General features: G+C 65.3%; 53 protein-coding genes and 1 pseudogene (2 of these 54 cut by a window edge). 29 read left to right on the top strand and 25 right to left on the bottom strand.

Annotation, left to right across the window (positions count from 1 at the left end; genetic code table 11):
• The 3 genes from GLS40_RS14110 to GLS40_RS14100 all read left to right on the top strand — a co-directional run.
• Nucleotides 1-1,106, top strand: the 3' portion of a protein-coding gene (locus GLS40_RS14110; protein WP_202076171.1) for an ABC transporter substrate-binding protein. Its footprint begins 184 nt before the window's first position; the window shows 1,106 of its 1,290 coding nt (coding positions 185-1,290); its start codon lies off the left edge, out of view; its stop codon occupies nt 1,104-1,106.
• A 61-nt stretch (nt 1,107-1,167) separates the two neighbouring features.
• Nucleotides 1,168-2,097, top strand: a complete 930-nt coding sequence (locus tag GLS40_RS14105; protein ID WP_160383375.1) for a carbohydrate ABC transporter permease — start codon at nt 1,168-1,170, stop codon at nt 2,095-2,097.
• The gene (locus GLS40_RS14100; protein ID WP_160383374.1) at nt 2,087-2,899 is read left to right on the top strand and encodes a carbohydrate ABC transporter permease; all 813 of its coding nucleotides are present in this window, start codon (nt 2,087-2,089) and stop codon (nt 2,897-2,899) included. Before GLS40_RS14105 ends, GLS40_RS14100 begins: the two co-directional genes overlap by 11 nt.
• 77 nt (nt 2,900-2,976) lie before the next feature.
• On the opposite strand, the pseudogene GLS40_RS18025 reads toward GLS40_RS14100, so the two are convergent.
• Nucleotides 2,977-3,249: pseudogene (locus GLS40_RS18025) on the bottom strand (aspartate aminotransferase family protein); the annotation flags it as partial.
• 65 nt (nt 3,250-3,314) lie between these two features.
• Complete coding sequence (locus GLS40_RS14090; protein ID WP_160383373.1) at nt 3,315-3,845, bottom strand: MarR family winged helix-turn-helix transcriptional regulator; 531 nt, start codon at nt 3,843-3,845, stop codon at nt 3,315-3,317.
• Between the two features lie 286 nt (nt 3,846-4,131).
• Here GLS40_RS14090 and GLS40_RS14085 point away from each other — a divergent pair, with 286 nt between their 5' ends.
• From GLS40_RS14085 to GLS40_RS14060, 6 genes are all read left to right on the top strand, one after another.
• Entirely contained in the window at nt 4,132-4,992 is an 861-nt protein-coding gene (locus GLS40_RS14085; RefSeq protein ID WP_160383372.1) for a MaoC/PaaZ C-terminal domain-containing protein, read from the top strand.
• Between the two features lie 11 nt (nt 4,993-5,003).
• A complete protein-coding gene (locus GLS40_RS14080) occupies nt 5,004-5,417 on the top strand; it encodes a Zn-ribbon domain-containing OB-fold protein (RefSeq protein ID WP_160383371.1) in 414 nt (137 codons plus the stop codon).
• Entirely contained in the window at nt 5,414-6,559 is a 1,146-nt protein-coding gene (locus tag GLS40_RS14075) for a thiolase C-terminal domain-containing protein (protein WP_160383370.1), read from the top strand. Before GLS40_RS14080 ends, GLS40_RS14075 begins: the two co-directional genes overlap by 4 nt.
• A gap of 212 nt (nt 6,560-6,771) precedes the next feature.
• A complete protein-coding gene (locus tag GLS40_RS14070) occupies nt 6,772-7,674 on the top strand; it encodes an SDR family NAD(P)-dependent oxidoreductase (protein ID WP_160383369.1) in 903 nt (300 codons plus the stop codon).
• A 281-nt stretch (nt 7,675-7,955) separates the two neighbouring features.
• Complete coding sequence (locus tag GLS40_RS14065; RefSeq protein ID WP_160383368.1) at nt 7,956-9,284, top strand: MmgE/PrpD family protein; 1,329 nt, start codon at nt 7,956-7,958, stop codon at nt 9,282-9,284.
• Entirely contained in the window at nt 9,281-9,769 is a 489-nt protein-coding gene (locus GLS40_RS14060; RefSeq protein ID WP_160383367.1) for a MarR family winged helix-turn-helix transcriptional regulator, read from the top strand. Before GLS40_RS14065 ends, GLS40_RS14060 begins: the two co-directional genes overlap by 4 nt.
• Nucleotides 9,770-9,933: 164 nt before the next feature.
• On the opposite strand, the gene kynU is transcribed toward GLS40_RS14060, so the two are convergent.
• The 12 genes from kynU to GLS40_RS14000 form a co-directional block, all read right to left on the bottom strand.
• A complete protein-coding gene (kynU, locus tag GLS40_RS14055) occupies nt 9,934-11,136 on the bottom strand; it encodes a kynureninase (protein ID WP_160383366.1) in 1,203 nt (400 codons plus the stop codon).
• Nucleotides 11,133-11,963 carry a tryptophan 2,3-dioxygenase gene (locus GLS40_RS14050; protein WP_160383365.1) on the bottom strand — a complete coding sequence of 277 codons (831 nt, stop codon included), beginning with the start codon at nt 11,961-11,963 and terminating at the stop codon, nt 11,133-11,135. Before GLS40_RS14050 ends, kynU begins: the two co-directional genes overlap by 4 nt.
• Complete coding sequence (locus tag GLS40_RS14045) at nt 11,960-12,727, bottom strand: GntR family transcriptional regulator (protein ID WP_160383364.1); 768 nt, start codon at nt 12,725-12,727, stop codon at nt 11,960-11,962. Before GLS40_RS14045 ends, GLS40_RS14050 begins: the two co-directional genes overlap by 4 nt.
• A gap of 239 nt (nt 12,728-12,966) precedes the next feature.
• Nucleotides 12,967-14,181, bottom strand: a complete 1,215-nt coding sequence (locus tag GLS40_RS14040) for a D-amino acid dehydrogenase (protein ID WP_160383363.1) — start codon at nt 14,179-14,181, stop codon at nt 12,967-12,969.
• 10 nt (nt 14,182-14,191) lie between these two features.
• Nucleotides 14,192-14,971, bottom strand: coding sequence for an SDR family oxidoreductase (locus GLS40_RS14035; protein ID WP_160383362.1), 780 nt, complete (start codon nt 14,969-14,971; stop codon nt 14,192-14,194).
• 24 nt (nt 14,972-14,995) lie between these two features.
• Nucleotides 14,996-17,275: a molybdopterin-dependent oxidoreductase gene (locus tag GLS40_RS14030; protein ID WP_160383361.1), complete on the bottom strand. Its 2,280-nt coding sequence runs from the start codon at nt 17,273-17,275 to the stop codon at nt 14,996-14,998.
• Between the two features lie 4 nt (nt 17,276-17,279).
• Nucleotides 17,280-18,215, bottom strand: a complete 936-nt coding sequence (locus tag GLS40_RS14025; protein ID WP_160383360.1) for a dihydrodipicolinate synthase family protein — start codon at nt 18,213-18,215, stop codon at nt 17,280-17,282.
• Nucleotides 18,216-18,220: 5 nt separating this feature from the next.
• Nucleotides 18,221-19,519, bottom strand: a complete 1,299-nt coding sequence (locus GLS40_RS14020) for a TRAP transporter large permease (protein WP_160383359.1) — start codon at nt 19,517-19,519, stop codon at nt 18,221-18,223.
• Entirely contained in the window at nt 19,516-19,998 is a 483-nt protein-coding gene (locus tag GLS40_RS14015; RefSeq protein WP_160383358.1) for a TRAP transporter small permease, read from the bottom strand. The genes GLS40_RS14020 and GLS40_RS14015 overlap by 4 nt, the downstream gene beginning before the upstream one ends.
• 57 nt (nt 19,999-20,055) lie before the next feature.
• A complete protein-coding gene (locus GLS40_RS14010) occupies nt 20,056-21,054 on the bottom strand; it encodes a TRAP transporter substrate-binding protein (protein ID WP_160383357.1) in 999 nt (332 codons plus the stop codon).
• A 92-nt stretch (nt 21,055-21,146) separates the two neighbouring features.
• Complete coding sequence (locus GLS40_RS14005; RefSeq protein ID WP_160383356.1) at nt 21,147-22,064, bottom strand: LysR substrate-binding domain-containing protein; 918 nt, start codon at nt 22,062-22,064, stop codon at nt 21,147-21,149.
• A 177-nt stretch (nt 22,065-22,241) separates the two neighbouring features.
• Nucleotides 22,242-22,868 carry a TetR/AcrR family transcriptional regulator gene (locus tag GLS40_RS14000; protein ID WP_160383355.1) on the bottom strand — a complete coding sequence of 209 codons (627 nt, stop codon included), beginning with the start codon at nt 22,866-22,868 and terminating at the stop codon, nt 22,242-22,244.
• A gap of 268 nt (nt 22,869-23,136) precedes the next feature.
• Here GLS40_RS14000 and GLS40_RS13995 point away from each other — a divergent pair, with 268 nt between their 5' ends.
• The 8 genes from GLS40_RS13995 to GLS40_RS13960 all read left to right on the top strand — a co-directional run bounded on the left by GLS40_RS13995 (nt 23,137) and on the right by GLS40_RS13960 (nt 33,150).
• A complete protein-coding gene (locus GLS40_RS13995; RefSeq protein WP_160383354.1) occupies nt 23,137-24,078 on the top strand; it encodes an ABC transporter permease in 942 nt (313 codons plus the stop codon).
• Nucleotides 24,079-24,176: 98 nt separating this feature from the next.
• Entirely contained in the window at nt 24,177-25,862 is a 1,686-nt protein-coding gene (locus GLS40_RS13990; RefSeq protein ID WP_160383353.1) for a dipeptide/oligopeptide/nickel ABC transporter permease/ATP-binding protein, read from the top strand.
• On the top strand, nt 25,859-26,692 hold the full coding sequence (locus GLS40_RS13985) for an ATP-binding cassette domain-containing protein (protein WP_160383352.1): 834 nt from the start codon (nt 25,859-25,861) through the stop codon (nt 26,690-26,692). The genes GLS40_RS13990 and GLS40_RS13985 overlap by 4 nt, the downstream gene beginning before the upstream one ends.
• A gap of 24 nt (nt 26,693-26,716) precedes the next feature.
• Complete coding sequence (locus GLS40_RS13980) at nt 26,717-28,264, top strand: ABC transporter substrate-binding protein (protein ID WP_160383351.1); 1,548 nt, start codon at nt 26,717-26,719, stop codon at nt 28,262-28,264.
• A gap of 38 nt (nt 28,265-28,302) precedes the next feature.
• Nucleotides 28,303-29,217: an alpha/beta hydrolase gene (locus tag GLS40_RS13975; RefSeq protein ID WP_160383350.1), complete on the top strand. Its 915-nt coding sequence runs from the start codon at nt 28,303-28,305 to the stop codon at nt 29,215-29,217.
• Between the two features lie 166 nt (nt 29,218-29,383).
• Nucleotides 29,384-30,229 (top strand): shikimate dehydrogenase family protein, encoded by an 846-nt coding sequence (locus GLS40_RS13970; protein WP_160383349.1) that lies wholly within the window; start codon nt 29,384-29,386, stop codon nt 30,227-30,229.
• Nucleotides 30,226-32,106, top strand: coding sequence for a bifunctional sugar phosphate isomerase/epimerase/4-hydroxyphenylpyruvate dioxygenase family protein (locus tag GLS40_RS13965; protein WP_160383348.1), 1,881 nt, complete (start codon nt 30,226-30,228; stop codon nt 32,104-32,106). Before GLS40_RS13970 ends, GLS40_RS13965 begins: the two co-directional genes overlap by 4 nt.
• A 267-nt stretch (nt 32,107-32,373) precedes the next feature.
• Nucleotides 32,374-33,150 carry an IclR family transcriptional regulator gene (locus GLS40_RS13960; RefSeq protein WP_160383347.1) on the top strand — a complete coding sequence of 259 codons (777 nt, stop codon included), beginning with the start codon at nt 32,374-32,376 and terminating at the stop codon, nt 33,148-33,150.
• Here the strand turns inward: GLS40_RS13960 and GLS40_RS13955 are convergent.
• Genes GLS40_RS13955 through GLS40_RS13945 form a run of 3 tightly spaced genes read right to left on the bottom strand, consistent with a single transcriptional unit; the run spans nt 33,131 to nt 36,106 of the window.
• The gene (locus GLS40_RS13955; protein ID WP_160383346.1) at nt 33,131-34,636 is read right to left on the bottom strand and encodes a tripartite tricarboxylate transporter permease; all 1,506 of its coding nucleotides are present in this window, start codon (nt 34,634-34,636) and stop codon (nt 33,131-33,133) included. The genes GLS40_RS13960 and GLS40_RS13955 overlap by 20 nt on opposite strands.
• Nucleotides 34,633-35,088, bottom strand: coding sequence for a tripartite tricarboxylate transporter TctB family protein (locus GLS40_RS13950; RefSeq protein WP_160383345.1), 456 nt, complete (start codon nt 35,086-35,088; stop codon nt 34,633-34,635). Before GLS40_RS13950 ends, GLS40_RS13955 begins: the two co-directional genes overlap by 4 nt.
• A 58-nt stretch (nt 35,089-35,146) precedes the next feature.
• The gene (locus GLS40_RS13945; protein WP_160383344.1) at nt 35,147-36,106 is read right to left on the bottom strand and encodes a Bug family tripartite tricarboxylate transporter substrate binding protein; all 960 of its coding nucleotides are present in this window, start codon (nt 36,104-36,106) and stop codon (nt 35,147-35,149) included.
• 193 nt (nt 36,107-36,299) lie between these two features.
• Here GLS40_RS13945 and GLS40_RS13940 point away from each other — a divergent pair, with 193 nt between their 5' ends.
• The 6 genes from GLS40_RS13940 to GLS40_RS13915 are packed head-to-tail and all read left to right on the top strand — an operon-like array spanning nt 36,300 to nt 40,646.
• On the top strand, nt 36,300-36,920 hold the full coding sequence (locus tag GLS40_RS13940) for a flavin reductase family protein (protein WP_160383343.1): 621 nt from the start codon (nt 36,300-36,302) through the stop codon (nt 36,918-36,920).
• 3 nt (nt 36,921-36,923) lie between these two features.
• On the top strand, nt 36,924-37,787 hold the full coding sequence (locus GLS40_RS13935; protein ID WP_160383342.1) for a fumarylacetoacetate hydrolase family protein: 864 nt from the start codon (nt 36,924-36,926) through the stop codon (nt 37,785-37,787).
• A complete protein-coding gene (hpaH, locus tag GLS40_RS13930; RefSeq protein WP_160383341.1) occupies nt 37,780-38,583 on the top strand; it encodes a 2-oxo-hept-4-ene-1,7-dioate hydratase in 804 nt (267 codons plus the stop codon). The genes GLS40_RS13935 and hpaH overlap by 8 nt, the downstream gene beginning before the upstream one ends.
• 12 nt (nt 38,584-38,595) lie before the next feature.
• A complete protein-coding gene (locus GLS40_RS13925; RefSeq protein WP_160383340.1) occupies nt 38,596-38,982 on the top strand; it encodes a RidA family protein in 387 nt (128 codons plus the stop codon).
• Nucleotides 38,983-38,994: 12 nt separating this feature from the next.
• A complete protein-coding gene (locus tag GLS40_RS13920) occupies nt 38,995-39,879 on the top strand; it encodes an amidohydrolase family protein (RefSeq protein WP_160383339.1) in 885 nt (294 codons plus the stop codon).
• Entirely contained in the window at nt 39,876-40,646 is a 771-nt protein-coding gene (locus GLS40_RS13915; RefSeq protein ID WP_160383338.1) for an HpcH/HpaI aldolase family protein, read from the top strand. Before GLS40_RS13920 ends, GLS40_RS13915 begins: the two co-directional genes overlap by 4 nt.
• Nucleotides 40,647-40,745: 99 nt before the next feature.
• Here GLS40_RS13915 and GLS40_RS13910 read toward each other — a convergent pair whose 3' ends face one another.
• Nucleotides 40,746-41,654, bottom strand: a complete 909-nt coding sequence (locus tag GLS40_RS13910) for a LysR family transcriptional regulator (protein WP_160383337.1) — start codon at nt 41,652-41,654, stop codon at nt 40,746-40,748.
• Between the two features lie 157 nt (nt 41,655-41,811).
• Between GLS40_RS13910 and GLS40_RS13905 the strand changes: the two genes are divergently transcribed.
• The 6 genes from GLS40_RS13905 (at nt 41,812) to dld (ending at nt 49,206) form a co-directional block, all read left to right on the top strand.
• Nucleotides 41,812-42,948, top strand: a complete 1,137-nt coding sequence (locus GLS40_RS13905; protein ID WP_160383336.1) for an iron-containing alcohol dehydrogenase — start codon at nt 41,812-41,814, stop codon at nt 42,946-42,948.
• A gap of 126 nt (nt 42,949-43,074) precedes the next feature.
• Complete coding sequence (locus GLS40_RS13900; protein ID WP_160383335.1) at nt 43,075-44,598, top strand: aldehyde dehydrogenase (NADP(+)); 1,524 nt, start codon at nt 43,075-43,077, stop codon at nt 44,596-44,598.
• A gap of 63 nt (nt 44,599-44,661) precedes the next feature.
• Nucleotides 44,662-45,654 (top strand): TRAP transporter substrate-binding protein DctP, encoded by a 993-nt coding sequence (gene dctP / locus GLS40_RS13895; protein WP_160383334.1) that lies wholly within the window; start codon nt 44,662-44,664, stop codon nt 45,652-45,654.
• The gene (locus GLS40_RS13890; RefSeq protein WP_235905930.1) at nt 45,651-46,142 is read left to right on the top strand and encodes a TRAP transporter small permease; all 492 of its coding nucleotides are present in this window, start codon (nt 45,651-45,653) and stop codon (nt 46,140-46,142) included. The genes dctP and GLS40_RS13890 overlap by 4 nt, the downstream gene beginning before the upstream one ends.
• Entirely contained in the window at nt 46,139-47,416 is a 1,278-nt protein-coding gene (locus GLS40_RS18020; RefSeq protein ID WP_160383333.1) for a TRAP transporter large permease, read from the top strand. Before GLS40_RS13890 ends, GLS40_RS18020 begins: the two co-directional genes overlap by 4 nt.
• Nucleotides 47,350-49,206, top strand: coding sequence for a D-lactate dehydrogenase (dld, locus tag GLS40_RS13880; RefSeq protein WP_328598908.1), 1,857 nt, complete (start codon nt 47,350-47,352; stop codon nt 49,204-49,206). The genes GLS40_RS18020 and dld overlap by 67 nt, the downstream gene beginning before the upstream one ends.
• A gap of 311 nt (nt 49,207-49,517) precedes the next feature.
• Here the strand turns inward: dld and GLS40_RS13875 are convergent, their stop codons facing one another.
• Complete coding sequence (locus tag GLS40_RS13875; protein WP_160383332.1) at nt 49,518-51,299, bottom strand: thiamine pyrophosphate-binding protein; 1,782 nt, start codon at nt 51,297-51,299, stop codon at nt 49,518-49,520.
• 73 nt (nt 51,300-51,372) lie between these two features.
• Entirely contained in the window at nt 51,373-53,157 is a 1,785-nt protein-coding gene (locus GLS40_RS13870) for an ABC transporter substrate-binding protein (RefSeq protein WP_235905929.1), read from the bottom strand.
• Nucleotides 53,158-53,247: 90 nt separating this feature from the next.
• Entirely contained in the window at nt 53,248-53,529 is a 282-nt protein-coding gene (locus GLS40_RS13865) for a DUF2160 domain-containing protein (RefSeq protein ID WP_160383331.1), read from the bottom strand.
• A 12-nt stretch (nt 53,530-53,541) separates the two neighbouring features.
• Complete coding sequence (locus GLS40_RS13860) at nt 53,542-54,294, bottom strand: carbohydrate ABC transporter permease (RefSeq protein WP_235905938.1); 753 nt, start codon at nt 54,292-54,294, stop codon at nt 53,542-53,544.
• Between the two features lie 132 nt (nt 54,295-54,426).
• Nucleotides 54,427-55,290: a carbohydrate ABC transporter permease gene (locus GLS40_RS13855; RefSeq protein ID WP_160383329.1), complete on the bottom strand. Its 864-nt coding sequence runs from the start codon at nt 55,288-55,290 to the stop codon at nt 54,427-54,429.
• Nucleotides 55,283-56,374 (bottom strand): ABC transporter ATP-binding protein, encoded by a 1,092-nt coding sequence (locus GLS40_RS13850; protein WP_160383328.1) that lies wholly within the window; start codon nt 56,372-56,374, stop codon nt 55,283-55,285. The genes GLS40_RS13855 and GLS40_RS13850 overlap by 8 nt, the downstream gene beginning before the upstream one ends.
• A protein-coding gene (locus GLS40_RS13845; RefSeq protein ID WP_160383327.1) for an ABC transporter ATP-binding protein crosses the window boundary here: on the bottom strand, nt 56,374 shows a 1-nt sliver of it. 1,088 nt of this gene lie beyond the right edge of the window; only 1 of the gene's 1,089 nt is visible here; the start codon falls outside the window, past its right edge — the gene reads right to left on this strand; its stop codon straddles the right edge of the window (only 1 of its three bases is visible, at nt 56,374). Before GLS40_RS13845 ends, GLS40_RS13850 begins: the two co-directional genes overlap by 1 nt.

Below are 56,374 nucleotides of genomic sequence, written 5' to 3'. Positions count from 1 at the left end.
CGCTCATCACGGTCGAACCGGTCGCTGCGCCGTCAAACGAGATCCTCAGCCGCGTTCAGGCCGACATCGTCGCGGGCCAGCAGCCCGACGTCGCGCAACTGGTGTTCCGCGATCTGATCTATGCCGCCAAGGACCTCGGTGCGCAGCCGTTTGAGGACCTCGCCGGAGACGAGCTTGCCGTGCATGCGGAAGGCATGGTGCCGAACGGCCTCGCCCTCGGCCGGGTGGACGGCAAGACCTACGGGCTTGCCTACACCTTCTCCACCCCGGTGATGTTCATCAACGCCGACCTCTTCCGCGCCGCGGGCCTCGACCCCGACCAGCCGCCCCGGACCTGGGCCGAGGTCAAGGCGGCCGGCATCGCGATCCACGAGAAAACCGGCAAGCACGGCTTCTTTCCCGGCGCCTTCGGCCCGATCGACGGCACCTTTGTCTACCAGTCCCTGGTGATGTCGAACGGCGGCAAGGTCCGCGAGGGCAACAAGCTGACCTATGCCGAACCCGCCGCCGCCGGGGCCGTGACCATGCTGCGCGACCTGCGCGACAGCGGCGCCTATGCCGACATCGACGTGGCCGCCCATATGGATACCTTCGCCTCGGGCGATCTGGGGATGTTCCTTTTCACCTCCGCCATCCAGTCGCGGATGCAGAAGGCCGCCGAGGGCAACTTTGAACTGCGCGTCGCCGCCATGCCGTCCTTCGGCGACAAGCCGACCGCGCCGACCAACTCCGGCTCGGCGCTGTTCGTGCTGAGCCAGGACCCGGTCAAGCAGCGCGCGGCTTGGGAACTGACGAAGTTCCTCACATCGAAGTACGCCTACACGCAGATCACGTCGAAAATCGGCTACCTGCCCCTGCGCCTCGATATCGTGGATGACCCGCAGTATCTGAAAGACTGGGTCGAGGCGAACCCGATGATCCTGCCGAACCTCGAACAGCTGACCCGCCTCACGCCCAACGTGGCTTTCCCCGGACCGAACTACCGGCAGGTGGAGAGCATGATGAAGGACGCTGCCGCCGAGGCCGTCCTGGGCTCCGGCGATCCGGTCGCGGTGCTGAAGGCCGCGCAGGAACGGGGCCAGGCGCTTATGCCGGCAGACGGATAAGCACCCACGATAATGGCGCGGACCATCCCCGGTCCGCGCCTGACTCCAGCCGGATAAATCCATGGTCCAGACCTTCGACATCACCAACGCCATGCCCGGGCGCGCCACGGCCCGCCGCGTCGTCCTGCAGCCCTGGGTCTATCTCGCGCCCACGCTCGCGACGCTTGTCGTCTGGATCTACTGGCCCCTGATCGAGGCCCTTTATCTGTCTTTCTTTCAGTGGAACATGTTGCCCACAGCCACCCCGCGTTATGTCGGCCTGGACAACTACGCCAATCTCCTGACCCTGCCCGAGATGCGGCGCGCCGCCTGGAACACGGTGCTCTACATCCTTGGTCTGCTTCCGCTGTCGGTCGTGCTGCCTACGGCCGTCGCGATGCTGACTCAGGACCTCTCCGCGCCGTTCCGCAACCTTTATCGCAGCCTGATCTTCATTCCGATGATCATCGCCCCGATTGTCGCCGCCGTCCTTTGGCGGTGGCTTCTGAATGACGACCACGGGCTGGTCAATGCCGTCCTCGAAACGGTCGGCCTCAGCCCGGTCGGGTTCCTCAAGGACCCCTCCATCGCGCTTTGGACGCTGGTCTGGATCACGGGGTGGAAGCTGATCGGTTTTGCCACCCTGCTTCTTTCGGCCGCCAACGGGTCCATCGATCCCGGCTATGTCGAGGCCGCCCGGATGGACGGCGCGACCCGCTGGCAGGTGATCCGCGACATCCGCCTGCCGCTTCTCTCGCCGACCATCCTGCTGCTCACGATGATGACCATCCTCTTCGGCGCGCAGTGGAGCTTCGTCTACATCAACGCCCTGACCGGGGGCGGACCGCTGCAATCCACGACCAACGTCTTCTACCTGATGTGGGACTACGGCTTTCAGTCCTATTCCGCCGGATGGAGCGCCACAGCCGGGATACTCACATTCGCCGGGTTCGGCGTCATCGCCGTCCTCTGCCTCTGGCTCATGAGAAGGTTTGCCGTACATGAAGGCTGATGCCCGCCGCCTCTCTGTGCACGTGCCCATGATCGTGCTCTCACTGCTCGCGGTCTTCCCGGTCTGGTGGATGGTCGTGACCTCGCTCAAGCCCGAGAACGAGATTTTCTCGACCCGGCTCTGGCCGGCCTCGCCCAGCCTCGAAAACTACGCCTATGTGCTCGACGCGATCCCGATGATCCGCATCCTGTGGAACACCTTCGCCATGGCAGCGGCGACAGCGACGGCACAGGTGCTGACCGGCCTCTGCGCCGCCTATGCGCTGACGCGCTGGCGGTTCCGGGGGGCGTCCGTTGCCCAGGGGCTGATCGCGTTGAGCTGGCTGGTCCCCTTCCAGCTGACGATGATCCCGAACTATGTCCTGGCGACGCAACTGGGACTTCTGAACACGATCGCCGGTCTGGTGATCCCGAACGCCGCCGCCGCCTTTGCGGTGCTGGTCCTCACCAATGCCATGCGCAGTTTCCCGAAGGATCTGATCGACGCGGCGCGGATGGATGGCGCGGGTCATTTCCGCGTTCTGTGCGAGGTGGTTGTGCCGAACCTCCGCGCTCCGCTGGCCTCTCTTGGCGTGCTGGTGTTCATATCGGCTTGGAACGAATACTTTTGGCCCCTCCTGCTGACACGCCGGATCGAGGATACAGTGGTGCAGATCGGCCTGCAGATGTTCATGACGCAGGAAGGCAACCAGTGGGGCGCGTTGATGGCGGCGGCGACGCTGGCCTCGCTGCCGATCCTTCTGCTTTACCTGGTCCTGCACCGACAGATCATCGAGAGCTTCATGCGGTCCGGTATCAGATAGGTTCGGCCAATCCGCCGGGTGTTGGAAACCGGTGCGATCCCGGGCAACGGTGACACACCGGCCTCTTTGGTCCGGTCTCAGAACCCGGACAGCACCCTGTCCACGGCCCGCGCAAGGCGATCCACCATCTCGTCCAGTTCGGCCTCTGTGGCGATGAAGGGCGGGGCCAGCAGCACGGGGTCGCCGTGGCGTCCGTCGCGCGTGCCGGGCATCGGGTAACAGATCAGCCCCTCGGCAAAGGCCGCCTACTTGACCTTGCCCGCCACACCCAGGGACTGCTCAAACGGGGCCTTCGTGGCGCGGTCTGCCACGAACTCGATCCCGCGGCAAAGCCCGCGGCCGCGCCTGTCCCTGCCGACCGACGCCTTGCCCCGCGACCCGTCGGGCAAGGTGCAAAACGACGGCTGCGCGCGCCCTAAGGGGAGGGGTCGCACCGGGCGACCTGACTGGCGGCGGTCACCCAGTGGATCGGCTGTTCGTTAACCCACTTGCTGGGGTCGTCGGCGTCGAGGGCCTCGGCCAGGTTGCGGCGCACCTTGTCCATCAGGCCGAGGAGCGTCCGTATCTCGTCATCGCTCATGCCCATGAAGGAGACATCGTTAATTTCCTTCGCGATACCCGACAGCAGCGCGCGGTTGGTCCGCACGGACTCCTTCAGCCAGACCTTCTTGGCCCGCCGGTCGTTCGGGTCCTCGGTTCGGAAGACCAGCCCCGCCGACTCGAGCCGGTCGATCATGCCGCTGACCGCGACGGTCCCGACGGTCAGCCGCTGAGCCAGCTCTTTCTGGGTCAGCCCGTCCTTGTGCAACAGCCAGTTCAGCAGGAACACCTGAGCCGATGTCAGGTTGTAGGGCGCCAGCCGCTTGTCGGACAGCCGCAGCCGCTGCCGCGCGACCCGCTGAAAGATGAAACCCGGTTCCAGGTCCTGCTGCTTATGCTCGCTCATTCCGCCGCCGCCGATTCTTTTGTGAATACAAGGTGTCTTGCCACACCGCGCGCCGGTACGTCGAGGCCGCCGGCCCCCGCGCCCCGGGCCGTCGCCCGGATCGACAGCGAGGAGATCGCCCCCATCGTCTGCGTCGCAAATCAGTCCGGGAACTGCGGACCGCCCGATCGATGCCCATCTCGTGTTACATGCAGATCGCGTTGACATTGCATTCGTACGCGTATTATTCGCATACGTAATATATTGCCGGACTGGCCATCGCCGGGGCAGCCAAGGGAGAGGGCAGATGATCGACTACGATAGACTGAAGGCGCGGGCTTTCGCGCCGGTTGAGCAGAGCTACACGACGCGCGACACGATCCTCTATGCGCTCGGGCTGGGCCTCGGGGCGGATCCGCTGGATGCGGCGCATCTCAGGGCGACCTATGAACGTGACCCGGGGTTCTGCGCTTTGCCCTCGATGGTCAACGTACTGGCCGGGCCGGGTTTCTGGGCGATGGAGCCGGACACCGGGCTGACCTGGCAGAAGATCCTGCATGGCGAGCAGAGCTTTACCCTGCACGCGCCCCTGCCGCCCGAGGGCACGATCCTGGGCGAGACCCGGATCGTCGACATCATCGACAAGGGCGAGGGCAAGGGCGCGCTGCTCTATTCCGAGCGGCGGATGACCGACAAGGCGACCGGCACCCTGATCGCCACCGTCGAAGGCACCAGCTTCGCGCGCGGCGACGGCGGCTTTGGCGGGCCTTCGGGGCCGGTCAAGGACGTCCACGCCATGCCGGAAGGCGAGCCCGAGGCGGTGTTCGATCACAAGACCCTGCCCGGCCAGGCGCTGATCTACCGGCTTTCGGGCGACTACAACCCGCTGCATGCCGACCCTGAGGTCGCGACCGGCGCGGGGTTCAAGCAGCCGATCCTGCACGGACTTTCGACGCTGGGCGTGGCGTCCTGGTCGATCACGGCCGCACTGGCGGATGGCGATCCGTCGGCGCTGAAGCATTTGCAATTGCGGTTCTCTTCCCCGGTCTACCCGGGTGAGACGATCCGCACCGAGATGTGGCGCGACGGCGACGCGGTGAGCTTCCGCGCGCGGGTGGTCGAACGCGACGTGGTCGTGCTGAACAACGGACTGGCCCGCCTGGGCTGAGGGAGAACGAGATGAGCGAGAGACAGGTACCGACGATCTACCCGGAGACCCGGTTCTACTGGGACGGCGCGAAGGAGGGCAAACTCCTCCTCAACGCCTGCACCCCCTGCGGCGGCAAGGCATATTTCCCGCCGCGCCCGTTCTGCCCGACCTGCGGCAGCCGGGACGTCGAGGTCATCGAGGCCTCGGGCAAGGGGACGCTGCATTCCTACATCATCAATCACCTCCCGGCGCCGGGCTACGAACCGCCGTTCACCGTGGCGGTGGTGATGCTGGAGGAGGGCGTGAAGATGGTCTCCAACATCCTCGATTGCCCGGCCGAGCCCGAGGCGCTGGTCCTGGACATGCCGCTGGAGGTCACCTTCGAGCAACGCGGCGACATCGCCGTCCCGCAATTCAGGCCCCGCAAGGGAGGTGCCGCATGAGCCGCGCAACCATCGCCATCGTCGGCGCCGCCGAGACCACCCGCCTGGGCAAGGTGCCCGAGCTGAGCCAGACCGGCCTGCATGCCGATGCCGCGCTGAACGCGATGGCCGACTGCGGGCTGACGCCGGCAGATATCGACGGCATCGCCACCGGCGGGCATGACGTGGCCGAGATCGCCCAGTACCTCGGCATCACGCCCAGCTGGTACGACGGCACAAGCGTGGGGGGCTGTTCCTTCATCACGCTGGTGCGTCACGCGGCGGCCGCCATTCAACAGGGGCTCTGCACGACCGTACTCGTCACCCACGGCGAGAGCGGGCGGTCGAACAACCGCAATCATCGGCCGATCTTTCCGTCGATGCAGCAGCAGGAGTTCGAGTCGATCTACGGCCCCCTCGTGCCGCCCTCGCGCTTCACCCTGCCGGTGCTGCGCAAGATGAAGGATGACGGCCTGACCGAGGAGCAGCTGGCCATGGTCGCCGTGGTTCAGCGGGAATGGGCCGCCTTCCACCCCCGTGCCACGATGCGCGACCCGATCACGGTGGATGACGTGCTGACCTCGAAGATGATCGCCTATCCGTTCCGGCTGCTGATGTGCTGCCTCGTCTCGGATGGCGGCGGCGCGCTGATCCTGACGAGCGCCGAGCGGGCGAAGGACTTCCCGACCAGGCCGGTCTACCTGCGCGGCAGCGGCGGCGAGAGCGCCGAGGGGCCGATGATCTCTCAGATGGAGAGCTTCTCGTCTTCCAGGGCCTTCCGTCTCTCCGGCAAGGCGGCCTTCGAGAGCGCGGACATCGGCCATTCGGATGTCGACCACCTGATGATCTACGACGCCTTCGCGCATCTGCCGGTCTACGGGCTGGAGGACCTTGGCTTTGTCGGCCGCGGCGAGGGTGGCGCCTTCATCGCCGAGGGCAACACCCGCCCCGGCGGCAAGCTGCCGCTGAACACCAACGGCGGCGGGCTGTCCTACATGCATTCGGGCATGTACGGGATGTACGCCCTGCAGGAGGCGGTGCGCCAGATGCGCGGCATTTCCCCGGCGCAGGTCGAGGGCGCGAAGCTTTCGGTCGTGCACGGCGTCGGCGGCATGTTCAGCGCCGCGGCCACCGTCGTCATGACGACCGAGGAGCGGTGGTAGCCAGCTCTGGCCGGACGATATGGGGAAGGGCGCGCCGGCACCGCCGTATTCCTCGGGGACGGTGTCGCAGAGCAGGCCGTTCGCGTCAGCCTCCTCCCCTGGGATTCGCGCCCGGATCTGCGAGCGCAATTGGCGCCGATGTAATTCGCTTGTGAACAATACACAGGGGAATTAAAAACGGCCTGGAACCGACGAACAAAGGGAGAAGCAGCATGCTTGACGGAAAAGTGGTCGTGGTGACCGGCGCGGGCCGGGGGATCGGACGGGACATCGCGCTGATGATGGCGAAGAGCGGGGGCCGGGTGATCGTGAACGACCTGGGCGGCGCGGCAGACGGCGCGGGCGCCGACGCGACCCCCGCGCAGGAGGTCGTGGACGAGATCAGGGCGGCGGGCGGCGAGGCGGTGGCCAATTTCGGCAACGTGGCCAGGCCCGAGGACGCCCAGGCGATGTACCAACAGGCGATGGACGAATTCGGCGCCATCGACGTGGTGGTCAACAACGCCGGCATCCTGCGCGACGTCATCTTCCACAAGATGACCGAGGAAGACTGGGATTCGGTGATCGCGGTACACCTGAAGGGCAGCTTCAACATGGCTCATGCCGTGGCCGCTCAGTTCAAGATGCAGGCCTCGGGCTGCTTCATCAACTTCACCTCGACCAGCGGCCTGATCGGGAACTTCGGGCAGGCGAACTATGCCGCCGCCAAGCTGGGGATCGTCGGGCTGTCGAAATCCCTGGCGCTCGACATGGCGCGGTTCAACGTCCGCTCGAACTGCATCGCGCCCTTTGCCTGGTCGCGCCTGATCGGAACCATCCCCGCCAAGACCGAGGCCGAGAAGGCCCGGGTCGAGCGGATCAGGGAGATGACGCCGGCCAAGATCGCGCCGCTCTGCGTGGCGCTGGCGGATCCGACCTGCGACGTCACCGGCCAGATCTTCGGTGTGCGCAACAACGAAATCTTCCTGTTCAGCCAGCCGCGCCCGATCCGTTCGGCGCATCGCTCGGAAGGCTGGACGCCGGAGACGGTGCGGGACCATGCCCTGCCGGCGATGAAGTCGGACTTCTACCCGCTGGACCGCTCGGGCGACATCTTCACCTGGGACCCGGTCTGATGGGCAGCGAAGGGCCGGGCCAGCCCGGCCCGGACGACGCGCCGGAGTATCCGCACAACGCCGCGCGTGGCATATTCGGACAGGATGGCGCCCCGCGGCCCGCCCCGCGCTTCGCCCGTGCCGCGCCCCCCGTGCCGCCGCCGGGCCGGGCGCCGGGCAGCGATACGGACGCGGTGCTGGGCGATCTCGGGTTGAGCGGTGACGACATCGCCAGGGCCACCGGTCGGGTGGCATGACGGGATGCCATCAGGGCCGGATGGGCAAATGAAAGGATGCATGACATGGGGCTGACCGACGAAATTCTCGACCTCGCCGCCACTCCGCCCGAGGGGCTGCCCGAGGCATCGCTGCGGCTGGCGCGGCTGTCGTTTTTCGACTGGCTGGCCTGCGGGCTGGGCGCGGCCGGGGAACCTGTCACGCGCCATGTCCTGGACTTTGTGCAGGGCGAAGGCGGGACCGCCGCGGCCACCGCGTTTGGCGGCGCGCGGATGCCCGCGCGGGCGGCGGCGCTGGCGAATGGGACGATCTCGCATGCGCTGGATTACGACGACACCCATTTCGCCCATATCGGCCACCTATCGGTCGGCATCTTCCCCGCCGCGCTGGCGGCCGGGGAGATGACGGATGCAAGTCTGGCAGAGGTGATCGCCGCCTTTCTCGTCGGCGCGGAGAGCGCGATCCGGATCGGCGTCACCCTCGGCGCGGGGCATTACGAACGCGGCTTCCACCAGACCGCAACCGCCGGTGCCTTCGGGGCCACGGTCGCGGCGGGCAGGCTCTTCGGACTGACGCGCGCCCAGATGCGCGCGGCCCTCGGCCTCTGCGCGACGCGGGCCAGCGGGCTGAAAAGCCAGTTCGGCACCATGGGCAAGCCGCTCAATGCCGGGTTCGCCGCGTCCAACGGCGTGGAATGCGCGCGGCTCGCCGCGCTTGGGCTCACATCGGCCGACGACGGGCTGGCCGGACCGCAGGGCTTTCTGCCAACGCATTCCGACGCTCCTGCTCCGACGCCGGTGCCAGCGCCGGGGCAGTTCCTGTTCGATGACATACGCTACAAGCTCCACGCCTGCTGCCACGGCACGCATGCGATGATCGAGGCGCTGCAGGAGCTTCGCGACCGGTCCGGGCTCTCTCCGCAGGCGGTCGAGGCGATCACAGTCACGGTGCACCCGCGCTGGCTGAAGGTCTGTGACATCAAGCAGCCGCGCACCGGGCTGGAGGTGAAATTCAGCTACACCCGGCTGGCCGCCATGGTCCTGTCGCGGGTGCTGACCGCGGATCCGGAAAGTTTCACCGACGCGGTGGCGTCCGACCCCTCGCTGGGGGCTCTTGCCGCGCGGGTGCGGGTGGACTCCGATCCCGGGATCGCCGACACCGCCGCGACGGTCCGGATCGTGATGCGGGATGGCACGGATGCCGAGGCAGGGCATGACCTGATGACCCGCTTCGCGCCCGCAGAGATCGAAGCCCGGGTGACCGGCAAGGTCGCGGCGGTGATCGGCCAGAGGGCGGGGCCGTTGTGGACGGCGATCGCCGGAGGCCTCGACGCTCCGGCCAGCGAAATTGCCAGGCATCTTGCGTTCAACCAAGAGACGCTGGCGGCGGAATGAGCGAGCAGAAACAGCAGGATCTGGAACCCGGGTTCATCTTCCAGCGTGTCGCCCGTCAGCGGCTGAGGCTGACGGACAAGCGCCTGGCGCCCCACAACCTGACCTCGGCGCAGGTCTTCCTGCTGAACTGGCTGCTGCACAGGGACGGGATGACCCAGAAGGAGCTGGCGCAACGACTCAGCATCGGGACCGTGGCGGTCAGCGGGATGGTCGACCGGCTTGAGGTCGCGGGGCTGGTCCGGCGCGGCCAGGACCCGAACGATCGGCGGGCCAAGAAGGTCTGGCTGAAGGATTCCGTCCGCACGAACCGTGAATTGCTCTCTGGTCTCGCGAAGGAGATCAACGACGTCTCCTTCAAGGGTATGAGCGCGACCGAGATCAAGACGCTGCTTGGCCTGATGGACAAGGTGCACCGCAACCTGGTCGAGGCGCTGGATGCCGACGATCCCAGCAAATGGGTCAACGAACAGCCGATCCGCCGCTGACCCGCGCTGTCAGATCGCCCGGTCCGCGCTTTCCCAGTAGGGTGCCCGCAGCCGCCGTTTCTGCACCTTGCCCGAGGGATCGCGCGGCAATGCGTCGGTCCGGACGTAGAGCCGCGGGAGCATGTATCGCGCGATCCGCGGCGCCAGGTGCCGGGACTGAACACCTAGGTCACCTGGTGTCTCGTCCTGAACTCGGGCGCGTCCCAGAGGCGGTCTGTCAGGATCCGCGTCAGGATCCGGGCTGCCTGCCTCACGTCCTCTTCATCCAGGTAGAGCGGAGTGAAGCCAAAGCGCATGATGTCCGGGGCGCGGAAATCGCCGATCACCCCATGCGCGATAAGGGCCTGCATCGCGGCATAGCCATCGTCGAAGGCAAAGGAGACCTGGCTGCCGCGCATCGCGGGGTCGCGGGGGCTGGCAAGGCGCAATTGGGGGCAGTTGGCCTCGACCTCCTTGATGAAGAGCTCGGACAGGCGGATGCTCGCCGCGCGCACGTCCTGCATGTCGACGCCGTCCCAGACTGTCAGCGCCTGTTCCAGCGCGGTCATCTGGATCACCGGGGGCGTGCCGACGCGCATGCGGGCGATGCCGGGGGCCGGGCGATACTCGGGCTCAAAGGCGAAGGGGGCGTCATGCCCCAGCCAGCCGGCAAGCGCGGGCTGCATTTCGGCGGCGACATCCTCGCGGGCGTAGATGAAGGCAGGGGCGCCGGGACCACCGTTGAGGTATTTGTAGGTGCAGCCGACGGCAAATTCGCAACTGGATCCGGCGAGGTCGACAGGCACCGCCCCGGCGCTATGCGCCAGATCCCAAAGCATGATCGCCCCGGCCGCATGGGCGGCCCGGGTGATGGCGGTCATGTCATGCATCCGGCCGGTGCGGTAATCGACCTGGGTGATCATGGCCACGGCGACGGTGTCGTCCATCGCACCGGCGACCTCCTCGGGCGCGACCACGCGGAGCGTGTAGCCCTGACCCAACTGCCGGATCAGCCCCTGCGCCATGTAGAGGTCGGACGGGAAGTTGCCGCTGTCGGACAGGATCACGCGGCGGGCGGGGCGCAGTTTCAGGGCTGCCGACAGCGCCTGATAGACCTTCACCGAAAGCGTATCGCCCATGGTGACGCTGCCGGCGGGGGCGCCGATCAGGCGCGCCACCCGGTTGCCGACGCGGGCGGGCTGTTCCATCCAGCCATCGCGGTTCCACCCCGTGATCAGGTGGTCACCCCATTCCTGCTCCATCATCTGCTGGACCCGTTCGGTGGTGCCCCTGGGCAGCGGACCCAGAGAGTTGCCGTCGAGATAGATCACGCCCTTGGGCAAGTGGAAACGCTCCTTGACGGGGAGGGTTCGGGTGGTGGCGTTCATAGCTGACCTCTCAGGTTCCAGAGCTCGGGGAAGAGTTCGACTTCGAGCATCTTGCGCAGGTATTTGACACCGGACGTGCCGCCGGTGCCGCGTTTGAACCCGATGATACGTTCGACCGTGGTGACGTGATTGAACCGCCAGCGGCGGAAATAATCCTCCATATCGACCAGCTTTTCAGCGAGCTCGTAAAGCGACCAATGCTGCTCTGGTGCCTGATAGACCCTGGTCCAGGCGGCCATCACGGCCTCATCCGCCTGATGAGGCTGGTCGAGGCGGTAGACAGCAGGATCGAAGGTGAGGCCAAGCTGGGCGGCAAGTTGATCCAGCGCCACGTGATACATGGATTTCCGGCCCAGTTCCTGTGTCAGCATGAGGTGCAGTTCGGGGCGGTGTTCGTGCACCTTCAGCATGGCGGTGTTGCGGTTGCCCAGAATGAATTCGATCAGCCGGTATTGATGGGACTGAAAGCCCGATGATTTGCCCAGGGCCTCGCGAAAGGCGGTGTATTCGCTGGGGGTCATGGTGCGCAGAACATCCCAGGCGTTGTTGAGCTGTTCGAAGATCCGGGCGACCCGGGTGAGCATCTTGAAGACCGGCGGGAAATTCCCCCTGGCCAGTTCATCGCGCGCGACCGAGAGCTCATGCAGGGCCAGGCGCATCCACAGTTCGGACGTCTGGTGCTGGATGATGAACAGCATCTCGTCATGGGCATCCGACTGCCGGTTCTGCGCGCCCAGAATGGGATCGAGCGCGAGATAGTCGATGTAGGACATGTCCTTGGCAAAGGACATCTGCGCCCCGTCGCTGGAGGGGTCAAAAGCCGTCATGGTCTGGCCTCGTAGTTCCGGGTCTGGAGTGTCGTTGCCACCGGCGCGCCCGAAGGGAGCAGCGTGCCGAGGTGCTGAAACGCGCGGATGGTCAGGTTGACGTGTTGTTCAAACGCGGGCCGGGCCCGGTCCGCGCCCCGCGTCACCGCGATATCGTAAAGCGCGTCATGCGGGTCGAGCGCCATCGCCTGCGCATAGATGTCCGCGATCCGCGGGGCGTTGTCGGGATGACTTTCGAACAGGTCCCGCAACCCCGACTGAATGAACAGCTGGTAGCGGCCAAGCTGATCGGTCAGCTGGCGCTGGAAATGCTGCATCCAGGGCGCGTCCGCGGCACCGATCAGCGCGTCGTGAAAGGCCTTGTGGCGCCTGTTCCAGAGCGCGATATCCTCCGGACTGCCGGTGACGGACATGGCGGGCGTTTTCGACAGTTGATGATAGGCGCCGATGACGCGCGCCTCCCAGGCATCATCGCCACGCAGGACAGACCGCTGGAACAGGCTGCCTTCGATGGCGCTGCGGCTGTGTTCCAGATCGAACAGCTCATCCAGAGAGATACCCGCCACGCGAAACCCCTTGTTGTGTTCGATCACGACCAGCTTTTCCGTGCTCAACCGGTTGAGGCATTCGCGGATCGGCGTGACGCCCACGTCGTACCGCTGTGCCATGGCGGGCAGGCGCAGGGGCGCATCCGGCGCGAGTTTGAGCGTCAGGATATCCGCGCGCATGCGCAGGTAGAGTTCATCTGATTTCGAACGCATCATGGATGTCCCCCTTTCGTTTGCCGATCTTAGCTAAGATACATGAAATGATCAATCGTATATGATTTTAGAAGTGACAATAAGATCCCTGCCCGGCCGGGCAGACCGTGGCCCGCTGCGACCTGCCCGGCGCTAAGCACATGTCGGGGTTCGGGCTGACCGAGCATGGCGTTGCCGCGTTCCGTCCGGAACCGGAGGTTCCGCAGGCCAATCACTCTGTCCCGGGCCTGACCAACGATGGTCTAGCGGGTGTGACCGGCGATCAGATCCGAAAGCATCCGCCCTGTGCCCGCCGCCTGCGTCCAGCCGTTCGAGCCGTGGCCGAGGTTCAGGAAGAGGTTTGCAAAGGCCGTGCGCTGCACGAGGCTGGGGCCGGAGGGCGTCATCGGGCGGAAACCGTGCCAGAACGTGGCGTCGTCATAGCGGGCCGCGCCGGGAAACAGCTGTTCGACGCGCGCCCGCAGGCTGCGCAGCACCGGTTCGGGCATGGAGCGATCAAAGCCCGCCAGCTCGGCGACCCCCGCCGCGCGCAGCCGGGTGCCGAGCCGGGTGATCATGATCTTGGAATGCTCGTCCATCACCGATGAACGCGGCGCCGCCTCGGTGTCGGCGATCTCGGCGGTCATCGAATAGCCCTTCACCGGGTAGACCGGCAGGCGGATCCCAAGCGGGCGGAGCAGGTCGATCCACGGCCCTGTCGCCATGACCACCGCATCCGCCGCGATCTCTTCGCCATCCTCCAGGCGCACCGCCTCGATCCGTCCGGCGCTCTTGCGGAACCCCGCGACCCGCGCCCGGAACCGGAAGCGTCCGCCCGCCTGCTCGATCAGCCCGGCCAGCGCCCTGGTAAAAAGGTGGCAATCGCCGGTCTCGTCGGTGGTCAGCCGAAGCCCCCCCGCCAGCGGCACGTCCGAACACGCCAGCCCCGGCTCCACTTCCAGCACCTCTCCCGGCGACAGGAGGCGGTGCGGGATATCCAGCTTTGCCAGCACCGCGGCCGCGCGACGACCGCCCGCCGCCTCCTCGCCGGTCTGGAAGATCTGCAGCACGCCGCCGGTGCCGTGGTCGTAGGCGATGCCGGTCTCCTCGCGCAGTTGCATCAGGCAGGCTTTCGAGAAATGCGCGGTGCGCTGCATCTGGGCCTTGTTCCGGGCAAAGCGCGCGGCGGTGCAATTGGCCACGAAGCGCGCCAGCCACTGCCATTGCGACAGCGAGGCGCGCGGCCGGATCTTCAGCGGCGCCGAGGGTTTGAACATCCAGCCCGCCGCCTTGAGCGGCATGCCGGGCGCGGCCCAGGGTCCGGCAAAGCCGGGGCAGACGCCCCCGGCATTGGCAAAGGAGGTTTCCAGCGCCACGCCCTCGCGGGCCTCCAGCACGGTCACCTCGTGACCGTCCCTTGTCAGATACCAGGCCGAGGTGACGCCGACGACGCCCCCGCCGATGACGACGATCTTCATGGCTGCGCTTTCAGTAGGTGCCGGGATAGCTGCCGCCATCCACCAGCAGGTTCTGCCCGGTGACAAAGCCCGCATGCTGCGAGCAGATGAAGGCGAAATAGGCACCGATCTCTTCGGGGCGGCCGTAGCGCCCCGCCGGGTTGGACGCGGCGCGCAGGGCGCGGACCTCCTCGTAGCTCGGCCCGCCAGGTTCCAGCATGCCTTCGATGTGTTCGCGCTGTGCGGCGCTGTCAAAGATGCCGGGCAGCAGGTTGTTGATCGTCACCCCCTTGCCGATGGTCTGCCGCGACAGGCCGGCGGTAAAGCCCACCAGACCCGAACGCGCGCCATTCGACAGGCCAAGTTCCAGCTGCGGGATCTTGACGCTGCGCGAGACGATGTTGACCACGCGGCCCCAGCCACGCTCCATCATGCCGTCCACCAGCGCGCGCATCATCATGATCGGCGGCAGCATCATCAGGTCGACCGCGGCGATCCACTCGTCGCGATCCCAGTCGCGGAAGTCGCCCGGGGCCATGCCGCCGGCGTTGTTGAGCAGGATGTCCGGCTCGGGGCAGGCCTCTATGATCGCGGCGCGGCCGTCCTTGGTGGTGACGTCCGCGGCCACCCAGCCGACCTTGGCGCCGGTGGCCGCGCGGATCTCCGCCGCGGTCTGCTCAAGCTGTTCGGCGTTGCGCGCGGCGATGGTGACCTGCGCGCCCTCGGCGGCCACCGCCATGGCGCAGGCCCGGCCCATGCCCCGGCTCGCCCCGGTGAGAAGCGCCCGGCGCCCCGCGATCCCCAGGTCCATGAATGTCTCCTTCGTGAGTGTGGTTCAGTGCGTTTGATCGGGCTCGGGCGCGAGGCGCACGAGGGCGGAGAGCGCGGCGGTCGCCTGCGCAAGGCGCGAGGTCCGGCGGTCAGAGGTCAGCACGTTGGGATTGCCGTTGCGCTCCGCTCCGCCGGCGGGGTCCGGCTGGAACCAGGCACCGGTGGGCATCACCAGCACGCCACGGCGCAGGCCGGGGTCGGGCAGGGCAGTGGCCCGGCAGGCCCCGCGGGCGTTTTCAAGCCGCACCACCTGGCCCCTGGAAATTCCATGATCCGCCGCATCCGCCGGGTTGATCCGCACCGGCGCAGGCGCGCCGGACATGCCGGCCGAGGTCTGCCAGAGCTGCCCGTGCAGCTGCCGTTCGGGCTGGTGGGTGACCAGGTGGAATTGGCCCTTGGCCGCCGTGCCGAGCCATTCGGCCGGCGCGTGAAAGATCGCGTGGCCGGGCTGGTCGGCATAGCCGAAGCCCGCGACACGTTCCGAGAAAAGCTCGATCCGGCCCGAAGGGGTCGGCAGCGGCTGCGCCTCGGGCGCGGCACGGAACCCGGCCAGCATCACCTCGGGGCCGTCCGGTGCGGGAACGCGCCAGATGCCCTGCTGCCGCAGCGCCTCGAAGCTTGGCACCGCGATGCCCTCGGCCGCGCCCTGCGCCTCGCTGGCCTGCCACATGCGGCGCAGCCAGCCCTCTTCGTCCAGTCCCTCGTCATAGGCCGCGCGGCAGCCGAGCCGCCCGGCGAGCGCGGCAAAGATGTCGCGGTCGTTGCGGGCCTGCCCCTGCGGCGGCACGAGCGGTGCCATGTAGACCACGTGCGGATCGCGCGAGGTGCCGCCGATGTCGGCGCGCTCGGCCGAGGTGGTGGCGGGAAAGACGATGTCGGCGCGGCGCGCGGTGGCGGTCCACCAGGGTTCGTGCACGATCACCGTCTCGGCCCGGGCCCATGCGGCCTGCACCTTGCCGAGGTCCTGCGCGTGATGGAACGGGTTGCCTCCGGCCCAGTAGATCATCCGCAGATCCGGCAGGGTGATCTCGCGCCCGTCGAAGGGCAGCGGCGCGCCGGGATGCAGCAGGGCGTCGGCAAAGGCGGCGGCGGGGATCGCCATGCCGGCATTGGGCAGGCCGGGAAAGGTGGGCACATAGCCGCGCCTTGCATTGGCCCCGACCGATCCCATCGAACCATATCCGAAGCTGAAGCCGCCGCCGGGCAGGCCGATCTGCCCCAGCATCGCCGCAAGCGCGATCAGCGCCCAATAGCTCTGCTCGCCGTGCTCGGCCCGTTGCAGCGACCACGAGGCGGTGAGCATCACGCGGCCTTCGCGGATCCTCTGCCAGAGGGCGCGCAGCGTCCCGACCGGAATGTCGGCCAGCGCGGCGGCCCAGTCGAGCGTCTTGGCGGTGCCATCGGCCGCGCCTGTGAGATAGGCCACCAGCTGCTCATGCCCGGTCGTGTAGCGTGCGAGGAAGTCGCGGTCGGCGCGGCCGGACACCCAGGCCTCGTGCGCAAGGGCCAGCATGATGGCGGTGTCCGAGCCGGGGCGGGGCTGGATCAGCGTCGCCTCAAGCCCCTCCGGCACGTCCTGCGCCAGGGGCGAGAGCACGGTGAAATGGCAGCCGCGCGCCTGCGCGCGGGCCACCAGATCCGGCAGCGGATGGTCCACCGCGCCGCCCGAGGTGACGCGCCAGTTCTTGGGGTTGAGCCCGCCAAAGGCGATCACCGCGTCGGAATGCCCGGCAATGCTCTGCCAGCTGGTCGAGGCATGCGAGACCGCCGCGGCGGAGCCCAGCACATGCGGCAGGATCACAGCCGCCGCGCCCCAGGAATAGTTGCCCACCTGGTCGGTGAAACCGCCCGCGGCGGCAAGGAACCGGCGCAGCTGGCTGCGGGCATGGTGCAGCCGCCCCGCCGAGGACCAGCCGTAGGAGCCGCCGAGAATGGCGGTCGGGCCGTGCGCGCGGTGCATCCGTGCGATCTCGTCCGCCGCGAGGTCGAGCGCCACGTCCCAGTCGACGGGCACCATCTCGTCCCGCCCGCGCATGTCCGAGGGCGCGGGCCCGCCATCGAGCCAGCCGCGCCGGACGTGGGGCCGGTCGATCCGCTCGGGCGAATGCACAAGCTCGGGCCAGGCGCCGATCATCGCGGGATCGGCGCCGCCCAGCGGGACGGCCCGGACAAGCCGCCCCTGCTTCACCTCGGCGCGAAAGGCGCCCCAGTGGCCGAGGCTGACCGGCGCGTGATCCAGCGCGGCGTCCTGCGCCGCATCGGTCGCCACCAGCTCCTCGGCCATCGGTTTACTCCGCCGCCAGTTTCGGCGCCGACAGGCCGTATTTCTCGGCCAGGCCGAGTTTGGCGAAGATGTCGAGGCCCTTTTGCAGAATCTCGGGCTTGGCGGGCTGCAGCGGCGCCCGCAGGGGGCCGGACGGCAGGCCGACGGCCCGCATCAGGGTCTTCACCGAGACCGGGTTGATGGTCGAATAGGCGAAATGCAGCATCGGCAGGTTGTCGAGCCAGGCTTCGCGGCAGGCAAAGGCGTCCTCGCCGGTCTGCCAGGGCTTGGAGATCACCGCCATTTCCTGCGGGATGATGTTGCCGGTCATGTTGGCCGTGCCGTGACCGCCAAGCGCCATGGTCGGGATCACCAGCCCCAGGTTGGGCGAGCAGCAGCACATGATCGACATGTCGGGCTTGGCCGCGCAGACCTGCGCCACCTGGCCGACGCGGGTGGTGCTTTCCTTCAGCACCACCATGTTGTCGTGCTTGGCCAGCTTCAGCAGATTGTCCCAGTGCAGGTCCGTCTTGACCCGCGGCGGGTTGTTGTAAAAGCCCATGCCGATGTCGGTGCTGTCGAGCACCTCCATGGCGTAGTCGGTGATCGCATCGTTGTCAGCGCAGATATAGGCCGGGGCGGCCATGATCACGCCATCCGCGCCGCTGTCCTTGGCGAAGCGCGTGTAGTCGATGGTGGTCGCCGTGTTGTTGCCGGTGACGCCGTAGTACATCAGCATCTTGCCGGGCTTCATCTTCGCCGTCTCGGCGATGATCATCTTGCGCTCCTCGGGCGAAAGCATCGAGACTTCGCCGGTCGAGCCCATGATCAGCACAGCCTCGGTGCCGTTCTCGGCATGCCAGTTGAGCAGTGTGCGGAAACCTTCGAGATCGATCGAGCCGTCGTTGTTCATCGGCGTGACAAGCGCGACGAAGGAGCCGGTGGGTTTGATGTGGGTCATGGTGTTCAACCTCCTTTGAACAGTTCAGGAACGAGAAGCTTGGGCAGGCCAAGCACGATGTCGGGGACGAAGTACGACAGGATCGCGACGAAGATCGTCAGCAGGCAGATTGGCGCCGCGGCGAGCATGCAGCGCCCGAGCGAGGCCCCGGCGATCTGCGAGGCGATCAGCAGGCAGATGCCGTAGGGTGGTGTGACCAGCCCGACCGACAGCACGATGGTCGACAGCACGCCCATGTGGATCGGGTTGATTCCGGCGGTATCTCCGAGCGCCTGGATGATCGGCAGAAAGATCAGCGTCGCCGAGATCGGGTTGAGCACCATGCCGACCAGCAGCAGGAAGCCGACCAGCATCAGGAAGATCAGGAAGGGGGTGTCCGTCACCCCGAGGATGAAATCCACGACGATCTGTGCCGCGCCGAGATAGGCGATCAGCCAGCCGAAGATGCCTGCCCCCGCCACGGTGAACATCGGGATGGCGAAATCCACCACCGCATCGGCCAGCACCTTGGGCAGGGCCCGCAGCGGCACGTCGCGATAGACCACCACCGACAGGAACAGCGCCCAGAGAACCGCCGCGATGGCGCCCTCGGTGGGGGTGAAGATGCCGCCGACGATGCCGCCCAGCACGATGACCGGGATCATCAGCGGCGGCGCGCCGCGCACCAGGATCCGGCCCATGGCCGACATGCCGGGGAAGGGGTTCGCCGGATAGCCGTAGCGCACCGCAAGCACGTAGGTATAGCCCATCATGAACAGGCCCACGAGCACCCCGGGCACCACGCCGCCGACAAAGAGCGCCCCGATCGAGACATTGCCGAAGGCGCCGTAGACGATGAGGATGATCGACGGCGGGATGATCACCCCGAGCGTCGAGGAGGCCGCGGTGAGCGCCGCGGCGAAGGGCGCGGGATAGCCCGCCTGCTTCATCGCCGGGATCAGGATCGAGCCGACCGAGGCGGTGTCGGCGGCGGCCGAGCCGGACAGGCTGGCAAAGACCATCGACACGAAGACGTTGACGTGGCCAAGCCCGCCGCGCACGTGACCGACGGTGGCATCCGCGACCTCGAGCAGCCGCGTGGTGATGCTGCCCGCGTTCAGCAGCCGCCCGAGCAGCATGAAGAACGGCACGGCGAGCAGGGTAAAGCTGTCGATGCCGGCGAACATCTGATTGACCACCGAGATCAGCGGCAGCCCCTCCATCGTGATGACCAGCGCCGAGGAGAGGATCAGCGCGAAGCCGATGTTCACCCGCACCGCGATCAGCGCGAAGAAGGCGAGAAGAAGTGTGACGAGGGGATTCATGTCCGGGCCTTCCCGAGCGGATCGCGGATCAGCGCGATCAGGTGTTCCACGAGAAAGACCGCCATCAGACCGCCAGAGACCGGCAGCGGCAGGTAGATCCAGAACCGCGAGATGCCGAGCGACTGCACCTCGCCGGTGGCCCGCATGCTGGCAAGCGTCCAGCCGTGCACGCTGAGGATCCACGCGACGATGAACCCGGCGACCAGCGTGATGATCTCGACCGGCAGGCGCACCGCGGGCCGGTGGGTCGGCAGCACGTCGACGAAGTAATGCGCGCCGGTCCGAAGGCCGAGCGCGGCGCCGACGAAGATCAGCCAGGTGAAGAGGAGCAGGGCAAGATCGCTGGTCCAGATCATCGCCGCGTCCAGCAGGTTGCGGGCGATGACCTGCAGGCCGACGGTGACGATCATGGCCGCGAAGGCGATCCAGGAACAGAGGCGGATCACCGCCGCGAGCCCGTCGCACAGACGTTGCAACATGGGAGGTCTTTCAAACTGGCTGCCTGCCGGTGACCGGACAGGCAGCCCAGGGGCGGGTTACTGCTTGAGCAGCGTGTATTCGTCGGAAAGATCGAGCTCTTCGGCAAGCTCGACCTGCAGCGGCGCGAGCACTTCCATGAAGGCGGTCTTGTCCGGGCGGGTGACGGTGACGCCATGCTCGGACTGCAGCGTCTCGACCAGCGCGGCGTCATAGCCCTTGGCCTTTTCGACACCCAGCACGTTGGCCGACTCCGCGGCCGCCTGCACGATCTGCTGCAGGTCCTCGGGCAGCTTGTTCCAGGTGACTTCCGAAATCGACGTGTGGTTCACCTGGATGGTGTGCTCGGTCAGCGCGAGGTTCGGCGCGACTTCGTAGAGTTTCGAACCGGTGTAGCCCGGCAGCGAGCTTTCCATCGCTTCGGCAACGCCGGTCTGGATCGCGGCATAGAGCTCTCCCCAAGCGACGGTCACCGGCAGCATGCCGAAGGCGGCCCAGGTCTTGGCATCCATCGGCGACGGCGGCGTGCGCATCTTCAGCCCGGCGAGGTCGGCCGGCGCGGTGATCGACACGTTTTTGGTGGACATGTTGCGGGTGCCCGAACCGCCGAGCGCCAGCAGCTTCATCCCGACGCCGCGGTCCTGGTAGACCTGCTCGAAATGGGCGTGCACCGGGGTGCCGGGGCCGACCTTCTCAAGCGCCTCGTCCATGCTGCCAAAGAGGTAGGGCATGGTGAAGATCCCGAATTCGGGGATCTGCTGCACCGCATTCGAGGTGGTGGAGATCATGATGTCGATGGTGCCAAAGGCCATCTCGCCGATCACTGCCGGGTCCTGCCCCAGCTGGCCGCTGTCGAAGATCTTGACCTCGACGCGGCCCCCCGACGCCTCTTCGATCTCGGCCTTCATGGCCTCGGCCATGTCGTTATAGGGGTGCGGCGACTTGACCAGCGTGTGGATGCGCAGAGTGACCTCGGATGCGGCGGCGGCAGCGCCTCCGAGGGCCAAGGCGGCCAGCCCGGTGCCGAGCGTGAGGAGGGCGCGTCGAGAGATGGTCATGGTCGTTTCCCTGTTGTTAGGTCGGTTCGGTGTGATTTGTCCGGACCCTTCCGTGGTGAGATGATAATTTCAAATACAATAAAATGTTGGGGTCATGCGGTCTTGTTATGAACCTGTTCGCCAAAATGCGGTTGGCTGGCGATGGTTTCCTGAAAGAGATTGAAGAATTCCGTTGCTGCGCGGGACATTGGCGTCCCGGTGGGCTTGAGCACCTGGTAGTCGAAGGGCACCGAGGGGCTGAACGGCACGACCCTGACCCTGTCGCCGAAAATGCCCGGGGTGATCGGGTCCACCACCGCAATGCCTACATCGAGGGCAGCCAGGGCGCAGGCCGAGTAGCTGGGCTGGGTCTCGGTGACGATTTTCGGGGCGACTCCCGCCTCGGCAAAACAGCGCATGAGGTAGGTATAGGTCAGCGTGCGAAAGTTCAGCGCGACCATCGGTTCTCCGTCGAGGTCCCCGGGGCGAATTTCCCTGCGGCTCGCCAGACGGTGCTTTGGCGACATCACGCATACGCAGTTCGTGCGGTAGGCTGCGAGCACTTCGACGTCCTTGCGCCCCGGATCGGTCTGCGCGATGCCGAGGTCGATCTGTCTGGACGCCAGGAGATCGAGGATCCGCGGCGAAGTATGGACATCGTGGCTGATGTCGATGCCCGGATGCTCCGTGACGATCCGCTTGAGCGTTTGTGGCAGAAGCTCGAAGGACACCATCGGCATCGAGGCGACCCTGCAGAAAGCCCGGTTGAGCGCGCGGATATCCTCGGCGACCTGCCCCAGCCGGTCGAGCCCGTAGAACATGCGTTCCACTTCCTGAAAGAACTCATAGGCCTCGCGGGTGGGCACGGCCTTGCCGCCGGGGCGATGCAGAAGCGGAAAGCCGATGCTCGCCTCAAGATCGGCCAGCATCCGGCTCACCGCCGGTTGCGAGACATTCATCGCCCGCGATGCCGCTGTGATGGTGCCGTGGCGCATGACCATTCGAAAGGCGTTCAATTGCTTCTGATTCATGGTGTCTTCGCATCGCTCCGCACGGCATCGGCCTTCGCCCTGCCACTCCTTACTACAGCACCGGCGGGTCGCCACCCAGCGACGAACAGGTGCCCGCCGCATTGTCGGGGCAGGTCCAATTCGCTGCACGCGGTTCAAGACACCCGGATCGAAGGCAGGACACCGGTCTGCCCGCAGTCAGGGATCAGCTTTTGCAAAACGCAGCGCGACCTTTGCCCCGAGCTGACGGCGGAATTCCCGTGCTTCGGGCTTGTCGAGGTCGAGGCCCATCGAGATGCGCAGCGTCGCCATGTTGGAAACCGCCTGGAAAGCGAGGCCCGAAATGACGAGATATAGCTCGGTCGCATCGCAGTCTTGGCGGATCTCGCCCGTTTTTTTCCCGCGGGCCAGAATGTCTTCGAGCACCGTCAGATTGTTGGCGGTTCGGGAGCGAATGATGTCCGACCCGCTGATCGTCCTGGCGTCGTTGAGATTTTCGGCCATCACAAGCCGCACGAAATCCGAGTTGCGGAAATGCGCCTCGAAATGGCGCTCTGCATAGCGTTGCAACGCGTCCAGCGGCGGCAGTGCGCCAAGCTCTTCCTGGGGGCCGGCACGCCCCATTTTTTCATATGCTGCCTCAAGGACGGCGCGATACAGGCCCGCTTTGTTGCCGAAGTAATAGTACAGCATCATCTTGCTGGTCTTGGTCTTGCTGGCGATGACGTTGATGCTTGCACCGTCCAGGCCCGAGCGCACGAACTCGGCCGTTGCCGCCGCGATGATGTCCGCCCGCGTCGCCTCCTCCAGCGTCTTGGCCGTCATGTCCTTCTTGTAGCGCCGCCGACCCGGCGTACGCGGTTCACTGTGGTTTTGATCTGACAAAATCGTTCAGCCCCAAGTTCCGTGCCCCGGCATTTACGCATTCCTGTGTCGCTATGTGAGACTCCATTCCCATGAAAGTTCTCGATTGACAACGTAGCGCTCATTTTTATATACCACCCAGTATAAAAACTGGAAAGCGCAAAGTACCGTGTGTTCGAGGGGGGATTTCGATGGTTGGACGCGGAACGGGTGAAGGCACGCCTCAGGCATGATTCGCTTAATTCTCAAGCGCATAGCGCTATCGGTCCCGCTTGTGATCGTGGTGACCATGCTGACCTTCGTCTTGAACAACATGGCGCCGGGCGACATGGCGGCCACGCTGTTGCAGGGGGAGGGATCCAATGCTCAGTATGAGGAATTGCGGGTAAAGCTCGGACTCGATCGCCCTGTGCTGGAGCAGTACGGGGATTGGTTGGGGAGTGCCGCGCAAGGCGATCTTGGAAAATCGTTCTTCACCGGCGAAAGCGTTGTCTCGCTTCTCAATCAACGCTTCTGGGTTTCCTTTTCCCTGGTCATCGGCGCCCTGATCCTGTGCGTCTCGGTTGGCATTTCCCTGGGACTGGTGAGCGCCCTGCGCGGCGGTTTCATCGCGCGCGCCGTTGATGTCGTCTCGGTCGCGGCGCTGATCTTTCCCAGTTTCTGGGTGGCGATCGTTCTGATGTCCGTGTTTTCGGTTTGGCTGCGATGGCTCCCCGCTGTGGGGTATACGCCGCTGACTGAAAACCCGCGTCTGTGGTTCCTGGGCCTCATTCTGCCCGTCATATCCGTTGCGCTTCATTCGATCACCACCATCGCCAAACAGACGCGCGACTCCATGGGCGATACCATGAACCGGGATTTCATCCGCAGTCTGCGGGCCTGCGGAATTCCCGAGCGCGCCATCATCTTCAAACATGCCCTGCGCAACGCCTCGCTGCCGGTGGTGACCGTCATCGGGCTTGTGACGGTTTCGGCCATCAGCGGCACCGTCTTTGTCGAGCGCGTCTTCGTTCTGCCCGGACTTGGCAGCCTGGCGGTCGAGGCGGCGCTCAACAGCGACATCGCCTTGCTGCAGGGCGTGACCGTCTATTTCACGCTGCTGATCATCGCGGTGAACCTGATCGTCGACCTCAGCTATGGCTGGCTCAACCCAAAGGCGAGGGTGGAATGACCGACGCTGTTCAAATCGATACACCTGCTGTCCCGCGCGTCGCTGGCCGCCCCAATCTGTTGCTTTCGATCCTGCTTCGCCCGCTCGGATTGTTTTCTGTGCTCTGGCTGAGCATCGTTGTTATCGTTGCGGTTTTTGCCCATCAGATCGCACCCTACGACCCGATGCAGCAGAACCTGCTGGCGATCAAGCAATACCCGAGTGCCGCGCATCTGCTGGGCACCGACGCTTTCGGTCGCGACATTCTGAGCCGTCTCATCGTTGGCAGCTCCGGCACGATACTGGGGGTTCTGCAGGCGCTGAGCGTTGCCGCTCTCCTCGGGATCTCCCTGGGTGTGGTGGCCGGCTATTTCGGCCGTTGGGTCGACAGGGCCATCGGGGTCTACGTCGAAATCATCATGGCGCTTCCCAACATCATCATCCTGCTGGTGATCTTGACGATCTTCCAACGAAACATGTCCATCGCCATGATTGCCGTCGGCATCATCGGGTCAGCCAATACCGCGCGGATCATTCGCAGCGCGACGCTTGGTGTGCGCAACGAGCTGTATATCGAGGCCGCGCGGATCACCGGACTCAGCGATCTGGCCATCATCCGGCGCCATATCATTCCCCGCATCCTGGGGCCGATCACGGTGCAGCTTTCGATCTTTGCGGCCATCAGCATTCTGATCCAGACCGGCATCAGCTTTCTGGGGCTTGGTGTGCAGCCGCCCTTTCCAAGCTGGGGCGGCATGATCCTGGAAGCCTCGGTTGCCATCAACGACTTCCCCTGGCTCTTGGTGCCATCCGGCCTGACGGTCGCCATCACTATCCTGGCGTTCGGCCTGCTGGGAGATTCCGTGCGCGACAGTCTTGCGGCGCGCTGGACCCATACGAGCACGCCCCAAAAGCAGCGCGCGGGCTTCCGTGCCGGCACGACCTCCCAACAGGCGTTCGACGACAGCGCGGCCCTGAGCGTGCGCGGCCTGACGATTGTCACCCGCAAGGATGGGGTCGAAAAAGCGCTGGTCGAAGACCTGAATTTCGACCTGGCAGCCGGGGAAATCCTGGGCATTGCCGGAGAGTCCGGTTCGGGGAAAACGCTCAGCAGCCTTGCGGTTCTGGGGCTGTTGCCTGCGGGTGTCGAGGTCGTTTCGGGCCAGATGCGGTTTTCCAGCAAGACCTACGATCTGAGCAATACGCGCGCGCTCCGCCCTTTGCGCGGCCAGCAGATCGCGATGATCTTTCAGGAACCGATGGCCGCGCTCGACCCGTGTTTCACCATCGGCCATCACCTTGTCGAAGTCATCCGGCGGCATACGCCCATGAGCCGGGCCGAGGCGCGGGCCAAAGCCATCGAGGCGCTCGCAGAGGTGCAGATCGCCGACGTCGAGACGGTGATGAAGAAATATCCCCATCAGATCTCGGGCGGCATGGCGCAGCGCGTGGGAATTGCGCGGGCGCTGATCCCCGCCCCTCAGGTCCTGCTTGCCGACGAACCGACAACCGCACTGGATGTGACGGTGCAGGCAGAGATCCTGGATCTGCTGCGCGAGTCGCAGAAGAAGCGCAAGATGTCGGTCGTATTTGTCACCCATGATTGGGGTGTGGTTGCCGACATCTGCGACCGTGCCATGGTGATGTATCACGGCAAGGCGCTGGAAACGGCCAGTGTCGAGGACATCTTTGCCCGACCGTCGCATGCCTATACCCGCGCGCTTCTGGCGGCGGACCCGCATGCCGCGCCTATTGGCGAACGCCTCCCCACAATTCAGGACATGCTGAAAGAGGGCTCCAGATGAGTGCCAATACAGAAACGCCATTGCTTTCGGTGCGCGGGCTCAACGTCTACTTCGGCCCCTTTCAGGCACTCAAGAACATCGGTTTCGATATCCCGACCGGCACAACCCTCGGGCTTGTGGGAGAGTCGGGATCCGGCAAGACGACCATCGGCAAGGTCATCCTGGGGCAGGTCAAGGCCGAAAGCGGCAGCGTGATCTACGACGGAGAAGACATCACCAATGCGTCCCGCAGTCGGCGCCGGGGCTTGGGCCGCGACATTCAGGTGGTGTTTCAGGATCCATACAGTTCGCTCAATCCCACGCGGACCATCGGACAGACCCTGAGCGAACCGCTCATGATGGCCGGTGTGACGTCGCGCACCGACATCCGCCGCCGCATCAAGGAGCTTCTCGATATCGTCGGCATGCCGGCCGACACCGCAGACCGGTATCCGTTCGAGTTTTCGGGCGGGCAACGCCAGCGCGTGGCCGTGGCGCGGGCCGTCATCGCAAAACCGCGCCTGGTGGTGTGCGACGAACCGGTCAGCGCGCTCGATCTGTCTGTGCAGGCGCAGGTTCTCAATCTTCTCAATGATTTGCAGCGGGAATTGTCGGTAAGCTTCTTGTTTATTTCCCACGATCTTACCGTCGTGCGGCACGTCTCTCACCGGACGATTGTCCTCTACAAAGGCGAGATCGTTGAGGAGGGGGACGGGGCTCAGATCCAGGATGCCCCCCAGCACGCCTACACCCGAACACTGCTGGCGGCGGCGCCCGTGCCCGACCCCGCGCGGCAAAGGGAAAAGCGACAGCGGTGGCGTGAGATGCGCCAGGCGCAACTCAATACCTAAAAAACTGACGAAGGAGGAGGAAACATGGCCATTTTCAAGTTCCCGAAACAGGCTGCCCATCTTGCGATGGCCGCAGCTGTGGCTTTCGGCGCATCCGCCGCACAACCGGCTTTTGCGGATGACATACTCACCGTGGGCAATCCGTTCCCGCCGTTCAGCCTTGATCCGGCGCTATCGGGCAACGGTCGGGCGGGCACCTGGCTGCTGCCGACTTACGAGCCGCTGGTGCGCACCAAGGCGGATGGCAGCTTCGAGCCGGCCCTGGCCACTTCGTGGCAGGTGTCCGACGACGCCCTGTCCGTGACCTTCACCTTGCGCACCGACGCGAAGTTTTCCAATGGCGAGCCCGTGAATGCAGAGGCCGTCAAGAAATCTGTCGAGTATTTTGTCAACAAGAAGGGCCCCTTTTACGTCAACCTGGCGTCCATGACTTCGGTTGAGGTGCTCGCACCGGATCAGGTGAAAATCTCCCTGTCCGAACCCAACCCGGCGATTGTCAGCCTGTTCGATCAGAACTGGAACGCCGGGGCCATTATTTGCCCGGCCATGATCGACACGCCGGACGTGCTCCTGACCGAAAGCTGCGGCGCCGGACCCTACGTGCTCGACTCCGCCAACTCGATCAGCGGCAAGACCTATGTCTATACGCCCAGCGAGACCTATTACGACCAGTCCAAAATCTACTGGGACGGGATCAAGATTTCGGTGTTCCAGGATCAGAACTCCGGCGTTCAGGCCCTCAAGGCAAACCAGCTGAAATTGCTGATCTCCGATCCGTTCACCGGTCACTCGAACAGGGCGGCGGTTGGCGACAGTCTGCGTCTGGTCACCTCTCCGCTGCAATGGGCGGGCCTGGTGCTGACGGACCGTATCGGTGAGGTCAATCCCGCGCTGGCCGATATCCGCGTGCGCAAGGCGCTCAACATGGGGATCGATCGCGACCTCGTTGCCAAGGCGATGTTCGGCGATCTGGCCTATGGAACCGACCAGATCCAGGCAAAGGGCTTTGTCGGCTATGACCCGGCACTGGAAGAGATGTACCCGTTCGATGTCGAGAAGGCCAAGGCCCTGCTGGCCGAGGCAGGGTATGGCGACGGTCTCAGGGTCAAGGCCACCTACGTGACCAGCACCCTCAACGATGCCCTGTTTCAGGCCTATGCCGGGCAGCTCAGCCAGATCGGCGTGACGCTGTTTGCCGATCCCAAGACGGGCTTTGCCGGTTTGCGCCAGGCCAACAAGGATCGCACCTACGAGACCCTGCTGTTCAACACCAACTCGGGCATTCCGGATCTTGCCAAGTTCCAGACGCTGTCGCCGACCGGGTCGCTCAACGCCTATGCGACCACTGACGACGAGCTGACCGCGTTGATCGACAAGGCCTCTGCCACCGTAGAGCCGGACGCCCGCAAGGCGGCCTGGGAAGCCGTTTATCGCCGGGTGACAGAGCTGGCCTGGTTCCTGCCCGTGCTTGGCATTGATGCGACCTATTTCGCCACGTCCGATATCGAGACACCCGAGATCGGTCAAAGCGTCATCATCGATCTCGCGTGGGTCAAGCCCGCGAACAAATAACGCGAAGTCCGGGCGGCGGGACAATCCCGCCGTCCGTTTTGTATGAGGATTTCAGGATGCTTGATCCACAAATTGCCGAAATGGACCGAAAACGCCTGTCAGGCGCCTATGCGGATCCGTTTGAGGCCATGACGACCGAAGAAGCGCGCCGCAGGGCCTGGATTATCCGCGACGACATCTATCCTGCCCCGCATATCGACGTTAAGTCCTGCGAGGATCTGACGATTGCCGGCCCCGCCGGCGACATGGCGATCCGGATCGTGCGCCCGCTCGGGGACGAAGCATCGGGCACGGTGCTGTATTTTCATGGCGGCGCCTGGATGGTCGGCGATCTCGACAGTCATCAGGCGCATGTGGCGCGGATCGCCAATCTGGCCGGGGCTGTCGTGGTGAGCGTCGATTATCGCCTTGCGCCCGACCACCTCTTTCCGGCGGCCTGTGACGACGCATTTGCCGCTTTCGATTGGGTCATTGCGCATGTCGGTGACCTTGGCGGAGACGCAAGCAAGATAGCCGTGGCGGGTGATAGCGCCGGTGGCGCGCTGGCCGCTGCCACAGCGATCCTTGCGCGGGACCGGGGGGTGTCGCTGGCGGCCCAGTTCCTTATCTACCCCGCCACCGACATGCGGCAGAACGGTCCGGAACCCAGCACCGTTGCCCTGAAATATCTGGGCCCGGATTACGAGACGGTGTCGCTGGACTGGCGTGCATCGCCCGCTTTGGCCGATCTGACGGGCGTCGCCCCCGCCATCATCGGAACCGGGGCCCATGATTTCCTGCATCAACAGAGTGTGTCTTTCGCTGAACTGCTGGGTGGCGCGAATGTGCCTGTGACTTTGCGGGTCTTCCCCGATCTGAACCACAGCTTTTTCAGCTATGCCGGGGTATCCGAGCCCTGCGCAGAGGCATCGAACCTGATGTGCGAGGACTTGCGGGCCACGCTGCACGGATGACCCGCAAGCCGCGTTCCGGTCTTCGGCCTGGCCTGATCGGCTGTCGGACGTCAGCGCCGGGCGGACAGGCGTGGCACGGCGTTCTGCCGGGACCTTGCGGTGGCTCGGGCGAGGTCCAGCCGACGGTGCAGCGAGCCGTGGCAACCCGGAAGGAGGGAATGCTGACATGACCGATAGCCTCAAGCTGGGCCTGATCGGAGACAATATCGCCCGCTCCCGCTCCCCCCTGCTGCACCGGCTGGCCGGAGCGCAGCACGGGATCGGGGTGACCTACGACCGGCTGGTCCCGAACCAGCTTGACCAGGACTTCGCCGCGGTCTTCGAGGGCTGCCGCACCGGCGGCTATCGCGGCATCAACGTGACCTATCCCTACAAGGAAATTGCCGCCCCCATGGTCCGGATCGACGACCCGATGGTGCGCGCCATCGGCGCGGTCAACACGGTGATCTTCGGCAAAGATGGTCCGCGCGGGTACAATACCGATCATACCGGTTTCATGGCCGCCTATCGTTCCGTCCTGGAACAAGCCGCGCCCGGCACGGTCCTGATGATCGGCACCGGTGGCGTCGGCCGGGCCGTGGCCTTCGGGCTCATCGGCCTTGGGGTTCGGGCGCTCAGGCTTGTCGACCGCGATCCGGCCAAGGCCGAGGCGCTGGCCCAGTCCCTGCAGGAGGCCGCGCCCGACACCGACATCACCATCTGGGACGACGGCGAAAAGGCAGCCGAAGCGGCGGACGGGCTGATCAACTGCACCCCGGTCGGCATGGTCGGCTACGAGGGCACCCCCCTCCCGGCCGCAGCCATGAAGGGCGCAAGCTGGGCCTTCGACGCGGTTTACACCCCTGCCGACACGCAGTTCCTGACCGATGCGGCGGCCGCGGGCCTTTCCGTCCTCTCGGGCTGGGAGCTATTCTTCCACCAGGGCGTCCACGCCTGGGCGCTCTTCTCGGGGTTCGGACCGGACGAGACCGAGCTGCGCTCCAGCCTCATGGACATGGGAGCCGCCGCGTGAAGACCTCCATCGCCACCGTATCCATCGCCGGCACCTTCCGCGAGAAGCTGGAGGCCATCGCCGCCGCCGGGTTCGACGGGATCGAGATCTTCGAGCAGGACTTCATCGCTGACGAGGGCGCGCCGCGCGATGTCGGCAACCTGATCCGCGACCACGGGCTGGAGATCTCTCTCTTCCAGCCTTTCCGCGATTTCGAGGGGCTGCCGGATCCGCTCCGCGCCAAGGCTTTCGACCGGGCGGAGCGCAAGTTCGACCTGATGCAGCAGCTTGGCGCCGAATTGCTGCTCGTCTGCTCGTCGGTGCATCCGGGGGCGATTGGCGGCATCGACCGCGCCGCGGCAGATTTCCGCGAACTCGGCGAGCGCGCCGCCGCCCGGGGCCTGCGCGTCGGTTACGAGGCGCTGGCCTGGGGCCGCCATGTCAACGACCACCGCGACGCCTGGGAGATCGTGCGCCGCGCCGATCACGCCAACGTCGGGCTGATCCTCGACAGCTTTCACACCCTCGGTCGGGGTATCGACCCCGAGACGATCCGGCGCATTCCCGGCGACAGGATCTTCTTTGTCCAGCTCGCCGACGCGCCCGCGATCGACATGGACCTGCTCTACTGGTCCCGCCATTTCCGCAACATGCCCGGTGAGGGCGATCTGGACGTCACCGGCTTCATGCGCGCAGTGACGGCGGCGGGATATGCCGGGCCGATCAGCCTGGAGATCTTCAACGACCAGTTCCGCGGCGGCCCGGCGCGTGCCATCGCCAGGGACGGCCACCGCTCGCTTGTGGCACTGATGGACGACGTGCGCCGGACCGAACCCGCGTTGAAGGTCGACCTGCCCGCCCTGCCGCCCCGCCAGGACATCCGCGGCACCAGGTTCATCGAATTCGCGACCAGCGGCGCCGAGGGCGAGGCGCTGCGCCACCTGCTCACCTCGCTCGGCTTCGCCCGGATCGGGCAGCATGTCGCCAAGGCGGTGACGCTTTGGCAGCAGGGCGATATCCGCATCGTCCTGAACGAGGAGCGCGGCGATTTCGCCGGGTCGGCATTCAACGTCCACGGCACCTCGATCTGCGACGTGGGATTGGGCGTGCCCTCGACCGAGGACACCATCGCACGGGCAACCGCGCTAGGCGCAGAGCTTTTCGCCCAGCCTCTCGGGCCGGGCCAGATCGACATTCCGGCGATCCGTGGGCTCGGCGGTTCGATCCTCCATTTCATGGACGAGACCCACGCGCAGGTCTGGAGCACCGAATTCGGCGCCTCTGGGCCGGGCCCCGCGGGCGCGGGGCTGACCGGTATCGACCACGTTGCCCAGACCATGACCTATGACGAGATGCTCAGCTGGTCGCTGTTCTATACCTCGCTGTTCGATATGGCGAAGGCGCCGATGGTCGATGTCGTCGATCCCGACGGCCTTGTCAGAAGCCAGGCCATCGCGACCCCCGATGGCACCTTCCGCATCACGCTCAACGGGGCCGAGACACATCGGACCCTGGCCGGGACCTTCCTGGCCGACAGCTTCGGGGCGCCGGTCCAGCACGTGGCCTTTACCACCGACGACATCTTCGCCACGGCCGAGGCGCTCGCGGCCTCAGGTTTTCCGCCGCTGCCGATGTCTGCGAACTATTACGACGACCTCGCCAGCCGCTTCGACATTCCGCCGGACATGCTCGCCCGGATGCAGGCGCGACATATCCTCTATGACCGGGATTCGACCGGGGAATTCTTCCAGACCTACTCGCGGCCCTTCGCGGGCGGGCTTTTCTTCGAGGTTGTCGAGCGCAGGGACGGCTATTCCGGCTATGGCGCCCCCAATGCCCCGTTCCGGATCGCCGCGCAAAAGCGGCTGGGGCGGGTGAAGGGGATGCCGGCGAACTGATCCACCGGTCCGGTGCGGCCCTGCGCCGGTGACACGGCGAAGCAGGTGGGTGAACCCGTTACGCCCCGGGCCGGGTGTCCGCCGGCCAGGGCGTTCTTGAAGCCAACGCCAAGGACCGTGAGTGGCATCAAGGCGGCCCGCACCCGAACTGTGCGACAAAGACCGGTCGCGTAACAGCAGCGATAGGTTAAGCTCGTCCCGGGGCAAGGCGTGTGGGCTGACTCCCGTTTCACGCAGAAAGGCCGGAAAAGGCTGGTAACTGGCATCATGGACGACGGCAGCAAGACAAGAAGCGGCACCCAGAGCGTGGACCGTGCGTTCGACATTCTTGACGCCATTGCACGGTCATCGCCATCCGGCGCGTCGCTCAAGCATGTCTGCGAGACCACCGGCCTGACCAAGCCGACCGTTCACCGGATCCTGGTCACGCTGCAGGAGCGCGGCATCGTCGAGAAACAGCTGGACCTGCGGTATCATGTGGGGCGGGAGCTGACGCTTCTGGGTCTGTCGTCCGAACTGCGGCGGTTCCGGGAACTGGCTTCTCCGGCGCTCAGCCAGTTGAGCGATGCGATCGGGGATGCGGTGTTTCTGTCCGTGCGGAGCGGGCTCGACACGGTCTGCGCCGACAGGCGCATCGGGTCCTTTCCGATTCAGGTCCTGTCGATCGAAATCGGGTCGCGGCGGCCCCTGGGGATCAGCGCGAACAGTGTCGCCATCCTGTCGCGTGTGTCCCGCGCACAGGCCGAAGAGGTGCTGACCCAGAATGTCGACCGTTTGCGCGCCTATGGCGTGCCGATGCAGACCCTGCGCGACCGGATCTCCGACGCGCGCCGGCGTGGCTACACCGTCCTGCCCCGCGCCATCGCCAAGGGGACCAGCGCCATCGCCTTTCCGATAACGGATGTGCTGGGCCGTCCCGTTGCCGCGATCAGCACCATCGCCATTTCCTCGCGTCAGCGCGGGGCGCGGGTGGGCGCGCTTGTCGATCTTCTGGGGGCGGCGACCGCGGAAATCTCGCTTGCCATCACCGCGGGGCAGGGCTGAGCCTGCGCCGCCGGATTGCGAGGACGACCGGAACGATCAGCGCCAGCGCCACGAGGCCAAGGCAGATCACCGAGACGGGCGAGGACAGGAACGCCCCGAAGTCGCCGTTGCTGATGAACAGGGTGCGGCGGAAATTCTCCTCGACCAGCGGGCCCAGGATGTAGCCCAGCAGGATCGGCGCCACCGGATAGCGGAACAGGGTCATCACGAAGCCGAGGATGCCGAAGGCCACCGCGACAAAGACGTCGAAGACATTGCTGTTCACGCTGAACACGCCGACGCAGATCAGAAAGATGATCAGCGGGTAGAGCACCTGGCGGGGGATGTTCAGGATTTTCACCCAGACGCCGATCATCGGCAGCGTCAGCAGCACCAGGATCAGGTTCCCGACCCAGAAGCTGGCGACCAGCCCCCAGAACATGTCGGGCTGTTCCGAGATCAGGTTGGGCCCCGGCACGATGCCGTGGATGATCATCGCGCCCAGCATGAAGGCCATCACCGCATCGCCGGGAATGCCGATGCAGAGCGTCGGAATGAAGGCCGCCTGGACGGAGGCGTTGTTGGCGGCCTCGGGGGCGGCGATGCCCTCCACCGCGCCGGTGCCGAATTTCTCGGGCGTGCGCGAGATGCGCTTTTCCGTGGCATAGGCGATGAAGGCGGCGATGGCAGGTCCCGTTCCCGGCAACGCCCCGATCCAGGAGCCGAGCAGCGAGCCGCGGATCGCGGGCATCACCGACTGGCGCGCCTCGGTCCGGGTGGGCAGCATCTCGCGCAGACGAAAGCTTTTCTTGGGCGGCTGCGGGGCAGGTGGCGCGGCGAGGTTGGACAGAACTTCGCCGATCCCGAACAGGCCCATGGCCATGGCGACCAGGTTGATGCCGTCGGTCAGTTCCAGATAGCCAAGCGTGAAGCGATAGGCGCCGGAGGTGACATCCGTGCCGACCATGCCGAAGATCAGGCCCAGCACCATCATCGCCAGCCCCTTGACCGGAGAGCCCGGCGATGCGGTCGAGGCCGCGACCAGCCCCAGCAGCATGACGGCAAAATATTCCGGCGCGCCAAAGGACAGCGCGAACCGGGCCAGCGGCGCGGCAAAGGCGACTAGCAGGATAATCCCGACCATGCCCCCGAAATAGGAGCTGAGCGTGACGATGAACAGCGCCTGACCCGCCCGGCCCTTGCGCGCCATCGGATTGCCGTCAAGGCAGGTCGCGGCGGCAGCGGGCGTGCCGGGAATGTTCAGCAGGATCGACGAGGTCGAGCTGCCGTATTGCGCACCGTAGAAGATGCCCGACAGCAGGATCAGCCCGTGCACCGGCAGCATGTAATAGGTCAGCGGCAGGCAGAGCGAGATCGCGGCAAGCGCCCCGATCCCGGGCAGGACGCCGACGAAGGTGCCGAGGATGACACCGCCCAGGCAGATCAGGATGGCTTCCCAGGTCAGCGCGATCTGGAAGCCGAGTGCGAGGTCATGCAGCACGCTCAAAACCAGTCCCCGATCAGGTTGAAGGTCAGGCCGAAGCTCAGGATGAAGACGACATATCCGACCGCCGCCAGGATCAGGCCGAGCAGGAGCGCGCGTTTCAGATCAAGCTCGTCCTCGGCGAAAGAACACATGACGATCAGCGCGAGGGTCGCGATCACAAGGCCCGCGCCTTCGATCAGAAGCGACCAGATGATGATACCGGGCAGATAGAAGAAGGCGGGCGTCAGCCGCCGCGAGACGGGATCGTCGGCCCCGGCTTCCTTCATGGCGAGGGCGGACAGGATCATCATCGCGATGCCAAGCCCCAGCGGAAAGGCCCCCGGGCCGATGTCGTTCAGCTGTCCCAGCCCGTAACGCAGGCCGTAGATGGCGGCGATCAAGCCGATACCGAAGAGAAAGACGCCAAAGATCAGTTCGGGCCCGCGCCCTATGGAATAATACCTGTCGCGCATGATGACTCCCCCCGGATGATCGGGGCGGCACCTCCTCCGGCACCGCCCCGGTTGTGCCTTACTTGTTGGCGTTGACCTCGGCCACGATCGGGCGCCACGTGTCGTCGATTTCGGTCAGGAAGGCGCCGAACTCCGCCGGGGTCATCGGCGAGGCGAGCGAGCCGAGATCCTCGAACCGTTTCTTGACGTCATCGCCGTTCAGCGTCTCGGTCAGCGCGGCGGAAATCGCGTCGATGGCCTCTTGCGGGGTGCCGGCAGGGGCGAGCAGGCCGGTGAAGGTCACGGCGGCAAAGTCGAACTTGCCGGTTTCCTTCAGCGTCGGCACATCGGGCAGGGCGGGCACGCGCTCGCTTGACGTCACCGCCAGCGGCACAACCGCGCCGTCCTTGATGTAGGGCAGGATGACCGACATCTGGTCAAAGCTGAACGCGGTCTCGCCGCCGATCAGGGATGCGATGGCGGGCGCGTTGCCCTTGTAATGCACGATGCGGAAATCGCCGCCGCTGTCGGCCTTCAGCTTCTCGGCGGCCAGGTGGTTGGTGGTGCCCGCGCCCGGCGATGCCATCAGCAGGTTCTTTTCGCCGGCAGTGGCCAGCAGCTCGTCGATATCGGTGATGCCCACGTCCTTGCGCACGGTCAGCGCCATCGGGGTGATCGACACGCTGCCCACGGGCGCGAAATCGGTTTTCCAGTCGTAGGCGTCGGGACGGTTCATCGTCATCGGCGCAAACAGCAGCGGGCCGTTGGCGGCCATGAACAGCGTGTAGCCGTCGGCATCGGAATTCTTGACGTATTCCGCCGCGATCATGCCGCCGGCGCCGGCGCGGTTTTCGACCACGATCGGCTGACCAAGGATCGCTTCCATCTTCGGCGCGATGATCCGCGCCGAGGTGTCGACATTGCCGCCCGGCGGATAGGGCACCACAAGCGTGACCGGCTTGGACGGAAAATCGGCAGCGATGCCGGTGACGGGCAGGACGGCCAGAACGACGGCCAGTGCATTCTTCCAGGACTTCATGAGTACCTCCCTTGTGTTTCTTGTTCCGATGCCGCCCTCCTGCGGCGCTCCGGAGCTGTCCCCATTGGACGCAGAACCACCCGTTTCCAAGCAACCCAAAAAACCGAAAAATTCCACATTGTGGACCTTTCGTGCTTTTGATCTTGCCGATACAGGGCCCGCGATATTGTCTGGCCACAAAGGGAGGAGTGCCATGATCGTAGATCCGTCGGATCTGTCGGCCGAGAAGAGTTACCGTCTGCTGACGGGCCTTGTCGTTCCGCGGCCCATTGCCTGGGTGTCCAGTCTGAACGACGCGGGCAGCGTCAATCTTGCCCCGTTCAGCACGTTTACCTTCGTGTCGCCCAAACCGCCGATGCTTGGATTCAGCGTCGGCCGGAAGGGTGACACATACAAGGACACCTCGCGCAACATCCTGGCCCGCGAAACCTACGTGGTTCACATCGCCGACCGCAGCCTGCTCGACCCGCTGCACTCCAGCGCCGAGGAGGTCACCGCCGATATCAGCGAAGCGGAGATGCTGGGCCTTGAGACCGTGCCGAGCGATCTGATCGACGTGCCCCGGATCGCGGCGGCCCCGGTCGCAATGGAATGCCGCCTGCGTCAGGTGCTGGAATTCGGCGAGACCCGAAGCCGTTTCATCGTCGGAGAGATCCTGCGCATCCACCTGCGCGACGGCCTGATGGTGGATGGCAAGATCGACACGCTTGAGCTTGACCCGATCTGCCGTCTCGGCGGGCCGAACTATGCCACACTCGGAGAGGTCACCACCCTCCGCACCCTGACACAGACCCCCAAGCAGACAGGAGGCTGATCCGTGAAGCTTGCCAGCTATACCAAGGACGGAACCCCCGGGTTCGGGATCGTCACCGAGGGCGGGATCCTCCCGCTGGACGGCCGCCTCGACGGGATCGCCACCCTGCAGGAGCTGATCGAGAAGGACGCCTTGGGCAAGGCGCAGGCCGTGACCGGCGATGCGCTGCTCGATCCGGCCGATGTGACCTATGCCATCCCCGTCGACCGGCCCGAGAAAATCTGGTGCATCGGGGTGAACTACGGCAACCGCAACGCCGAGTACAAGGACGGGTCGGACCTGCCGAAGTATCCGTCGCTCTTCGTGCGCTCGCGCCAGTCCTTCGTCGGTCATGACGCCCCGCTGGAACGGCCGCGCGTGTCCGAACAGCTGGATTACGAGGGCGAGATCGCGCTGGTCATCGGCAAGGGCGGCCGGGACATCCCGCGCGAGACTGCGCTGGATCACATCTTCGGCCTGACGATCTGCAACGAGGGCACGGTCCGCGACTGGCTGCGCCACGGCAAGTTCAATGTCACGCAGGGCAAGAACTTCGACCGCTCGGGCGCCATCGGCCCCTGGATCGTGACGGCGGATGAGCTGGACCCGGGCGCCGAGCTGTCGCTGCAGACCCGCGTCAATGGCGAGGTCCGCCAGAAGGACACGACCGCGAACCTGATGTTCCCGTTCGATTTTCTGATTTCCTACCTCAGCACCTTCGCGACGCTTTCGCCCGGCGACATCATCGTCACCGGCACCCCGACCGGGGCGGGCGTGCGGTTCGACCCGCCGATCTGGCTGAAACCCGGCGACGTGGTCGAGGTCGAGGTGCCGGGCATCGGCACCCTGTCCAACGGCGTCGCCGATCAGGAGACGGGCCATGCTTGAGGACAGCACGGTCCGCGATATCGCGCAGCAGCTGGACGAGGCCGAGCGGAGCGCGACCCAGATCGGCCAGCTCTCGCTCGCCTATCCGGATATGGAGATGGCCGACGCCTATGCCATCCAGAATGCCTGGCTGGGGCTGAAGCTGGCGCAGGGCCGGACGGTACGGGGCCACAAGATCGGGCTGACCTCACGCGCGATGCAGCAGGCCGTGGGGATCGACGAGCCGGATTACGGCTTTCTGACCGACGAGATGTTCCTGGACGACGCCGCGCAGATCGACACCGCACGGCTGATCGAGCCCAAGATCGAGGCAGAGCTGGCCTTCATCCTGCGCGAAGACCTCTCGGGGCCGAGCTGCACCCTGCACGACGTGCTGGACGCGACCGCCTACGTGACGCCGGCGCTGGAGCTGCTGGACGCAAGGATCGAACGCTTCGACACGGCCAGCGGGCGGCGGCGCAACGTGCTCGACACCGTGTCCGACAATGCCGCCAACAGCGCGATCATCTGCGGCGGGCTGACCGTGCGGCCGATGGACACCGACCTGCGCCGCGCCAGCGCCATCGTCCTGCGCAACGGCATTGTCGAGGAAACCGGCGTCGCGGCGGGGGTGCTGAACCATCCCGCCAATGGCATCGCCTGGCTCGCCAATCGTCTGCATCCCTGGGGCGTCACGCTGAAGGCCGGGCAGGTGATCCTGGCTGGCTCCTTCATCCGCCCGATCGACGCCCGCAAGGGCGATACCTTTACCGCCGACTATGGGCCGCTTGGCACCGTGTCCTGCCATTTCACCTGAGGAGGAGCGAAGATGGGCAAACGTCGCAGCATCTACCTGAAGGATTTCTCGCACAAGAACCCGATCCCGGCGGCCGCCGTCATCGACGGGCTGCTGATGAGCGGCATCATCTACGGCCTCGATCCGGCAACGGGCAAGGCGGCGGAGGGTCTGGAGGAACAGACCCGCCTGATGTTCGTGCACCTGTCGCGGATCCTGGAAGAGGCCGGTATGGGGCCGGACAACGTCCTGAAGCTGGATGTCCTGCTGCTGGACCGGTCGCAGCGCGGCCCGCTCAACGCCGAATGGGAGGCGATGTTCCCCGATCCCGATGACCGCCCCGTGCGGCAGGCGATGCAGGCCGACCTCGACAACGGAAAGCTCATCCAGTGCAACGTGACCGCCTACGCGGCGCCGTAAGGAGTCAAGACCATGCCCGATTATTACCCGTTCCATCCGACCCCGCGCCGCCCCGCCGTCCTGCCGCCCGCCGGCACGATCGACAGTCAGTTCCACGTGCTGGGCGACCCGGACACCTATCCGACCCGCCCCGGTGCCGCCTATCACATGCCTTCGGCCACCTGGGAACGGGCGAAACACGTGCACGACCAGCTGGGAATCGACCGCGGGATCATCGTGCAGACGACGACCTATGGCGCGGATCACCAGGTGGTTCTGGATGCGCTGGACGCCCTCGGCCCGAACTACAAGGGCTGCGCCAACGCGCTGGTCTTTGCGGAAAAGGACGACGCCTATCTGCGGAAACTGAACGACGCCGGGATCAACGGTGCGCGCTTCAGCTTCCGCGAGGCGCTTGGCGCGGTGCTGAGCGACGACGACTTCAAGGCCGCCACGGACAAGCTGCGCGACATGGGCTGGTACATGAAGGTCCAGCCCGAACAGACCGGCATCGCCCAGCACGTCGGGAAATTCGCGGATGTCGACATTCCGATCCTGATCGACCACATGGGCCGGGCGGATGCCTCCAAGGGCGTGAACGACGAAAATATCGTGGCCCTGAAAAAGCAGCTCGACCGCGGCAATGTCTGGGTGATGCTGTCGCTTGGCGAAAAGGTCTCGGCCGCCGGTGCGCCCTATGACGACGTGGTGCCGCTGGCACAGGCGCTGATCGACCATGCGCCCGAGCGCTGTGTCTGGGCGTCGGACTGGCCGCACCCCGTGTCGAAAAAGCAGCCGCCGAACGACGCGGACCTGCTGGAACTGTTCTACCGCTACGCCCCGGACGAGGCGATGCGCAAACGGATCCTGGTCGACAATCCCGCCAAGCTTTTCGGCTTCGATCCGGTTGCCTCATGACGAAGAGACTGCGCGACGCCCTCGCCGAGGCCAGGGCCGGGGGCCGGCCTGTGCTGAACGGCTGGATGATGACCCCCGAACCCGCCGTGCTCGAAGCGATGGCGGCGCATGGCTGGGACTGTGTGACGCTCGACCTGCAGCACGGGCAGATCGACCTGACCCAGGCGCGCACGCTGGCACGTACGGCCTCGGGTCTGGGGGTGCCGCTTCTGGCGCGCCCGGCCTGGAACGACGTCGCGATGATCTCGCGCCTGCTGGACGACGGGTTCGAAGGGATCATCTGCCCGATGATCAACTCGGCCAAGGATGCCCGCAGGCTGGCCGCCGCCGCCCATTATGCGCCGCGCGGCGAACGCAGCTTCGGGCCGGTCCGGGCGCGGTTGGCCTTTGGCGCCGACTACTGGAAAGAAACCTCTGACAGTCTGCTGATCCTCGCGATGATCGAAACGCGCGAGGCGCTGGCGGCCCTGCCTGAGATCCTCGCGGTCGACGGGATTTCGGGTGTCTATGTCGGCCCGGCGGATCTGAGCCTGACGCTGATCGGTCAGCCGACCGGAGAGCCGAGCGATCCCACGGTCATCGCCGCCGTGGACGACATTCGCAAGACGGTGCAGCAGGCAGGCCGCTTTGCGGCGGTGCACAACCTGACGGTCGATCACACGGCGAAGATGGCCGGGAATGGCTGGAACATGGTCACCGGACCTTCCGATATCGCGCTGCTGGCCGGGGCGTCGGCGGACGCGGTGCGTCGCCTGAAGGGCAAGTGACACCGGCGAAAGCCTTGTGCCGCTATGCCCCTTCGGGGTGCCGGGCCCTGCCCGCATCGGCACGTGGCGCGGCGCGGCCGACGCCGGGCATTACAGGCGTCAGCCGACAAGTTTCTTGATGAAATGAAGGGCGTATTCCGGCAGATCGTGAGATCTGCGGGTGATGACTTCGTAGGGGTCGCTTTTCCATTCCAGCTGCATCGGAAGCGTGCAGGCCGCACCGAACGTGACGAAGAACTCGGCGACATCGCTTGACAGCAACGCCACCATATTCGGATCCCCCTGGATGAGAGTCATTGTCGCAAGCGCGGAACGTGTCTCCAGCAGGGCCAGCGGAAATGCCAGGCCCGCCCGGCGGTATTCCTGCTCCAGCGACAGTCGCATCGGCATCCCTGCCTCGTAGACAATCCAGCGCGACTCCGCGAGATCCTCCAGCTGGATCCGCTCCCGGCCGACCAGAGGATGCGCCGGATTGGCAACGACGGCCAGCTGTTCATCGTGAAAGGCGGTCACATGATAAAGCTGCGGCGTGGCGCTGACCGAGCTGCGCCCGATCACCAGATCGAGCAGACCGCGATCAAGCTGGCGCAGAAGCTCGGCACTGCTGTCCTCGATAATCTCGAAGGAGGTCTGCGGGTAGCGCGTGAGGTGCTGCTGGATGACCTCGTTCAGAATGGGCACCGCGCCCATGATCGTGCCAATGCGCAGCCTGCTCCAGTTGCCGGCGGTGATGGCGTCAAGCTCCAGCTCCAGCTTGCCCAGTTGCGCCAGCATCGTCTTTGCGTTGCGGATCACGCAATCGCCCGCCGCGGTGGGGGTCAGCCCGCGATTGGTGCGGTGAAAGAGCTTCTTGCCCGTCAGCGCTTCGGCCTCTTGCAGCGCCTTTGTCGCGCGCGGCTGGCTCATCGCGATCAGTTCGGAGGCGCGTTTGAGCGAGCCGCTGTCATCAATGGACGAAATCAGCAGCATATGGCGCAGCGACAGCCTGACAAGAGGGCGGCGGCTCATCTGACAGTTTCCTTTTTGTTATACCTATATCGGAAGATTGCGGATTTACGCGAAGTGTTTGCGCTTTATTATGCTGAAACGACCATAATTTCGGCGTTCTGTAAATCAGGGCGACGCTTTTGGGATGCTTTTTTGGAATACCACGGGGAGGGTATTTATGGGGCTCATCAACTACGTGACGCGCATCCAGTTCGGGTACGGCGAACTTGCGACTTTGACGTCGGAACTGACGTTGGCAGGAATCGCGCGACCGATGGTTGTCACCGATAAGGGGGTGCGCCAGCTCGGGTTGATCGAAAGGATCGAAACCATCCTCGGAGCGGCGCCCGTGGCGGTCTATGACGACACGCCCGGCAATCCGAACGAGGCTGCCGCTCATGCCGCGACCGAGGTGTTCACCCGTTCGGGGGCCGATGGGATCATCGCGGTCGGGGGCGGTTCCGCGCTCGACCTGGCCAAGGCGGTCGCGATCCTTGCGGCGCATGGCGGCGCGCTGAAAACCTATGCGGCAATCGAGGGTGGGGGTGAAAAAATCACCGCCAAGACCAAGCCGATCATCGCCATTCCGACAACGGCAGGCACCGGCAGCGAAGTTGGCCGCGGCGCGATCATCATTCTTGCGGATGGGCGCAAGGTCGGGCTGCTGTCGCCCTATCTGGTACCCAAAGCGGCCATTGTGGATCCTGACCTGACCCTGACCCTGCCGCCGATGCTGACGGCGGCGACGGGGATGGATGCGATTTCGCATTGCATCGAGACCTATCTGGCCCCGTCCTTCAACCCGCCCGCCGACGGGATTGCGCTGGAAGGGCTGCGGCGCGGTTGGGCGCATGTCGAGGCCGCGACGCAAGAGCCGGGCAACAAGGACGCGCGGGCGAATATGGCGATGGCCGCGACGATGGGGGCGATGGCGTTCCAAAAGGGTCTGGGCTGTGTTCACAGCCTCAGCCATGCGCTCGGCGGGATCAATCCGCGGCTGCATCACGGCACGCTCAACGCGATCTTCATGCCCGCGGTGATTGATTTCAACCGCGCCGCGCCTACGGCAATCCAAGAGGATAAATACGCGCATCTGGCGCGCGCCATGGGGCTTGGCTCGGGCGACGAGATCGGGAAGGCCATTCATGACCGCACGCTGGCAATCGGCCTGCCGACGCGGTTGTCCGAGCTTGGGGTGACCGAGGATCTGTTCGAGCGGATCATCACCGGGGCGCTGGCGGACCACAGCCACAAGACCAACCCGATTGAGGCCAGTGCGCAGGATTACCAAAGGATGCTGACCGCCGCGTTCTGACACTTCGAGAGGGCCGCGCGTGCCCGGCGGGGCCGCGGTTCTTTCTTCAGGCATTTGCATGTCTCCGATGCCGTCCCCACGGGGCGGTGCGGGCGGAGCCGTGCCCTATCCCAGGGGAGCCATCTCATGACCGATCTCGGCGACCGTTCCTTCCACGGCAAGCACTTGATTGCCGGTTCTTGGGTTGCTTGCGGGGCGACCTTCCGCAGCGAGCCGGCGCATGGGCCCGTGCGGGCATTCAGTTCGGGGACGGTTGACCTGGTCGATCAGGCGGCCGAGGCGGCCGAGGAGGCGTTCTGGAGCTATGGCTATTCCACCCGCGCCGAGCGGGCGGATTTTCTTGACGCGATTGCCAAGGAGATCGAGGCGCGGGCCGAGATAATCACCTTGATCGGGACGCAGGAAACCGGCCTACCGGTGGCGCGTCTGCAGGGCGAGCGCGGGCGCACGGTGGGCCAGTTGCAGCTGTTTGCGACCCATATCCGCAAGGGCGACTATCTCGACCGCCGCCATGACGCAGCCCTGCCCGAACGCGCGGCGGGTCCGCGCCCCGATATCCGGCTGATGGAGCGCCCGGTGGGCCCCGTCGCGGTGTTCGGCGCGTCGAATTTCCCGCTCGCCTTTTCGACGGCGGGCGGCGATACGGCGGCGGCGCTGGCGGCGGGCTGTCCGGTGGTGGTCAAGGGCCATTCGGCACATCCGGGAACCAGCGAGGTCATCGCCGAGGCCATCCATGCCGCGATCCTGCGCAGCAAGCTGCATCCCGGAGTGTTCAGCCTGATCCAGGGCGGCAATCGCGCGGTTGGCTCGGCGCTGGTGCAGCATCCGCTGGTCAAGGCGGTGGGCTTCACCGGCAGCCTTGCGGGCGGAAGGGCCCTGTTTGACCTCTGTGCGCAGCGCCCCGAGCCGATCCCGTTTTTCGGCGAGTTGGGGTCGGTGAACCCGATGTTCATCTTGCCCCAGGCGATGGCCGCGCGCGGGGGCGAGCTGGGGCGGGGCTGGGCCGGCTCTTTGACGATGGGCGTGGGGCAGTTCTGCACCAATCCCGGCATTGCGGTCGTTCTCGACACGCCCGCGGCGCAGGACTTTGTCGCGAGCGCAGCCGAGGCGCTGGCGCAAGTCGCGCCGCAGCCGATGCTCACGCCCGGGATTGCCCAGGCATACCACGCGGGACAAGCGCGCATCGCAGACAGCGCGGCCAGGCCGGTTTTCGCCAGCACTTCCGAAGGGCGCCATGCGACGCCCGGCCTTTACGAGGTCACGGGCGATCAGTTCCAGCAAGATCACGGCTTGCACGAGGAGGTGTTTGGGCCGCTCGGGCTGGTGGTGCGGGCCCGCGATCTTGCCGATTTGCAGCGCCTTGCCAAAGGCTTCGACGGTCAGCTCACGATGACGCTGCATATGGATGACGGCGATCTGACGGCGGCGCAGAGCCTTGCGCCGATCCTCGAACGCAAAGCCGGGCGGGTGCTGGTGAACGGCTTCCCGACCGGGGTCGAGGTGGTGGACGCGATGGTCCACGGCGGTCCCTATCCGGCTTCGACCAATTTTGGCGCAACGTCCGTGGGCACGCTGTCCATCCGGCGGTTCCTGCGCCCCGTCAGCTATCAGAATTTTCCAACGGCGCTGTTGCCCGAGGATCTGCGCTAAGGCGCGGGAGGAGGCCCGCGGCCCAAGGCGGCCTCGGGCGGTTTAAATGGGAGGACGACCAGAATGAAACACAGGACACTCACCAGGATCACGACGCTTGCTTCGCTCACGCTTGCGGCGGGCCTGACGGCTGGCATCTCGGGCGCGGTGGCGCAGACCACGTTGACGGTGACGCATTCTTCGCCCGCCGACAGCCATTTCGGCGTCGCTGCGATTGCGTTCAAGGATGCGATCGAGAAAGAGACCGATGGCGGGATCAACGTCGTCATCCAGCGTGTCGATAACGAGCGCGAGGCGATCGAGAGCACCCAGCTTGGCGCGCAGGAATGCGCCATGGGCTCGGCCGGCCCGCTGGGCAACTTCATCCCCGAAACACGCGTGCTCGACGTGCCGTTCCTGTTTGACAGCTATGCCCATGCGCGCGGCGTGCTGGACAGTGAGATCGGCGACGAGCTTCTGGCGAAATTCGACGCGCGCGGGCTCAAGGGCGTGGCCTGGCTCGAAAACGGTTTCCGCAACCTGACCACCGGCTCGAAAACGGTCAGCGGGCCAGAGGACATGCGCGGCATGAAAATCCGCACGATGGAGAACGAAGTCCATATGAAAGCGTGGCAGGCGGCGGGTGTCTTGCCGACGCCGATGGCCTTTTCCGAACTGCCCTCGGCGCTGCAACAGGGCACGGTGGACGGGCAGGAAAACCCGATTCCGGTCATCCTCTCGAACAATCTCGACATGATGCAAAAGCATCTCTACCTGACCCGCCACGTCTATTCGCCGGGCATCTTGCTGTGCAATCTCGATTTCTTCGAAGGTCTCGATGATGCGGGGCGCAAGGCCGTTCAGGACGGCGCGAAAGCGGCGGTTGTGGCCAACCGGACGCGCGTCGAGCAGGATGAGACTCAGGGCATCGAAACCCTGCGCGGGCGCGGCATCGAAGTTGTCGAGATCACCAACCGCGACGCGTTCCGCGATGCAATGTCGGGGGCGAATGCGGATTTCGAAGCGCAATTCGGTGCCGATCTGCTCAAACGCATCCGCGACTGGAAGGCGCAATGAGCACAGGTGTCACGTTGATACGGCGTATCGACGCGACAGTCGCGATGGGGGTGGCATTTGCCGCCTCCATTGCCCTCGCAGTCGCGGCGCTGGCGAGTTTCTGGCAGGTGATGGGACGGTTCGTGTTTCAGATCCCGTCCACATGGTCCGAAGCGCTGACCCGCGTGGCGCTGATCTGGATGGTGATGCTCGGAATCTCGACCGCGCTGCGGGCGGGGGCATTTGTCGCGATTGATCTGGTGCGCGTTGCGCTGCGCGGCCGGCCGCGGTTCGCGCTTGAACTCGCGATCACGCTGGCCTGCCTGGCCCTGTTCGCGACGCTCTTCTGGCTCGGCTGGGAGATGGCGCTGCGCGTGCAGCGGCAAGAGATGGCAGGGCTCGGGATTTCGATGAGCTGGGGCTATACCGCAATTCCTGTCGGGTCCGCTTTCGCAGGCCTCGGCGTCGTTGCCCACTTCCTGCAGAATGCCAAGGGGGTTGCGTCATGACCGGTGCCATGATGACAGCGATGCTGGTGCTGTTCGCGATTTCGGTTCCGATTGCGATTGCGCTGTGCCTGGCCTCGATGGTCGGGCTGTTCGGTTTTACGACCTTGCCCGCGATCATCCTGCCGCAGCAGATCTTTATCGCGCTCGACAAATTCCCGCTCGCGGCGATCCCGTTCTTCATCCTTGCGGGCAATCTGATGGAGGTCGGCGGCATGTCGCGCCGCCTGGTGGAATTCGCGCGTGCCTTTGTCGGACCCCTGCAAGGCGGACTGGCGGCGACCTGCGTGCTGACCTGCATGATGTTCTCGGCGATCTCCGGCTCCAGTATTGCGACGATGTTCGCTGTGGGTACGGTGCTGATCCCCGCGATGCGCCAATATGGCTATCCGGTCGGGTTCACAGCCGCCTTGATGGCGGTCTCGGCCGAGCTGGGCGTGATCATTCCGCCCTCGATCCCGATGATCCTTTACGGCGTGGCCACCCAGACCTCGATTCCCGCGTTGTTCCTCGCCGGGGTGTTGCCGGGGCTGCTGATCGCGGGGGCGCTCCTAGTCACGGTGTTGACCTGGTGCCGCCTGCGGGGCTGGGGCAAGCGCGATGGCGATGCCCGCCTCGACCGCTGGACCGCAACCCGCCGCGCGATATGGGCGCTGCTGATGCCGATGCTGATCATGGGCGGAATCTATGGCGGCGTCACCACGCCGACCGAAGCGAGCATCATCGCGGTCGCCTATGCGCTGCTCGTCGGGTTTGTGCTGCACCGCGAAATGACCTGGACGATGATGCTGGGCGCCTGGCGGCGCTCGGTGCTCACCGCTTCGGTGATCATGTTCATCATCGGATCGGCCGGCGTTCTGGGGTATCTGCTCAACCGTCAAGGCGTTCCCGATGCGGCGGCACTCTGGCTGACCAGCTCGTTCGAAGGGCCGCATGCCCTGATGCTGGCGATCAATCTGATGCTCTTCGTGGTGGGAATGTTCATCGAGACGGGGGCCAGTATCATGGTTCTCGGGCCGATCCTGCAAGACGCCGCCGTACGTGTAGGGATCGACTCCGTGCATTTTGGCACGGTGATGATCGTCAACCTCGCGCTCGGCATGATCACGCCGCCGCTTGGCGTCAATCTCTTCGCCGCCGCACAGATCGCGCAATGTTCGGTGACGGTGATGCTGCGGCCGCTTCTGGTCTTTGTGGCGGTGATCGTGGCGTGCCTCCTGGTGATCACCTTCGTGCCCGCGATCTCGCTGACGCTGCCGGGGCTCATGACCCGCTGAGCCGGCCTGCATCTGCGCAAAGGGGGCGGTCTTCGGACGTGGAGACCGCCCCCGACCGCTCTCACCTATTGCCTGAAAGGATCCTGTCGTTGTCCGCCGCTGTGCCCGATCCCCTGATCCGGTCCCTGCGAGAGATCGCGGGGAAACGGCATGTCCATGTCGGTGCGCGCGCGACGCGACGGTTCCGCAAGGGCTATCGCTACGGGGATGGCGAGATTCTGGCGGCGGTCGCCCCCGCGAGTCTGATGGAAAAATGGCGTGTCCTGCAGGCCTGCGTCGCTGCGGATGTGGCGATCATTTTTCAGGCGGCGAACACCGGTCTGACGGGGGGATCGACGCCGTTTGGCACAGGCTACGATCGCCCCATAGTGATTATCAGCACGCTGCGGATGACCCGGATCGATCTGCTGGAGGGCGGAAGGCAAGTGCTGTGCCTGCCCGGCGCGACGCTGGACCAGTTGGAGCGGCGGCTCAAACCGCTGGGCCGCGAGCCGCATTCGGTGATCGGTTCGAGCTGCATCGGCGCTTCGGTGACGGGCGGCGTGTGCAACAATTCGGGCGGCTCTCTGGTCCAGCGTGGTCCCGCCTATACCGAGCTTGCGCTTTTTGCGCAGGTCGATGCGCAGGGGCGGCTGCATCTGGTCAATCACCTCGGCATCGAACTGGGCAAGCACCCCGAGGACATCCTGTCCCGCCTCGACGCGGGGCAGTATTCCGGGGCCGATGTCCACGTCCCGCAGGGCGCGCTGGCCTCCGATACCGCCTACGAAGTCCATGTCCGCGATGTCGGGGCCGCCACGCCCGCACGGTTCAACGCCGATCCGCGCCGCCATTACGAAGCGTCCGGCTCGGCGGGCCGGATTGGGGTGTTTGCGCTGCGGCTGGATACCTTGCCCGTCGCCGCGCAAGAACAGGTGTTCTACGTCGGCAGCAATGACCCCGCCGATCTGGCGGCGATCCGGCGGCATGTCCTGACACAGTTCAAGACCCTGCCGATCGCAGCCGAATACATGCACAGGGATGCCTTTCGCGCCGCGCAGGTCTACGGCAAGGATCTGTTCTTGTTCATCCGCGCCTTTGGCAGCGTGAACGTGCCGCGCGCCTTTGCGGCCAAGAGCTGGTTTGACGGGGTGACCGAGGCGCTGAGGTTGGGCAAAACCCTTTCCGACCGCTTGTTGCAATGCGCCACACGGTTGATGCCAGAGCATCTGCCGAAGCGGCTGATCGCCTACCGCGACCGATACACCCATCATCTGATCCTGCGCACGGGCGATGAGGGTATCGCAGAGATGCGCGCCTATCTCGGCTCTTTCCTGCCCAACCAGCAGGGCGATTTCATCGAATGCACGCCCAAAGAGGGCGAGGCCGCATTGCTCAACCGCTTTACCTCGGGCAGCGCCATCGTGCGTTACCGCGAGGTGCATCCCGCCACGGTCGAGGATATTGTTGCGCTCGATGTCGCTTTGCCGCGCAACGCGGTGGAGTGGTTCGAGACGCTGCCGCCGGAGATCGAAGAGCGGATCGCGCTAAAGATTTATGTCGGGCATTTTCTGTGCCACGTGATGCATCAGGAATACCTCGTCAAGAAAGGCGTGGATTGCGCGGCGCTGGAGCATGAGGTCTGCACCTTGCTCGATGCGCGCGGGGCAGAATATCCGGCGGAGCATAACGTCGGCCATCTTTACCAGGCGAAGCCTGCGCTCCAGGCGTTTTATCGCGCCCTCGACCCGACCAATCGCTTCAACCCGGGCATCGGCAAAACCTCGAAATGCCGGGACTGGGCACCGTAAGCCTGCTGAGGCCGTCCAACGACACTCTCTGCATTGCCAGCGATCTCAATTCGCGAAAACCCTGTCTTGTTACATCGCCCTAACCTGTCCGACTGGCGCGCGCGCGAACTGCGGCGTGGCGGCTGACGCGACGCGGGCCGGCGAAATCACCGGCAAAAGATCGGTTGGTCCCCGGCCCGAAGCGGGCGCCAGACCGGGGCCGGTCAAGGCGGATGGGCGGACATTTGGGAGGTGTCGTCCGCCCATCCTTTAGCCTCCCGCAGCCGATCTGCACGGAGGTATGCCAGGTCCTGCGGTGCAAGGGCCGCAGGTCACGTTTCAGGCAGGTCCGGCGAGATCTTGTAATCCCGCAGCTTGTAGACCGTGCCGGGCCGTGCACGCGGCGCATCCGCGCCCTCTCTCATCCGCCTCTTGAACGAGTGGATCGGCGTGGCCCGGTCGTCGATGCGGACTTCGACCACCGACGGCCCGTCATGTGCAAAGGCCTCGTCGAGCGCCGCGCCGATCTCATCCGGCTTCTCGACATAGATCCCCTTCAGCCCCAGTGCGCTGGCCGCCCCGGCAAAGCCGGGTTTGACACTCTGGGTTTCCAGCAGCGCCGATTGCACGTTCTTGAAAAAGATTTCCTGCCAGAGCTGGATCCAGCCGAGACGGCCATTGTTGATCACGACATTGACGATCTTCTGGTTGAACTGCGCCTGGGTCGCAAGCTCGCCCACGGTGTAGGAAAACGCCCCGTCGCCTGCGACCGTCACGATCCGCGCATCGGGCCGGGTGGCCGCCGCACCGATGGCGCCGGGCACCGAATACCCCAGGCCGCCCTGGCCACGGGCGAACAGGAATTGCCGCCCCGGTTTGCGCGCCGGGATGTATCCGGAAATCCAGCCCGCCGAGAAGGAGGCGTCGGAGACGACGATGTCGTCCTCACCCAGGCGCTTTGCGATCTCGTGCATGATGACCGGCGGCTGGATCGGAATTTCCTTCGAGGCGACCTCGGCGGCTTTGGCGGCTTCGCCCTCGGCCTTGACCTCGGCGATCCGGGCCATCCATTCGGGGCGGTCCACCAGATCCCCGAGCGCGGTATCGAGCGCGGTGATGACCTCGCGCACGTCGCCCAGCAACGGCACGGTGGGGCGGAAGGTGCGGCCATGTTCCATCGGGTCGCAGTCGATGGTGATCGTCGCCTGTTCCGGTGTCGGAAGGGTCCAGTTCATTCCGGTATTCTGGCTGACCTTGGAGCCGCACCAGACCACCAGGTCCGCCTCCTGTATCAGCTCGATCGCCGACCAGGATCCGAGCGGGTTCAGCACGCCCGCGGCATAGGGTTCGGTTTCCGCAACCGAGCCCTTGCCCGACAGCGAGGTCACGACCAGCCCGCCGAACTTGCGGGCAAAGGCCGAGGCTTCGGCGGCGGCATCCGAGCCATGTACGCCGCCGCCGCAGACCAGCGCCGGGCGTTTGGCCCGCCGGATCAGGGCCGCTGCCCTGGCGATGTCGGCGGAGGGCGCGTTCGAGCGTACGAAAGGCGCCTTGCGCGCGCGGTCGTCGATCACGATCTTGACCAGATCCTCGTCCCATTCGGCGTCAAAGATGTCATGCGGGATGATCAGGGCAACCGGCCCGGGGCGCGGCGCGGTGGCCACGCGGTAGGCGGTGCGGATCATCTCGGGCAGGGCAGTGACCGAGGGCACCAGCCAGGCGTCCTTGGAACAGGACTTGAAGAAGGTGAGCTGGTCGAACCCCTGGCTCGCAATTCCCTTTTCCTTCAGGGATTGCCAGTCGAGGGGCAGCTCGCCGACGATGCCGATCATCGGGATCGAGGCATTCAGCGCCTCCAGGAATCCCGCCGGCAGCAGGTTCGCCCCGGGTCCGACCGTCACGTCGCAGACGCCGGGCTTGCCGGTCAGCCGTGCGTAGGCATCCGCGGCATAGGCGGCATTTCGTTCGTCGCGCATCAGAATGTGCCGGATACGGTCCGTCCTGCGGGAGATGCCGTCATGCAGCGCGGTCGTCTGCCCGCCCGGCATCCCGAACACGAGATCCGTTCCATATTGCGCGAGCATTTCCGCAACCAAATCGCCGATATGGGCCATCTTCCATTTTCCTTTTCACTTTTGGATGTCGGGCCGCGCGCGTGTTTGGCGCGGCCCTTGGGTTGGAACCGGATCAGAGACCGTCCGGCTTTGCCTTGCCGCTGGCCCAGGCGTTGAGCAGCGCGTCGTAGCTCACGGTCAGGCCTTGCGGTTTCTCGTTGTCCAGCTTGCGCTGCGGCGCCAGCCAGTCGGGGTTCGCCTCGGCCTTCGCGAACCAGTCCTCGGCCGAGGTTTCAGGGTTCAGCTTGGGCCCGCACCGATCCATCACGTTGGCGCGTTCAAGCCGTTCCATCACGCGGTCCTGCTGGGTCGCGAGATTGTCGAGCGCGGTCTGCACGCTGTTCTCGCCCGACAGCGCGGTCGAGATGTTCTGCCACCACAGCTGCGACAGCTTGGGATAGTCGGGCACGTTGGTGCCCGTGGGCGTCCACATGACCCGGGCCGGCGAGCGGTAGAACTCCACCAGGCCACCCAGCTGCGGCGCCCGCTCGGTGAAGCTTTCGTGCCGGATCGTGCTGTCGCGGACGAAGGTCAGGCCGACATGCGATTTCTTCACGTCGACGGTCTTGGAGGTGACGAACTGGGCATAGAGCCAGGCCGCCTTGGCGCGGTCGATCGGTGTCGACTTCAACAGCAGCCAAGAACCCGCATCCTGGTAGCCGAGCTTCATGCCCTCCTTCCAGTAGGCGCCGCGCGGCGAGGGCGCGACCCGCCATTTCGGATTGCCGTCCCCATCAACGACGGGAATGCCCGGCTTGGCATAATCGGCGGTAAAGGCCGTATACCAGAACGCCTGCTGCGCGATGTTCCCCAGCGAGGGCACCCCGGCATATTCGTAGAAGGTCATGCCCTGCGCCTCGGCGGGGGCGTAATCCTTCAGCCATTCGATCGACTTGCTGAGCGCATAGACGGCGGCCGGGCCGTTGATGTCGCCGCCGCGGGTGATCGACGATCCGACCGGGTGGCAATCCTCGACCCGGATGCCCCATTCGTCGACCGGTTTGCCGTTGGGCAGACCCCGGTCGCCGCTGCCGGCCATCGAGAACCACGCATCGGTGTAGCGCCAGCCGAGAGAGGGATCCTTCTTGCCGTAATCCATGTGGCCATAGATCGGCTGACCGTCGATTTCCTTGACGTCGTTGGTAAAGAAGTTGGCGATGTCCTCGTAGGCCGACCAGTTGACCGGAACGCCCAGCGGATAGCCGAATTTGGCCTCGAACCGCGCCATCAGATCGGGATCGGTGAACAGGTCGTGGCGGAACCAGTAGAGGTTGGCGAATTGCTGGTCCGGCAGCATGTAGACCTTGCCATCGGGCGCAGTGGTGAAGCTGAGCCCCATGAAATCGTCGAGGTCCAGCGTCGGCGAGGTCACATCGGCGCCGTCGCCTTCCATGAAGTCGTTCAGCGGGATCACGGCGCCATAGCGGTAATGGGTGCCGATCAGGTCGCTGTCGTTGACATAGCCGTCATAGATGTTCTGACCGGATTGCAGCTGGGTCTGCAATTTCTCGATCACATCGCCTTCTTGCAGCAGGTCGTGATTCACCTTGATGCCGGTGATCTCTTCGAACGCTTTGGTCAGGACCTGCGATTCATAAGTGTGGGTCGGGATGTTTTCCGACACCACGTTGATTTCCATCCCGCGAAACGGCTCTGCCGCCTGGGTGAACCAGGCCAGCTCGGATTTCTGCTGGCTCTGGTCCAGCGTCGAGGGCTGGAATTCCTCCGTGATCCAGCGCTCGGCGGCCGCCTCGTAATCCTGTGCCTGGACCGCTCCGGCGAAGAACGCCGCCCCGGTCAGCAGCGCGGCCGTGAGGCCCAGTTGGCCGCCTCCGCGCATCCCTGAAAATCTCTGCATTTTTGCACTCCTCCTGTGTTGCCCGGCCAGTCTCCTCCCGGCCGGTGGTTAAAATCATGATCGTCCGAGGGGACGAATTTCTGCGGGAAGTCAGCCGAAGCGCATCATGAGAAGCGCGGCCAGGACCGAGATGGCGAGCGGGGTCCACAAGGTCTGCACATCGGTGAACGCGACAAAGCCTAGGTGGATGAAGGCCGCCAGGAGCAGCGACAGGAACAGCCGGTCGCCCCGCGTCGTCGGTATCGGCAGAAAGCCCTGCCGCTCGACCGTTGGAAACCTCAGCTCGGCCAGTGTCATGGCGATCAGGATCAGCGCGATCGTCACGAAGAACACTGCCGTCACCTGTGTCCAGGCCATCCATTCAAGATCCATGTCCGATCCTCCTCAGACGCGGCCCAGGGCAAAGCCCTTGGCGATGTAGTTGCGGACGAAGTAGATGACTGCGGCCCCCGGCAGGATGGTCAGAACCCCCGCCGCCGCCAGCAATCCCCAGTCGAGCCCCGAGGCCGAGACCGTGCGCGTCATCGCCACCACGATGGGTTTGGCCTCGATCGAGGTGAGGGTCTTGGCCAAGAGCAGCTCCACCCAGGAAAACATGAAGCAGAAGAAGGCAGTGACCCCGATCCCGGCGCGCACCAGCGGCAGGAACACCGTCAGAAAGAAGCGCGGAAAGGAATAGCCGTCGACATAGGCGGTCTCGTCGATCTCGCGCGGGACGCCGGACATGAACCCTTCGAGGATCCAGACCGCCAGCGGCACGTTGAACAGGCAGTGCGCCAGGGCCACGGCCAGCGGCGTGTCGAACAGCCCCACCGCCGAATACAGCTGGAAGAAGGGCAGCAGGAACACCGCCGGCGGCGCCATCCGGTTGGTGAACAGCCAGAAGAATACATGCTTGTCGCCGATGAACTTGTAGCGCGAGAACGCATAGGCCGCGGGCAGTGCCACCGACAGCGTGATCACGACGTTCAGCGCCACGTAGCTCAGCGAGTTCACATAGCTCATGTACCAGGCCGGATCGGTGAAGATCGTGCGGTAATTGTCGAAACTTGGCGCCGTCGGCAGAAAGGCCGAGCTCGACATGATGTCACCGGGCTGCATCAGCGACATCCGCACCAGCCAGTAGATCGGCAGCATCTGAAAGCACAGATAGAGGCCAAGCAGGATCGGCCCTATGGCGCGGCTGCTCAGGGCGCTGCCCTTCAGCCGGGACGCGATGCCGGGCGCGGGTTGTGCGGAGGTTTGGGTTTGCATGGTCATATCGTCACCTCACTGTGCGCTGACGCGCTGGAGGATCGTGTAGAACACGTAGGACACCAGCAGGATCACGAGGAAATAGATCAGGGAGAACGCCGCCGCCGGTCCAAGGTCGAACTGGCCCACCGCCATGTTCACCAGCCGGATCGACAGGAACGTGGTCGCGCTGCCAGGCCCGCCGCCAGTCACCACGAAAGGTTCGGCATAGATCATGAAACTGTCCATGAAGCGCAGCAGCACCGCGATGGTCAGAACGCTACGCATCTTAGGCAGCTCGATGTAACGAAAGATCGCCACGCGGCTGGCGCCGTCGATCCGGGCCGCCTGGTAATAGGCGTCGGGGATCGAGCGCAGACCGGCAAAGGCCAGCAGCGCCACCAGCGGCGTCCAGTGCCAGACATCCATCACGACGATGGTCACCCAGGCAGAGATCGGATCGGCGGTGTAGTTGAACCCGATGCCCAGGTCGTTGATGACCCGCCCGAAAAAGCCGATTTCGGGGCGCGCGTAGAGCTGCCAGATCGTGCCGACCACGTTGAACGGGATCAGCAGCGGCAGGGCGAGGAAGACGATGGCGAGCGAGGATTTCCACCCGGCCCTCGGCAAGGCCAGCGCCACCAGGACGCCAAGCGGGATCTCGATCGCCAGAACGATGCCGGAAAACGCCATCTGGCGCAGAAAGGCGCGGTGGACCTCGGGGTCGCGCAGGGTTTCGCGGAACCACTCCAGCCCGATCAGGTAGCGCTGGCCCGGCCCGAAGATGTCCTGAACCGAGTAGTTGACCACCGTCATCAGCGGGATCACGGCCGAAAAGGCCACCAGGATCACCACCGGAAGGATCAGGAACCAGGCTCTGTTATCCTGTGTCTTATGCATCGAGATCTCCGATCAGACTGTCGTCGGCATAGAGAAGGGTGTGTTTCGGCGGAAAGCTGACCCCAAAGGGAGCGGCCGGCAGCGCGACATCGTCGGGCACGCGCATCGCCAGGGCGGTCTCGCCGATCCGCAGATCGGCGACATAGCTGTCACCCCGGGGCTGAAGCTCGATCAGATGCGCGGCGATCTGGGGCGTGCCGGACGTGTCCAGCCGCAGATGCTGCGGGCGGATGCCGATCTTCAGCGACTGCCCGCTTGAGATGCTGCGCGAAAGGGCCGGCGGCAGCGGCAATGAACCGCCAGAGAAGACAAGCCGTTCCCCTTCGGCACGGCAGGGAATGAAGTTCATCCCCGGCGAGCCGATGAAATTGCCCACGAAGGTATGGCTGGGCCTCTCGTAGAGCTGTTCGGGGGTTCCGGCCTGCATCACCTCGCCCTCGGCCATCACCACCACCTCGTCGGCCAGGGTCAGCGCCTCGCTCTGGTCGTGGGTCACGTAGATCAGGGTCAGGCCCAATTCCTCGTGCAGGAGCTTCAGCTTGCGGCGCAGTTCGAATTTCACATGCGGGTCGATCACCGTCAGCGGTTCGTCGAACAGCACCGCCGCCACGTCCGAGCGCACGAGGCCGCGGCCCAGGCTGATCTTCTGCTTTTCGGCAGCGCCCAGCCCGGAGGCGCGCTTTTTCAGCAGCGGGCCCAGGTCGAGCATCTCCGCCACGTCGGCAACGCGGCGGCGGATCTCGTCCGTTGGCAGGCGGCGGTTCTTTAGCGGAAAGGCAAGGTTCTGCTCGACGGTCATGGTGTCGTAGAGCACGGGAAACTGAAACACCTGCGCGATGTTGCGCTTTTCCGTCGGCAGATCCGACACGTCGGTCCCGTCGAACAGGATGCGGCCCGTGCTCTGGCGCACGAGGCCGGAGATGATGTTCAGCATCGAGGATTTGCCGCAGCCAGAGGGCCCGAGCAACGCATAGGCGCGGCCGTCTTCCCAGGTCAGGTCCACCTGCTTCAGGGCCAGAGCGCCCGGGTCGGAGAGATTGCCGTCATAGGAATGACGCAGCGAGTCGATCACGATCTGGGCCAT

It is taken from the genome of Pseudooceanicola pacificus (assembly GCF_009789075.1).
Classification (GTDB): domain Bacteria; phylum Pseudomonadota; class Alphaproteobacteria; order Rhodobacterales; family Rhodobacteraceae; genus Pseudooceanicola; species Pseudooceanicola pacificus.
Note: the sequence above shows the minus strand (reverse complement) of the source record. Positions and strands in the feature narration are given on the sequence as shown.

What these genes read in the sequence shown, in the direction of transcription:
- kynU (WP_160383366.1), bottom strand. Translation starts at nt 11,136, where the DNA reads ATGAACGCCACCACCCGAACCCTCCCCGTCAAGGAGCGTTTCCACTTG.
- GLS40_RS14035 (WP_160383362.1), bottom strand. Translation starts at nt 14,971, where the DNA reads ATGGACCTGGGGATCGCGGGGCGCCGGGCGCTTCTCACCGGGGCGAGC.
- GLS40_RS13970 (WP_160383349.1), top strand. Translation starts at nt 29,384, where the DNA reads ATGACCGATAGCCTCAAGCTGGGCCTGATCGGAGACAATATCGCCCGC.
- GLS40_RS13995 (WP_160383354.1), top strand. Translation starts at nt 23,137, where the DNA reads ATGATTCGCTTAATTCTCAAGCGCATAGCGCTATCGGTCCCGCTTGTG.
- GLS40_RS13950 (WP_160383345.1), bottom strand. Translation starts at nt 35,088, where the DNA reads ATGCGCGACAGGTATTATTCCATAGGGCGCGGGCCCGAACTGATCTTT.
- dctP (WP_160383334.1), top strand. Translation starts at nt 44,662, where the DNA reads ATGAAACACAGGACACTCACCAGGATCACGACGCTTGCTTCGCTCACG.
- GLS40_RS14015 (WP_160383358.1), bottom strand. Translation starts at nt 19,998, where the DNA reads ATGTTGCAACGTCTGTGCGACGGGCTCGCGGCGGTGATCCGCCTCTGT.
- GLS40_RS14040 (WP_160383363.1), bottom strand. Translation starts at nt 14,181, where the DNA reads ATGAAGATCGTCGTCATCGGCGGGGGCGTCGTCGGCGTCACCTCGGCC.
- GLS40_RS14010 (WP_160383357.1), bottom strand. Translation starts at nt 21,054, where the DNA reads ATGACCATCTCTCGACGCGCCCTCCTCACGCTCGGCACCGGGCTGGCC.
- GLS40_RS13875 (WP_160383332.1), bottom strand. Translation starts at nt 51,299, where the DNA reads ATGGCCCATATCGGCGATTTGGTTGCGGAAATGCTCGCGCAATATGGA.
- GLS40_RS13915 (WP_160383338.1), top strand. Translation starts at nt 39,876, where the DNA reads ATGACGAAGAGACTGCGCGACGCCCTCGCCGAGGCCAGGGCCGGGGGC.
- GLS40_RS13865 (WP_160383331.1), bottom strand. Translation starts at nt 53,529, where the DNA reads ATGGATCTTGAATGGATGGCCTGGACACAGGTGACGGCAGTGTTCTTC.
- GLS40_RS14045 (WP_160383364.1), bottom strand. Translation starts at nt 12,727, where the DNA reads ATGATGCGTTCGAAATCAGATGAACTCTACCTGCGCATGCGCGCGGAT.
- GLS40_RS14000 (WP_160383355.1), bottom strand. Translation starts at nt 22,868, where the DNA reads ATGACGGCCAAGACGCTGGAGGAGGCGACGCGGGCGGACATCATCGCG.
- GLS40_RS13945 (WP_160383344.1), bottom strand. Translation starts at nt 36,106, where the DNA reads ATGAAGTCCTGGAAGAATGCACTGGCCGTCGTTCTGGCCGTCCTGCCC.
- GLS40_RS13985 (WP_160383352.1), top strand. Translation starts at nt 25,859, where the DNA reads ATGAGTGCCAATACAGAAACGCCATTGCTTTCGGTGCGCGGGCTCAAC.
- GLS40_RS13920 (WP_160383339.1), top strand. Translation starts at nt 38,995, where the DNA reads ATGCCCGATTATTACCCGTTCCATCCGACCCCGCGCCGCCCCGCCGTC.
- GLS40_RS18020 (WP_160383333.1), top strand. Translation starts at nt 46,139, where the DNA reads ATGACCGGTGCCATGATGACAGCGATGCTGGTGCTGTTCGCGATTTCG.
- GLS40_RS13870 (WP_235905929.1), bottom strand. Translation starts at nt 53,157, where the DNA reads ATGCAGAGATTTTCAGGGATGCGCGGAGGCGGCCAACTGGGCCTCACG.
- GLS40_RS14060 (WP_160383367.1), top strand. Translation starts at nt 9,281, where the DNA reads ATGAGCGAGCAGAAACAGCAGGATCTGGAACCCGGGTTCATCTTCCAG.
- GLS40_RS14070 (WP_160383369.1), top strand. Translation starts at nt 6,772, where the DNA reads ATGCTTGACGGAAAAGTGGTCGTGGTGACCGGCGCGGGCCGGGGGATC.
- GLS40_RS13940 (WP_160383343.1), top strand. Translation starts at nt 36,300, where the DNA reads ATGATCGTAGATCCGTCGGATCTGTCGGCCGAGAAGAGTTACCGTCTG.
- GLS40_RS13900 (WP_160383335.1), top strand. Translation starts at nt 43,075, where the DNA reads ATGACCGATCTCGGCGACCGTTCCTTCCACGGCAAGCACTTGATTGCC.
- GLS40_RS13960 (WP_160383347.1), top strand. Translation starts at nt 32,374, where the DNA reads ATGGACGACGGCAGCAAGACAAGAAGCGGCACCCAGAGCGTGGACCGT.
- GLS40_RS14030 (WP_160383361.1), bottom strand. Translation starts at nt 17,275, where the DNA reads ATGGCCGAGGAGCTGGTGGCGACCGATGCGGCGCAGGACGCCGCGCTG.
- GLS40_RS14025 (WP_160383360.1), bottom strand. Translation starts at nt 18,215, where the DNA reads ATGACCCACATCAAACCCACCGGCTCCTTCGTCGCGCTTGTCACGCCG.
- GLS40_RS14100 (WP_160383374.1), top strand. Translation starts at nt 2,087, where the DNA reads ATGAAGGCTGATGCCCGCCGCCTCTCTGTGCACGTGCCCATGATCGTG.
- GLS40_RS13905 (WP_160383336.1), top strand. Translation starts at nt 41,812, where the DNA reads ATGGGGCTCATCAACTACGTGACGCGCATCCAGTTCGGGTACGGCGAA.
- GLS40_RS14020 (WP_160383359.1), bottom strand. Translation starts at nt 19,519, where the DNA reads ATGAATCCCCTCGTCACACTTCTTCTCGCCTTCTTCGCGCTGATCGCG.
- GLS40_RS14085 (WP_160383372.1), top strand. Translation starts at nt 4,132, where the DNA reads ATGATCGACTACGATAGACTGAAGGCGCGGGCTTTCGCGCCGGTTGAG.
- GLS40_RS14065 (WP_160383368.1), top strand. Translation starts at nt 7,956, where the DNA reads ATGGGGCTGACCGACGAAATTCTCGACCTCGCCGCCACTCCGCCCGAG.
- hpaH (WP_160383341.1), top strand. Translation starts at nt 37,780, where the DNA reads ATGCTTGAGGACAGCACGGTCCGCGATATCGCGCAGCAGCTGGACGAG.
- GLS40_RS13850 (WP_160383328.1), bottom strand. Translation starts at nt 56,374, where the DNA reads ATGGCCCAGATCGTGATCGACTCGCTGCGTCATTCCTATGACGGCAAT.
- GLS40_RS14090 (WP_160383373.1), bottom strand. Translation starts at nt 3,845, where the DNA reads ATGAGCGAGCATAAGCAGCAGGACCTGGAACCGGGTTTCATCTTTCAG.
- GLS40_RS13860 (WP_235905938.1), bottom strand. Translation starts at nt 54,294, where the DNA reads ATGCTGCCGATCTACTGGCTGGTGCGGATGTCGCTGATGCAGCCCGGT.
- GLS40_RS14080 (WP_160383371.1), top strand. Translation starts at nt 5,004, where the DNA reads ATGAGCGAGAGACAGGTACCGACGATCTACCCGGAGACCCGGTTCTAC.
- GLS40_RS14105 (WP_160383375.1), top strand. Translation starts at nt 1,168, where the DNA reads ATGGTCCAGACCTTCGACATCACCAACGCCATGCCCGGGCGCGCCACG.
- GLS40_RS13910 (WP_160383337.1), bottom strand. Translation starts at nt 41,654, where the DNA reads ATGAGCCGCCGCCCTCTTGTCAGGCTGTCGCTGCGCCATATGCTGCTG.
- GLS40_RS14005 (WP_160383356.1), bottom strand. Translation starts at nt 22,064, where the DNA reads ATGAATCAGAAGCAATTGAACGCCTTTCGAATGGTCATGCGCCACGGC.
- GLS40_RS13855 (WP_160383329.1), bottom strand. Translation starts at nt 55,290, where the DNA reads ATGCATAAGACACAGGATAACAGAGCCTGGTTCCTGATCCTTCCGGTG.
- GLS40_RS13980 (WP_160383351.1), top strand. Translation starts at nt 26,717, where the DNA reads ATGGCCATTTTCAAGTTCCCGAAACAGGCTGCCCATCTTGCGATGGCC.
- GLS40_RS13925 (WP_160383340.1), top strand. Translation starts at nt 38,596, where the DNA reads ATGGGCAAACGTCGCAGCATCTACCTGAAGGATTTCTCGCACAAGAAC.
- GLS40_RS14050 (WP_160383365.1), bottom strand. Translation starts at nt 11,963, where the DNA reads ATGACGGCTTTTGACCCCTCCAGCGACGGGGCGCAGATGTCCTTTGCC.
- GLS40_RS13890 (WP_235905930.1), top strand. Translation starts at nt 45,651, where the DNA reads ATGAGCACAGGTGTCACGTTGATACGGCGTATCGACGCGACAGTCGCG.
- GLS40_RS14075 (WP_160383370.1), top strand. Translation starts at nt 5,414, where the DNA reads ATGAGCCGCGCAACCATCGCCATCGTCGGCGCCGCCGAGACCACCCGC.